We start from the raw sequence: 40,975 nt of genomic DNA on the forward strand, positions 1-40,975 counted from the left end.
GGTGGGGGGGGGGGCCCCGGGGCGGGGGGGGGCGCCCGGGGCCCCGGGGCGGGCGCGGGGCCCCCCCCCCCCGCCGGCCCCCCCCCCCCCCGCCCGCTCGCGGGGGGTCAGACGCGTGCCGTCTCCGGCACGGGCGCGTCGGAGGACTCCTGCGCGACGGGGTCCGCCGCGGGGCCGGCCTGCTCCTGGCCGACCGGCGGCACGTGCCGCAGCTTCGTCGCGATCAGGACGGCGACACCGGCCAGCAGCACGGCACCGATGCCGGTGACGGCGTGCAGCGAACCGGTGAACGCCTCCTGCGCCGGAGACAGGACCGCCGTGCGCAGCCGCTCCGGCGCACCGGCCACGGCGGCGCTCGCGCCGGCGAGGCTGTCGCGGGCCGCGTCGGTGATCGCGGCCGGGACGTCGGCCGGGATCGCGTCGTGGATCTGGTGGCGGTAGACGGCGCTGCCGACGGTGCCCACGACCGCGATGCCCAGGGCGGAGCCGAACTCGTTGCACATCTGCGCCAGCGAGCCCGCCGCACCCGCCTTCTCCATCGGGGCGTTGGCGATCACCAGGTTGGTGCCGAGCGCCACCAGCGGCGCACCGCAGAAGGAGAACACGGCGAACCCGACGACCAGGGTCACGACGCTGGTCGCCTGGGTGAAGACGACCATGCAGATCGCGGTGCCCACCATGCCGCCGGAGATCAGGTAGGCGGGACGGACCTTGGCCGCGATGGCCGGGGTGATGGCGAAGGCCACCGTGGCGGCGGCCATGCCGGGCAGCATCGCCAGACCCGACTGGAGCGTCGACAGACCGCCGACCATCTGGAAGAACTGGGAGGCGAACAGCATGGTCGCGCCGCCCACCAGGCTGTAGGTCAGCAGGCTGCCCAGCGTCACGCTGAAGGACCCGTTGGAGAACAGCTTCAGGTCCACGAGCGGGTCGCTCAGCCGGCGCTGGCGGCGCAGGAAGAGCGTGCCGAAGACGAGGCCGGCCACCAGCGAGGCCAGCGGCAGCGGCTCCCAGCCGGTACGGGCCAGTTCCTTGATGCCGTAGATCAGCGGCAGGATGCCGGCGAGCGACAGCACGACGCTGAGCGCGTCGGCCCGGCCGGCCTTGGTGTCGCGGAACTCGGGGAGGACGGCCGGACCGACCGCGAGGAGGAGGATCATGGCCGGTACGCCCAGCAGGAACACCGAGCCCCACCAGAAGGCCTCCAGCATGACGCCGCCCAGGATCGGGCCGATGATGGCGCCGAGCGTGAACATGCCGCCCCAGATGCCGATGGCCGAGGCCCGCTGCTTGTCGTCGCGGAACATGGTGCTGATGAGCGCCAGGGTCGAGGGGGCCAGGGTGGCGCCGGCGATGCCGAGGACGGCCCGGGCCGCGATCAGCAGCCCGGGGCTGGTGGCGAACGCCGCCGTGACCGAGGCGATGCCGAACACGGTCGCGCCGATGAGCAGCAGCTTCCGGCGGCCGATCCGGTCGCCGAGGGTGCCCATGGTGAGCAGGAAGCCCGCCAGCGTGAAGCCGTAGATGTCCATGATCCACAGCTGCTCGTTGCCGCTCGCGCCCAGGTCCGCGCTCAGCTGCGGAAGGGCGAGCAGGAGCACGAAGATGTCGAAGGAGACCAGGAAGGTGGGCAGGGCGAGCACAGCAAGCCCCAGCCACTCCCGGCGTCCGGCCTTGGTTACCCCGCCGGTTGTCACGATTGCCGTCCTCCAGTCGGTAGTTAACTGACTGTTTGATTAACGAGACAGTTGATTATTGGAGGGCGGCCAGGGTGCGTCAAGCGCAACTTCGGCCCTGGTGCGCGAAGTCGGCGAACCGCCGTGAAAGTGCGCACGCTGGGAGATGCGGGCCTGTTCACCGCGCCGTGACGATGAGGCGACGACCGGCCCGCCGGGCCGGTCGCGCACACCGTGGCAGGCAGAGGGAGACGTGGTGGCTGGCAAGGACGACGCCGGGGCGCGGCTGTGGGCCATGGCCCACCTGGCGACTCCGATGACGATACGCGTGGCCGCCACCCTGCGCATCGCCGACCACCTCGCCAAGGCACCGCACACCGCGCCACGGCTGGCCGAGGCGGTCGGCGCCGACGAGGACGCGCTCGGCCGGGTGCTCAGGCACCTCGCCCGCAAGGGAGTGCTGGAGCGGGACGGCTCGGGCCGCTACACCCTGACCGAACTGGGCGAACCGCTCCGCTCCGACCACCCCGCCGGCCTGTGCGCCATGCTCGACGTCGAGGGCGCCGTCGGCCGCGCGGAACTCTCCTTCGTCCACCTGCTGCACAGCGTCCGCACCGGCGAGGCCGCCTTCCCGCAGCAGTTCGGCCGTACGTTCTGGGAGGACCTGGGCGAGGACGCCGAGCGTGCCGCCTCCTTCGACACGCGGATGAGCGCGGACCTGGCCGCCGCCCGCAGGGCGGACATCGTCTCCGGCTACGACTGGGGGACGCTGGACCACGTGATCGACGTCGGTGGCGGCGACGGATCGCTGCTGATCGCGCTGCTCGAGGCCCATCCGCGGCTGCGCGGCACCGTCGTCGACCTCCCGCACGCGGCCCGGCAGGCGCGCACGGCCCTCGCCGAGGCGGGACTCGCCGACCGCGGCGACGCCGTGCCGGGCAGCTTCTTCGAACCGCTGCCCGCGGGGGCCTCGGGCTATCTGCTCTCCTCGGTGGTCCACGACTGGGCCGACGACGAGGCGCGGGCCATCCTGCGCCGTTGCGCGCAGGCCGCGCGCCCCGGCGGCCGGGTCTTCGTCGTGGAGCGGATCGGCGCCGACGGCGAGTCGCCGGGCACCGCGATGGACCTGCGGATGCTCGCCTACTACGGCGGCAAGGAACGCGGGGTCGCCGAACTGTCCGCGCTCGCCGGGGAATGCGGGCTCGCCGTCGTCGCGGTGCACCCCGCGGGCGCCCTGTCCATCCTCGAACTGGCCGTGCGGCAGGGCGACACCTTCCCACCCCGATGAACCGCGGGCCGCTGCGCCGGCCGTGGGGGCCCGCCCACGCGCTCGCCAGGAGATGCCGATGACCGTGTCCGTGCCGCCGCGACCCCGCGAGGTGTTGACGGCGCTCGTGTCCCCCGAGGGCCGCCGGGACCCCTACCCGCTCTACGACGCCCTCCGGGCGCACGGAGGCCTGGTCCCGGTCAAACCGGGGCTGATGGCCGCCGTCGGCTACGCCGAGTGCTCCCGCGCCCTGCGCGAGCCGCGGCTTCTGGTCCAGGACGCCGCGAGCCACGACGCACTGTATCCGAACTGGCGTTCCCACTCCTCGCTGCGTGGTTTCACGAACTCCGTCCTCTACACCAACCCGCCGGACCACTCCCGTATGCGCCGCCTGATGAGCGGAGCGTTCACGCCCCGCAGAGTGGCCGGCCTCGAACCGGCGGTCGTCCGGATGACCGACCGGCTGCTGGACCGCATGGCCCGCCTCGGCGGTGACGGCGCCCCGGTCGACTTCATGGCGGAGTTCGCCTACCGGCTGCCGGTCGCGGTGATCGGCGCGATGCTGGGCGTGCCCGACGACGACCAGATCTGGTTCCGCGCCGCGGTCGAGCACGTCACCGTCGCGCTGGAGGGCGTCAGCCGGGCCGCGGACCTCGCTCCCGCGGACCGCGCGATGGACGAACTCGCCGCTTACTTCACCGCGCTGATCGGCCGGCGCCGCCGCCGTCCCGCGGACGACCTGATCAGCGCGCTGGTCCAGGCCCACGACAGCGACGGCGAGCGGTTCACCGAGGACGAACTCGTCGGCAACCTGGTGCTGCTGCTCGCGGCGGGCTTCGACACGACCACCCACCTCCTCGGCCACGGCCTCCAGCTGGCGTTCGCGCACCCCGAGTGGGCCGCCCGGCTGCCCCACGACCCGCGCCTGGCCGCCGGATACGTGGAGGAGACGCTGCGGATCGCTCCGCCGGTCCATGCCACCAGCCGTATCGCCGGCACGGAGGTGGACCTGCTGGGCACACGCGTGCCGGCGGGCACCAAGGTGCTCGTCCTGCTCGCCGCCGGGAACCGGGACCCCCGGCGCTTTCCCGAGCCGCACCGGTTCGATCCGGCCCGCCCGGACGTGCAGCCCCTCAGCTTCGGCGCCGGGGCCCACTTCTGCCTGGGGGCGCCGCTGGCCCGGATGGAGGCGCGGCTCGCGCTGCCCAGGCTGCTCGCCCGGTTCCCCGGCCTCGCCCCCGCCGGGACTCCCACGCTCCGCGACCGGCTCGTCGTCCCGGGCCACGACGAGCTCCCGGTCACGGTCGGACGGCCGCCGGGGAAGCCGGCGGAAGGAAACCCCCGCCGGTGATACGGGCCCGGTGGAGCCGGGCCCGGCACCGGCGGGGGCTCCTGCCGGCCGCGGGCGGGCCGGCCGCGCCGCCGCGGCGGGCGGTCAGACGACGGAAGCGGACCGCTCCTGCTGCGGCCGCAGCCCGTCCGGGCCGCCGGTGCGCGCGTTGCGCGCGGCCTCCCGCTTGGCTATCCACCTCTCGCCGGCGCGCATCAGCGGACGCTCGAGGAAGTAGTAACTCGCCGTCGCGATCGCGATGGTGCCGACGACGACCACGCCGAACATCTCCCAGAAGCCGACCTTCCCGATCAGCATGGCGGCCGGCACGGGCGGGGCGCCGAAGATGCTGCCGCTGCGGAACCAGAGGTACATCACGACGAAGTGCCACAGGTACAGGCCGTAGGAGATACGCCCGAGGAAGCGGGTGGGACGGTTGGACAGCACCGCGTCCATCAGCGGCGTGCTGGCCTTCGGGGCGACCAGCGGGACCATCAGAAGGAAGGCGAAGGCGAGGAAGGCCAGGTGCTGGACGAGCGCGAACTGAGGGCTCCCGTAGTCCCACGTGCCGGGGTTGCCCAGCGGGGCCGCGCACACCACGAGGTAGGAGGCGAGCGCGCCGAGCCAGAACAGGCCGGGCCGCTTGGCGGCGGCGCGGTACAGACCCGGCAGCGCCTTTGGCGACTGCTCCGCCCTGACCGACAGGATCGCCAGCCCCATGCCGACCGCGAACAGGCCGAGGCGGCTGAAGGGCCACCAGTACTCGGGCGGCCAGGGGCCGAGGTGCTCCATGTGCATGTAACCGGCGAAGACCCAGCCGATGACCACCATGACGCCCAGCGGAATCATCATCCGGCGCACCTTGCGCGCCGGGTCGTCGACACGCCTGGCCAGACGGTTCATCAGCAGCGCGAGCAGCGGCAGCGCGAGATAGAACTGCGCCTCGGTCGGAATGGTCCAGGTCGGGTCCATGCCCGCGTACCACACGTAGTCGTAGTCCTGCATCAGCAGCAGCGGACGCAGCACGTACCACACCGAGTCGATGCTCGTGTAGTTGAGGAACAGCAGGCAGAAGGCGGTCAGCAGCCAGTAGCCCGGCATGAGCCGCAGACCGCGCCGCAGGAAGAACGGTCCCAGGGAGGGCTTCGGCGTGCCGCGCAGGGTGGCACGCGCGAACGGCTTGTACAGCAGCATGCCGGACAGGATGAAGAAGGGACCCAGTCCCACCTCCAGGCCGACCGCCAGGATGGACCAGATCCCCTTCTGCGGCGGCCCGGACTCGGACCCGAGGACCACTCCGGTGCTGAATGCGACATGGGTGAAGACGACGATCATCGCGCAGATCCCGCGCACCCCGTCGAGGTTCGCGATCCGTCTTTTCTCGCGCGCTTCCACGGGGGACCTGGTCCCGAGTGCCGTCATAGCGGCTACCTCCTGATATTCGATCGGCCGCTCCAGCATCGTTTTTCAGCCAACAGGGCCGCATCTTTTCGCTTGCGCATTCGATAGCGGGTCCCGGGCAGCCGGGCAGGAAGGCGCGGAAAGGGCACGTCAGGGATGCGACGGGACCCGCCCCCGGGCCTGGAAGACCGAGGTCCGGGTCCTGCCGTCGCCGAGATCGGTGAACACCATGCTGGAGGAGATCCCCGACGCGGCGTCGGTGTAGGACAGCAACTCCGGTTCCACCACCGCGAGGAAGGTGCACTTCATCGGGTACTCGGTGGCGTCCGCGTCCGCCACGACGGTGCTTTCGAAGCGTCCGCCGGCCCAGGGCTCGATGGTGACGCTGGACGGCTCGATCGTCGTACCCGCAGGGCCCCAGAACTTCACGAACTGCTCCGGTTCGATGAAGGCTCTGAACACCAACTCGCGGGGCGCGTCGAACACTCGGGACAAAGTGAGCTCGCCGAGCCCCGCATACTGGTCGGTGGTCGTGGGCTTCGCCACGTGAACTCCCTGATTCGTCGGCGAGTGATTTTGGCCCAGATTTGCAGGCGGGACCGCTGTCCGCATCTTCCAGCGTGCTGAGTTCACGGCGCGGGGCCCGCGCCGGACGGCCCTCGCCGCCGCCTTCAGGGCGCCGGTGCCACCGAGCACTTACGAAGATGCGTCGGCGCAGGCGGCGACATGACGATTTCGGGGATCTCACGGCCGCGCGAAGGAGATGTCCCATGACGCAACCATTGAAAATCCTCGCCGTCAACGGATCGGAACGTGACGGCAACACGGCCGACGTCCTCCGGTACGCGGCCGCGATCGCCGAGCAGCGCGGTGTCGCGTTCGAGACCGTCGACCTGCGGGACATCCGGATGGAGCGCTGCGGACCGTGCGGCGACTGCAACGACCGCCCCGTGCCCTGCGCGGTGGCCGACGGAGTGCCCGCCGTGGTGCGCAAGATGATCGAGGCGGACGGCATCGTCTTCGCCGCCCCGGTGCACGGCTTCGGCACCGCGAGCCTGATGCAGACGTTCATCGAGCGGGCCGGCGTCGGCTATCTGCGCTTTGACCGGCCGCTGAGCAACAAGGTCGCCGGCATCATCTCCGTCGCCCGCCGCTACAGCGCCGGCGAGGTGTGGGCGCAGCTCACCGCCAACGCGCTGCTGAACCGGATGATCCTGGTGGGCAGCGGATTCCCCGCGACGGTGCACGCGCTGCACCGCGGGGACGCCCTGCGGGACGACGAGGGACTGAAGAACGTCGAGCGTCTGATCTGCCGCATGGTCGACATGATCCAGCTCCTCGACGAGCACCGCCGGCTGACCGGACGCGACGACCTGCTGGCCGCCGGTGACGTCAACGAACGCGTCGGCCTCGCCCTGAACGAGATGAAGGTGCCGGCATGACCACCGCCCCGCGCGCCTTTGCTCCCGCTCCCGCTCCCGGCCCGGACCTCACCGGCTTCCTCACCGAGTACCGCAAGGTCAGCCGCTCCTTCTACGACGGCGTCCTCACCGAGTCCGAACTGGCCCGCTGGCGCGCGCGGCAGCTGACCACCGTGCTGCACCACGTGACCGACCGCTCCCCGTTCTACCGGTGCCACCTGGCCGGTGTGGACATCGACGGCGTCACCCCCGACGACCTGACGGCGCTGCCCTTCACCACCAAGGACGACCTGCGCCGCGAGATGCACGACGTGCTGTCGGGCCCGGTCGCCGAGGCGAGCGTCTACTACGAGACCAACGGCACCACCGGCACCGCCACGCCCTGTCCGCGCGGCCCCAAGGACATCGCCACGTCCAACGCGGCCGTCGAGGAGTCCTGGCGGCGGCTGTTCCGCGCGCACTTCGGCGACCGCATGCCCGTCGTCGGCCTGATGGGGCCGTCCGAACTCTACGCCTTCGGCGACGTGTTCACCGCCGTCACCGCCTCGCTCGGGGCCTGCCACGTCAAGATCTGGCCCGAGTCCCCGCGGGTGGGCTTCCGCAAGGCGCTGCGCCTGATCGAGGAGCTCGGCGTCGAGGTCGTCGTCTGCGCACCCGCCCTGTGCCTGAGCCTGGCCAAGGCCGCGCTGCACTACGGCTACGACCTCGAGCGGCTGCCGGTGAAGCTGTTCCTGGTGCTCGGCGAGATCTGCACGCCGCAGTTCGCCGCCAACGTCTCCACCGTGTGGCCCCGGGCCGTCGTACGGCTCGCGCTGTACGGCTCCCAGGAGGCGCTGTGCATCGCCACGGGGGCCGACACCGGCCGGCTCCACCTGTCGGTGCCCAACTACCTGGCCGAGGTGGTCGACCCGGACAGCGGCAGGGTGCTCGGCGACACCGGCGAGGGCGAGCTCGTCCTGACCATGCTCGTCGACGGCATCAAGCCCCTCATCCGCTACCGCACCGGGGACCTGGTCCGCATCACCCCCGCATCACCCGGCGCGCCGCTCCCGGGGCCCGAGATCGAGGTCGTGGGCCGCATCGCCGACCGCATCACGCTGGGCCGCGCCCGCCTGTACCCGGGCCAGCTGGAGGCCGCGATCCTCGACGGAGTACGCGGATGCCTGGGCTACCAGGTGGTCGTCGAGCGCGCGAGCGGGGGCGGCGACGAGATCACCGTCCGCATGGACCTGCTGCCCGCGGTCGCCGACCCGGACGCCACCGCCGACGCCGTGGTGCGGCGCCTGCGCGCGCTGACCGGCGCCTCGGCCCGGGCCGTCGTCGACACTGCCCTGGACCCGGTGACCCACACCGGCTCCTTCGTGAGCTGGAAGGCGGCCCGGGTGCTCGACCTGCGCACGGACCCCGACCGCGCGGCCGTCACCGCCCGGCAGGTCGCCCACCGCTACGCGATCACCACCTGAACCGAAGGACCCCCGATGACCGATCCGCGCCCGGCACCGGCCGCGGTCCGTGTGACCACCCGGACGCACCCGCTGCCCCCGGTGCCGATGCTGCCCGCCTACCGAGCCCTGGCCGGGCGTTTCGGCACCGACGGCGTGTACCTGCTCGAATCCGCGGCGGGCCCGGTCCGCGAGTGCCGCTACCAGTTCGTGGGCTTCGGGGAGCTGCTGTCCGTGGCGGTCACCGACGGAGCCGTCCGCGTCGAGGGCGCCCCCGCGCTGCGTGAGCCGCTGCTGGAGCGCATCCGTCCGCTCGTGACCGAGGACACCGACGGCACCCTGCGGCTGCGCACCCCCACCGGCCTGTGGCCGCTGCTGCGCAGTGCCCGCGCGCTGTTCGACGCGCCGGGATCGGACGCCCGGTTCCGGTTCGGCTTCCTCGGCTACTTCGGCTACGACACCGTCCGCTACGTGGAGGACCTGCCCCGCCTCATCGAGCAGCGGCCCGAGCTGCCCGACGTCCAGCTCGTCCTCCACCAGGGCCTGGTGGTCCGGGACGTCGCCGAGGGCCGAACCGAGCTGCTGCTGCACGAGTCCGACGCCTGGCCGGCGCTGGACGCGCGGGAGCTCACCGCGCTGCTGGAGGACACCGAACGCAGCCGGCCCGAACCCGTCGCGGACGTCGTCCCCGAGGCATGGGTGAGCGACGACTCCGACCCGGAGACGTTCCGCCGCGACGTGGAAAGGTGCCTGGAGCACATCGCGGTCGGCGACATCTACCAGGTGCAGATCGGCCACGAACTGACCCTCCGCTCCGGCGCCGACCCCGTCGACGTCTACCAGCGGCTGCGCCACCGCAACGCCTCCCCGTACATGTACCTGGCGAGCGTCGGCGGCCAGTGCGTCATCGGCGCGAGTCCGGAGCTGTTCGTACGGATCGAGCAGGGCACCGTCACCATGCGCCCGATCGCCGGGACGGTGCCGCGCTCCGGCGACGACGAGGCGGGCGCGCGACGGCTGCGCTCGGACCCCAAGGAGATCGCCGAGCACACCATGCTGGTGGACCTGTGCCGCAACGACATCGGCCGGATCGCCCGGGCGGACTCCCTGGCGGTCCCCGACGAGTTCGCCGTCGAGCGCTACTCCCACGTGCTGCACCTGGTGTCGACCGTGACCGGCCGGGCGGAGGCCGGCACGGACGCCTTCGACGCCATCGCCGCCCTGTTCCCGGCCGGCACCATGACCGGTACGCCCAAGATCCGCGCCATGGAGATCATCGAGTCCCTGGAGAAGAGCCGCCGCGGCCTGTACGCGGGCGCGCTCGGCGTGATCGACGTCGGGGGGTACACCAACCTCGCCCTGTGCATCCGCACCCTCTTCCACCACGAGGGCGTCTACCGCACACGCGCCTCGGCGGGCGTCGTCGCCGATTCGGAACCGGCGAGCGAGTGGCGCGAGACGCTGGCCAAGATGAGTGCCGCCCACTGGGCGGTCACTGGGAAGGAGCTGCTGTGACGCCCCCGTCCGCCGCCACCGGAGCGCACCGCGCCCCGCGGCCGCGCGTCCTGGTGGTCGACGCCTTCGACAGCTTCGTCGACATCCTGCGCCAGTACCTGATGTCCGCCGGGGCCGAACCGGTCATGGTGCGCTCCAACGCGCTGCGCCTGGCGGACGTCGAACGGCGCCTGCCCGACGCGATCCTGCTCGGCCCCGGCCCCGGGCACCCGGACGACTCCGGGCACGTCGAGATCGTGCGGGCCTTCGCCGGCAGGCTGCCGCTGTTCGGCGTCTGCCTCGGCCACCAGGCCATCGGCCGGGCCTACGGGGCCCAGGTGGTCCCGGCGCGGCGGCTGATGCACGGCAAGGCCAGCCCCGTCCGGCACGACGGGCGCGGTCTGTTCGCCGGGCTGCCGGACCGTTTCCCGGCGATCCGGTACCACTCGCTGATCGTGCCCGAGACGACCGTGCCGGCGTGTCTGGAGATCACCGCCCGTTCCGCCGACGACGGCTATGTGATGGGACTGCGGCACCGCACCCTGCCCATCGAGTCCGTCCAGTTCCACCCGGAGAGCTTCCGCACCGACCACGGCTTGCGGATCGTCTCCAACTTCCTCGACGCGGTACGGCGGTTCTCCGCCGCGCACGGCCACGCCACGGCGGCGTAGCGGCCGGCCGCGAAGAGGGCACGCAGCGAGATGTGCGGCCGGCCGCGCTCGTGATGGGCTTCCGGCGTTGGCGACACGCATTTCCCGGAGGCGACGTGGAGTACTGGAACGGCACAGCGGAGACCATGCCCCGCCAGGAGCTGGAGCAGTGGCAGTGGCGCCGGCTGCGGCGCGCCCTGGAGCACGCCCGGCGCACCTCGCCCTTCTGGGCCGAGCGGATCCCCGACGGCATCACCTCGATGGCCGCGTACACCGAACGCATGCCGTTGCTGTACAAAGCGGACCTGCTCGCCTCCCAGCAGGCCGTACCGCCGTACGGCACCTGGCCCTCGCTCGACCCGGTGCGCGGCGTGCGCCACCACCAGACCAGCGGCACCAGCGGCAATCCGCCGGTGCGCACGTTCGACACCGAACGCGACTGGAAGTGGATCACGGACACGTTCTGCACGGCCCTGTACGCCAACGGGGTGCGCGCCCACCACAAGGGCCTGGTGGCCTTCGGGTACGGCCTGTTCGCCGGCTTCTGGGGCATGCACTACGCCCTGGAGCGCATCGGCTGCACCGTCTTCCCGGCCGGCGGCCTGGACTCGCAGGCGGTGGTCCGGCTGCTCGTCGACCACCGGATCGAGGTCCTCGGCCTCACCCCCAGCTACGCCATGCGGCTGATCGAGACCGCGCGCGGGATGGGTGTGGACCTCGCCCGTGACGCGGGCGTGCGGGTCATCCTGGCCGGTGCCGAGCCGCGTTCGGACTTCACCACCCGCACCATCGAGCAGGCATTCGGCGCCCGTGTGTTCAACGCCGCGGGGACCACCGAGTTCGGCGCGGTCTTCATGTTCGAGTGCCCCGCGCGGCGCGGCGCCTGCCACATCAACGAGCCGACGGTCATCGAGGAGGTGCTGCACCCGCAGACGAAGGAGCCCGTGGGCTATGGCGAGGAGGGCGTGCGCGTCACCACCGGCCTGTACCGCGAGGGCATGCAGCTCTTCCGCCACTGGACCGAGGACATCGTGGTCAAGCGGCCCTACACCGACTGCGGCTGCGGCCGGACCTGGGACTTCCTCGACGGCGGCATCCTCCGGCGCGTCGACGACATGCGCAAGATCCGGGGAGTCTCCGTCACCCCGGTGATGATCGAGGACGTGCTGCGCACCTTCGCCGAGGTCAGCGAGTTCCGCTCGTCCATCCGCACCGTCCGCGGACTCGACACCATCCATGTCCAGGCCGAGGCGGGCGGCGTCACCGGCGAGGCCGCGGCGGCCCTGTGCGCGCGCATCGCCGAGGAGTTCAAGCGCGAGATCGGCATCCGGCCGCAGGTGGAGCTCGTCCCGACGGGCAGCCTGCCCCGGACCAAGTGGAAGGCGGCACGACTTCATGACGAACGACACCTCGCTCACGCCTGAGCAGCGCGACCGGCTGCTGGAGAGCTACCGCACCCTGGCGGACCTCTCCGGCACCTGCCGGGTGCCGGCGGTCGGCGCCGCGCTGCGCGGCGCCCTGGCCGAACTGCGGGTCGCCCTCGACGGCCAGGCGGTCGAGCTCGACGACTACTACCAAGAGGGCGGCCACCGGGCCGCCGCCATCGCCCGGGCGGCCTGAGAGCCCGGCAGCACGGCACCGAGGGGGCGGACCCGCCGGGTCCGCCCCCTCTCCTTGCCCCGCGCGGCAGGCCCTAGGGTGCTTCTGACGCGCCCTTCACCGCGTTCTCCAGCTGGGCGCCGGTGTAGGACTCCGCGTCGCGGAAGTACTCCACCCGCAGGCTCTCGGGGTTGCGCACCCCGTTGACGACCCGGTCCTTCTCGTAGGCGTCGAGCAGCTCCTGCGCCTCGGCGGTGGCCTCGGCGAACCGCCGGCCGGGCTCGGCGCCGCGCTGCAGTACGTCGTCCATCGCGCGGGTCATGACGTCCTGCGCGCCGGCGAAGTCGCCGAACAGGGCGCCGCGGCACGGCGGCACGCCCGCGCCCCGGCCCTCGGCGTAGGAGCCGAGCTGCTCGCCGGCCAGGCGGTGGTGGGGGTGCGCATCGAACCAGCCCTCCTCCTCCAGCAGGCGGTAGGAGGAGCGGGTGACCGGGACGAAGCTGGAGGCGATGTGCCGGTCGGCGGCGTTGCGCGGGTTGTTCAGGAACTGCATGAACGCCAGCGCGCCGTCCTGGGTGATCTCGTCGAGGCCGTTCGCCAGCCACAGCGAGGTGCCGGCGATGATGTTGCCGCCGTAGGGCTCGCCGTCGCGGTGGGGGAAGCGGCCGACGGACATCTCGAACCCGGCGTTCTGCGCGGCCGTCGCCATGTAGTTGAGGTCGTTGGAGGAGGTGATGCGCAGCGCCACGTCCTGGTCGGCGAACGCCTTGAGGTTGCCCTCCCAGTCCGGGATCTTGCCGGTGTAGAGGTAGTGGCCCCTGCGGTGCAGCTCCCGCCACCACGCGGCCCAGGCGAGCATCTCCCGCGACGCCAGGTCCAGCCGGCTCGCCCGGCCCGCGCGGCCGTTGGCGTTGTCGGCGAGCTCGCCGCCCTGCACCGCGAGCGCCTGCTGGAAGAACAGGCCGTGGTTGGCCCAGGTGATGCCGTGCGAGGGCCCGTCCGGCAGAGCCGCCACCGCCTCGCACGCCGCCTCGACCTCGCCCCACGTCGTGGGCAGGGAGGTGACGCCGGCCCGGTCCAGGACCGTCTTGTTGCCGTAGATCAGCATGGCGGTGACCACGGCGGGCATCGAGGTGAGGTCGCCGTCCGGCGAGTAGTGCTCGCGCACGGCCGGAAGCAGGTCGTCGAGTACCACCGGCTCGCCGAGGATCTCGGTGCGGCCGGCGATCGCCTTCTGCACCGAGGTGAACAGGGGGCGGCCGTCGCGGGTGCGCGAGTCCCGGGCGGCCTGGGTGACCGCGAAGTAGTACTCCGCGACCGCCGGCGGACGCCCGGCGTCCGCGGCCTCGGCGATCTGCCGGGACAGCAGCCGGAAGTCCCGGCCCTCGATGTTGATCCGGTACTCGGGGTGCGCCTTTTCGAACTCGGCTCCGAGCCGGTGGAGCCGGTCCATGTAGCCGGGGAACGTCAGGTCGGCCACCCAGACGTCGATCACGGTCCTGGCGGTCATGCGGTGCCTCGTCTCTCTAGGTCGGTCTTGTCGAACCGTCGGGGGCGCGTCTCACCGTGCCGTCAGGCCGCCACGGCCACGGGGCGCAGGGTGCGGGCGAAGGCGCGGATGTCGCCGGTGAGCGCGGTGGGCTGTTCCAGCGCGGCGAAGTGACCGCCCTGCTCGAACTCGGTCCAGTGCGTGATGGTGGGGATGTCCCGGTCGGCGAGGCTGCGGACGGGGACGAAGATGTCGTCCGGGAAGACGGCGACGCCCACCGGCACGGTCAGCGGCGGCGGCACGGACCCGGCCGCCGCGGCGCGCACGCCGGCCGCGCCCTCGTAGTAGAACTGGGCGGACGAGCCCGCCGTCGCCGTCAGCCAGTAGATCGTCACGTTCGTCAGCAGGCGGTCGCGGTCGACCGCCTCCTCGGGCCGCTCCGTCGCGCCCGTCCAGTCCAGGAACTTCTCCGCGATCCAGGCGAGCTGGCCGGCCGGGGAGTCGGTGAGCGCGTAGGCGAGCGTCTGCGGACGGGTCTGCTGCAGCTTCATGTAGCCGGACAGCTCCGCGTCGAAGCGGGCCAGTCTGCCCAGGCGTTCCCGGTCGCGCTCGTCGAGACCGGCCAGTTCGGCGGGGTCACCGGAGGGGAAGGTCATCAGCATGTTCACGTGGACGCCGACGACGTGCTCGGGGTCGACGCGGCCCAGCTCCAGGGAGATCACCGCTCCGGCGTCGCCGCCCTGCGCGACGTAACGGCCGTAGCCCAGCCGGGCCATCAGCTCGGCCCAGGCGCGGGCGATCCGCGCGGTGTCCCAGCCCGTCTCGGGCAGCGTGGAGAACCCGTAGCCCGGGATGGACGGGATGACCAGGTGGAAGGCGTCCGCCGGATCGCCGCCGTGCGCCCGCGGATCGCTCAACGGCCCGATCACGTCCAGGAACTCGGCGACGGAACCCGGCCAGCCGTGGGTGAGCAGCAGCGGCGTCGCGTCGGGCTCGGGGGAGCGCACGTGCAGGAAGTGCACGCGGGCACCGTCGATCTCCTCGGTGAACTGCGGGTGGGTGTTCAGCTCGGCCTCCGCGGCACGCCAGTCGAAGGAGTGGCGCCAGTACGCGGCGAGCTCCTTGAGGTACCCCAGCGGCACCCCGCGGTCCCAGCCGACACCGGGCAGCTCGTCCGGCCAGCGTGTCGCGTCCAGGCGCCGGTGCAGCTGGTCGAGCTGGTCCTGCGGGATGTCGATGCGGAAGGGTTGCATGAGCGCTCCGTCAGAGGCTGACCGCCGGGCGGTCGGGGTCGGGGGGGGGGGGGGAGGGGAACACGGGCGGACTCCCACGGAGCGGGATCGGTTCCCGGACCACCCGGAGTGCCCGGCTGTATCGTCGGCCGCCCCCGCGACCGCCCGCATCTTGCGGATTGCTCCACCGGCCCGCCCGCGGGGCCGGGAGCGAAGGAGCGCAGCCCGGAAGATGCAGCGCTCCCGCGGGCCCTGGAAGCGTGACGCACCGCGCGCGGTGCCGGCGCCTGCCGCACCGATCCAGGAAAGGACACAGCAGATGACCGTCTCTCCCGTCACCGCTCCCGCCCCGGCCGCCGATCTCGCCGAACGGTTCGTGGACGCCGCTTTGGACGAGGTGCCCGCGAGTTTTCACGCGCTGGTGGAAGCCCTGTGGGACGACGGCCGGGCGAGCGCGGACGCCCTGACCGCGGTGCCGTCGCTCGTGGCGGCCCTGGAGCGGGCCGGTACCGAGCGCAAGGGGTACCTGGCCGTCCTGCTGGGACTGCTGGCCGAGACGGAGTACCCGGACCCGGACGGTCCGCTCACCCGCGCCGTACGCGGCCGGCTGGACGTCTACCTCGGGCTGCTGGCCGGCGAGGACACCGGCACGCCGCTCACCCTCGCCCTGCTCTACCTGCTGTCGCACTTCCCCGGCGAGCGCGAGCGGATCCTCGCCGCGGTCTCGCGGCTGGACCTGGAGGCGGAGGACCTCTCCCGGCTGGACCGGTCGCTCAGCACGCTCGACCCGTCCCGCCCCGACCTCGGCCGGGTGTGGCCCTCGCCGTCGGTGTGGACCCTGAACGAGGAGGAGCGCGCCTTCGACCGGGGGTGGATCGGCGAACTGACGCCGGCACAGATTGTGGCAGCCTGGGAGAACGACACCCGTACCGTCCTCGGCTGCACCGGCGCCCGCGCGTACTGGGCGGTGTGCCACGGCGAACCGCGCAACCTGCCCGCCGCCCCCCTCCCCGAGCGCCGTGACATCAGCGTCCCCGTCGCCGACTCGGCCCTGTTCGCCCCGCACCTGGGCGCGCTGCGCTGCCCCGCCTGCCAGGGCTCCCTCGCCTCCGACGACGGCATCGCGCGCTGCTTTGGCTGCGCGGCCCGTTACCCGGTCGCCGGCGGCATCCTCGACCTGACCGCGCCCGCCGGCGACCAGGAAGACGCCGCCGCCGACTTCCTGGAGAAGCTGTCCCGGGTGCCCAGCATGGGGCTGTTCTACGAAGCCGTCGCCCGTCCCGCCTTCCTGCGGGTGTCCGGCTCCAACTGGGGCGGCGCGGTCACCGAACAGGACGAGGACCGCTACATCGCCGAACACGTCCGGCCCGTCGAGGGCCCCGTCCTCGACCTGGGGGCCGGCGCCGGCCGCTGGACCGCCGTCGTCGCCGAGACGGTGGGTGCCGAGCGGCTCATCGCCCTGGACAGCGCGCTGCCCATGCTCAACGTGCTGCGCGGACGGTTGCCGCGGGTCCCCTCCGTGCTGGCGTCCGCCGCCGAACTGCCCTTCGAGGACGCCTCCCTGGGCGCGGTGGTTTGCTGGAACGCGCTGCAGGCCTTCTACGCCGACGCCGCCGCGGCGATCGCCGAGGTGGGCCGGGTGCTGCGGCCGGGCGGCACCTTCACCCTGATGACCTTCCGCCGCTCCGATGACCCGGTCTACCGCTACTTCCAGTCCGCCCACCGCTTCCCCCAGCACCAGGGCGGCCTGCAGCTGTTCGACCTGCGGGAGCTCAAGTGCTGGCTGGCCGACGCCGGCCTGACGGTGCGCGAGGAGAGCGGCCCGGGCACGTTCGTGTTCATCACGGCCGTGCGGGAGAAGTGACACGCGGAAGGAACCCTGCCATGCATCAGCACGATGTCCTCCCGGCGGCCTGCGCGGCCCCCGGCACGGCGGAGTACGACGAGGCCACGGCCGTCTTCAACCTCGCCGCCCCGGCGCGGCCGGCGGCGGCCGTGACCGCGCGCAGCGTGGCCGAGGTCCGTGCCGCCGTGCGCGAGGCCGCTGCCCGGAACCTGCCCGTCCGCGTGCACACCACCGGACATGCCGCCGGCGCCCGCCCGCCCGTCGACGGCGGCCTGCTCATCCGTACCCGTCTGGACGGCCACGTCGTCGTCGACGCCGAGCGCCGCATCGCCCGGGTGCCGGCCGGTACCACCTGGGGCGAGGTCGTCGCCGCCGCCGCGCCCCACGGCCTGACCGCCCCGCACGGCTCGGCCGCCCACGTCGGCGTCGTCGGTTATCTGCTCGGCGGGGGAGTCAGCTTCTACGGCCGGCACACGGGGCTGGCCGCCAACCGTGTGCGCGCGGTCGAACTCGTCACCGCCGACGGCGAACTGGTCCGCGCGGACGCCGAGGCCGATCCCGAACTGCTGTGGGCCCTGCGCGGCGGCGGAGGCGGTTTCGGGGTCGTCACCGCCGTCGAAGTCGAGCTGTTCCCCGTGGCGAAGGTGGTCACCGGGGCCGCCTACTGGTCCGCGGCCCACGCCCGCCCGCTGCTCAGGGCCTGGCGCGACTGGGCGAGGGAGGCGCCGCGCCGGGCGACCACGTCGCTGCGGGTGATGAACCTGCCGCCGGTGCCCGGTGTCCCGCCCGCCCTGGCGGCCGGCCCGGTGCTGTGCGTCGACGGTGCCGTGCTCGCCGCGTCGCGGGAGGAGGTGGACGAGGCCCGGCGCCAGGCCGAGGAGCTGCTCGCACCACTGCGCGGCCTGGCCGAACCGCTGATGGACACCTGGGCGCTGACCGACGCCGCCGACGTGCTCGACGCCCACATGGACCCGGCCGAACCGGTCCCCTTCATCGGCGACCACCTGCTCCTCGCCGATCTCGGCGACGATGCGGTCGACGCGTTCCTGAGCGTCACCGGCGAGGGCTCAAGCTCCCCGCTGGCCGTGGCGACGCTGCGTCAGCTCGGCGGGGCGTTCGCCGACGCCGACCCGCGCGGCGGCGTGCTGAACCGGGTGGACGCGGCGTACGCCTACATGGGCTCCGGCCCGCCGTTCGGACCGGTCACCGCGGCGGACCTGGAGGCGCACTGCGCCACCGTCCGGTCCGCCCTGGCGCCCTGGGACACGGGCCGCACGGTGCCCTCCCTGGTCGAGGGGGCGAACCGGCCGCAGTGCCACCTCGACGCCAAGGCCAGGAGCGCCGTCGACCGGGTGCGGGCGCGGATCGACCCCCGTGGCCGCTTCGCCGGTGACATCGCGCCCGGCGCGACCGCGGCCGGCTGAGGAGTGCGCGGCCGGGGCGGTCCTTCTCGTCCTCCGGGGCCCCGGCGCCCTCCGGCCGCCCGGTGACGCCTGAGCCCCAGGCAGGGGCGGAGCCGCCTCTGCCTGGGGCGTCTTCGGCCGGGGCGTCTCGGGGCGCCGGGCGCGGACTACTTGAAGGTGATCGGCTGGAAGCCTCCCTCACCGGTGTCGCTGAGCAGGACGACATGGGTCTGGGTCGACTTGGCGTCGATGGTGCCCCACACCGGGCCGTCGGCGGACGTGACCGCCTGGAAGGAGGTGTGGACGACCAGCCCGGAGTCGACCTTGCCGGAGGCGTCCGACACGACGTCCACCGAGGTGGTCTTGTCACAGCCGAACTTGCCCGGCTCCACCTGGGCGCACTGACCGAGGTGGAACACGGTGTTCGGGGTCAGCCCGCTCGCGCTCACGGCCACCTTCTGGCCGTCGGAGAGTCCCGTCGCCGGGGACACGCTGACCACCGGCGAAGCCGCGAGAGCGGCGGGCTGGACGGCGACGGCCAGACCGGCGGCGACGGCGGCGACGGCGGAGACGCGGGCGGCGAGGCCGAGCTTGCTCTTGACGGTCATTTTCCTGACTCCATGTCGTATGGGGGGATGGGAGGGACTCGGGATCAGGCGAGGTGGGGTGCCTGCCTTCCCTGTCCTGTCCATGACGTTAGTCGGCCGTGATCACCCCCGGCATCTTCCAGGTTGCTTCACGAAACTCTCCAGGGAGAGGGGTGGAACGCGCGGCCGGCGGGGCCGCGGCGAGCCCGATCGGCGGGGCGCGTGCGAAGCAGGCGGCCCGGGGCCGTACCGGGCCGGGACCCGGACGCCCGGCCGTGGCCCCGCAGCGGTCCGGTGGTTCTTCACGTCCTCGCCGTCGGGCCCGGCGGCGGCTCCGGCGAGGCCCCGCCCGCGCGGCAGCCCGACGCGGTCCGGCCGCCGCACCGGGGCGCACGCCGCCTCGTACACCGCGCGCTCCGTGCCGCGGCGACCGCCGTGCTCCCTAGGGGGCTTCTGATGGCTGCCAGGGCAGCTCCCGCGGGGCGAACCCGTCCGCGTCCACCCACAGCGCCCGCAGCCCGCGCAGCGCGGCGGAGGGCCCGTAGGAGGGGGTGCCGAGAGCGAAGCGCGCCCCGAGGACCCGCTGGGCGAAGCGCACGAGCACGGTCTGCGCGATCAGCCGGGCCGGCGGCGCTCCGGGGCAGCGGCGGGCGCCCGTTCCGAACGCCAGGTGCGGCGTGAGGCCCTGCGGGGCGAACACGTCGGGGTTCGCGGTGAGGGCCGGGTCGCGATGGGCTGCCGCGAGCAGCAGCACCATCACGGTGCCGCGCGGTACGCGGGCGCCGCACAGGTCCAGGTCGGCCCCCGCGCGGCGCCGGACGACCTGCACCGGCGGGTCGACGCGCAGGATCTCCTCCACCAGGCGCCGTGCGTGGCCGGGGTCGCGGCGCAGCGCGTCCCTTTCGTGCGGGGCCCGCAGCAGCGCCAGGACGCCGCCGGAGACGAGCGCGGCAGTGGTCTCGTACCCGGCGACGAGCAGCATGCGGCCGGCCGAGGCGGCCTCGGCGTCGGTGAGCCGTTCACCGTCCTGGTCCGCCCGGACCAGCCGGGACAGCAGGCCGTCGCCGTCCGCCCGGTGCCGCCGGTCGCGCACCGCCTCGACCAGGTACGTCTCCAGCTCGGTCTCCGTCCGCCGCTGTTCGGCCAGGACCGCCGGGTCCTCGGCGCCGGTGAGGACGGAGCCGGTGAGGACGGAGCCGGCAGCGGTGCCGAGCGCCATGACCCGCCGGCGCAGCCACGGGGCGTCATCGGCGGGCAGGCCCAGCAGGCGGCACAGCACGGCCATCGGCACCGGGTGGGAGAGGTCGCTGACCACCTCCAGACGGCCGCGGGCCGCCACCGAGTCCAGGCGGTCGTCGACGAGGGAACGCACCAGGGGGGCGAGGTCCGCCACGGCGTCCGCACTCAGGGCGCGGTCCAGCACACGGCGCAGCCGGGCCGAGGAGAGGGGGCAGGAACCGGCGGGGTCCGCCGTGTGGTCCGCCGAGCGCAGAGCGGACGCGCACTGCTCGTAGGAGGACAGGACGACGACGCCGTCACCGAGCCACACCGGCCCTGCCTGCCGGATGCGGTTCAGCACGGGATACGGATCGGCGCGGACGTCACCGCGCAGGAACCGCAGCACGAGGGCGCGCGCCTCGTCGCGGCCGGCCTCACTGCCAAGGGACAGGCGTACCGCCGAACGACCGCTCTCCATCACACAGCCTTTCTGCGTCTGCTCGCGTCGGCAGGATCCGCAGCGGGTGCGCGCGGTGTCCACGGCGAGTTGCGCAAGCCGCCACCGGCTCCGCGGGCCGGCGATGACTCGGCCAAGTCCGCTCGGCTTCTTCGAGCCGCGGCCGGCGGTCGAGGCCCGCCTCCCACGCGCCGGTGACACCCCGTGCGCGGCGAGCAGCGCCCGCCCCGGCGGTCTCGCGGGCGAACCCGGCCGGAGGGCGGCACCCTCGGCAGCCGCCTGGACGCGCCGGTACCGGCCGTGGCGGAGGCCCGGTCGTGCTGCGGATCGGCTCGTCGGTGCGGGCGACGTCCGGGCGGGGCGGCGACTTCGCGAAGAAGCGCCGAACGGTCCAAGGGCCGCCAAAGGTGAGGGGACGCGTGGGTATCGTTGCCCCGGACGGCGGGACGGACTCGGTCGGGAGGGCGTCTGCGCCGTGGCGGGTCCCGGCGGCCGACCGGGCCGGCCGGTCAGCCGGCCTCGCGGTGGAAGCGCGTGACGGTGCGTGCGCTGCGCACGGCGAGGACGCGTCCGAGGGCTTCGGGGTCGTACGGATCGTCCGTGTCCAAAGTGACCTGGGCACGGGCGGCACCCCGTGCGCGCAGTTCGGCGAGCCCGGCGGTCAGCAGGGCGTATCCGATGCCCAGCCCGCGGAAGGCGGGATCCACCGCCAGATCCAGGACGCGTCCCTCCCCGCCGGCGGTGACCCGGCCCAGGACGTGGCCGGCCGGGCGGCCGGAGACCTCCAGCAGCAGCGCCGCGCCACCGTCCCCCCGCAGCCGTTCGAAGGAGGCATGGAAGGCCGCCGCCTCCTCGGTCCCGGCTCCTTTGGTGCGGCTGCGCCGGTGCAGCGTGTGCAAGGTGCCGAGGTCGCCGGGGCCGGCCGGACGGATCGCCCCGTCGTCGGGGAGCAGCGGGGGCAGCGGAGGGACGGTCAGATCGATGGCGTACCACCCGGCGGTGGCGCCCGGGGCGAATCCGGCCTCCCGCAGCACGGACGGGACCACCGGGTCGCCGCTCAGCACGTCGCCGACGGCGACGGCATACGGCCTGCCGTCCTGCTCCGAGAGTTCGTCGGCCCGGTCCAGGACCAGGGCCAGCAGCGCGCGGGCCGTGCTGTGGCCGTGCCGGCCGGGCAGCACGGCCAGCGTCGCGTGCAGGGTGTCGCCGCGCGGGGTCAGCGCCGCCCAGGCGAGCACCTCCTCGCCGGGACCGGTCAGGCACCAGGCGTTCTCCTCGTGACCGGTCCGGGCGATCTCCAGCAGGACGTCCTCACGGGTGCGGGCGGCCATCCCCGTGACGTGCTCCTCATGGGCGCGCACCAGGCGGACCAGACTGTCCAGCGGGACGTCGCCCGGCCGTCGCACGGCGAACGGTCTGTGCGGGGACATGAAGCGTTCCCCCCTTCCTGGGGGAGTCGGGACCGGCGGTCGGGCCGGAACGTTCGAAGCGCCGGTGCCGGACCGGCGACGGCCCGGAAGCGTGCCCGGGCCCGGCAGGCGTCCGGGGCAGGCCGGTGCGTGCGGGCCGTCGCCGGCGCGCGGATGGGGGCGCCGGCCTGTCGCCGCGGAAGCGTGCACCGACGTAGTGGGGATGCTAGTGGCCGCTCCGGCGCGCCCGTTCTCCGAGAATGCCGAGTGGGCGCGCCCTCTCCGGACACAGGGCGAGCCGGGGTCAAGCCACGGCGCCGAGGGCGGCGGACCGGCCGTTCGCGGCCCGCGCCCTGCCCATCCACACCACCTGCGCCACCATCTCCGCCAGCCGCGCCGCATCGGACCCCGGCTCGTGGTCGCCGGGCTGCTCCGGCGCCGACGCCAGGGCCACGCCCACCGGCGTGGGCCAGCCGCGCAGCGCGTGCCCGATGGTGCGCAGCGTCGTCAGCGTCGAGATCGCGCCCCGGGCGGCCGAGCCCACGGCGACCGTGCCGATCGCACGTCCTTGCAGATACGGCACCGGGCCGTCGATGTCGTTGACGTAGTCCAGGGCGTTCTTCAGCAGCCCCGAGACGGTCGCGTGGTAGGTCGGCGACACCAGGATCACGCCGTCGGCGGCGCGCAGTTCGCAGAGGAATCCGGCCACGGCCGCGTGCGCGTCGGCCGATCCGGGCCGGTACGCCGGGAAGTCGATCTCCGCGCCGGTGAACACGCGTGCCGATGCGCCCTGTTCGGCGCACTGCCGGGCGCACCACTGCGCCACCCGGTCGCAGGTCGACCCCGGGCGCAGCGATCCGCTGACCAGGACGATGTGTGGTGCCCCCATGACGGTGGCCCCTTTCTTCGTACGGACGGTGGACGCCGGGGCCGTCGTGCCGCCCGGTTCCCGGCGACGCGGCCGGGGCCGCCAGCCGACGATGTCGTCGAGGTCCGCGCCCGTGCGGCCGGCCGGCGTGATGTGCGCGTTGCGTCTTCGCTCCCCCGCCCGGCCGGCACCCCGGCACAGGTCGTCCAGGCGGCGGGAGGCGAGGACGACGGCCGCGGCCCGGTCCATGCGCTCGCGGGCGTAGGCGGCGAGCGATGCGCTCACCCCGGCGGGCGAGGCGAGCGCGTCGGCGAGCACGGCGGCGTCCTCCAGCGCCAGGCTGGCGCCCTGGCCGAGGGCCGGGACCATGGGGTGCGCCGCGTCGCCCAGGAGGGCCACCCGGTCGTCCACCCAGCGCGGGGCGGGGTCGCGGTCGTGGACGTCGGTGACCACGATGTCCGCGGGGGCGGCGGCGCGCACCAGGTCGACGACGGGCCCGTACCAGCCCTCGAGAGCGTCCAGCAGGGCCAGCCGGGCCCCGGCCGGGCCCTTCGCGGGCCACGTCCGCGGCGGTGCGGTGATCTCGGCGGTCCAGTACAGGGTTTCCTCACCGGCCGGGACGACGAGCAGCCGGATGCCGTGGCCGTCGACCACGCATCCGCGCTGCCCGAGCGCGGAGCCGGTGGTCCGGCCGCGGACCGAGGTGTAGCCGCGGTACCGCGGCGGGCCGTCGCCCAGCATCCTCGCGCGTACCGCCGAGTGGACGCCGTCGGCGCCGACCAGCGCATCGCAACCGGTGACGTTCCCGTCGGACAGCTCGACGGCGACATGGCCGGGACGCACCCGGTAGCCGGTGACGGCGGCCGCCAGGACGACGGCCGCCCCCGCGGCCAGCGCCTCGTCGAGCAGGGCCCGGTGCAGGGCGGAGCGCGGCACGAGGATCCGCGGCGCGCCGGGAACACCGGCGGCACCGACGGGCTCCTCGGCGAGCACCCTTCCCCGCGCGTCCATCAGGACGCGCACCTCCTCGGGGCGGGGGGCATGGCCGACGGCCCGGATCCGCGCGCCGATCCGCGGGTCGAGCGCGTCGGCGGCCCGCACTCCGTTGGGCTGGAGTACGAGCCCGGAGCCGCCGGTGCCGATCCGCTCCGCCCGTTCCAGGACGGTCACGTCCAGGCCGCGCGCGGCCATGCCGGCGGCCGCTGCGAGCCCTCCGATACCACCGCCCGCCACCACCACCGACCGTTTCCTGGCCACGTCATCCCTCCCCGTCGGCGCACATCAGGCCGGCCTCGCCGGCAGGGTGCCGGTACCGCCGGAGGAACACCCGGTGACGGCGCCCCCGCTCGGCGGCGGCGTGCGCCCGGCCGGCTCGCCCACCGGACCGGCCGGTTCGTCCGCATGCCCGGCCGATCCCTTCCCCGGCCCAGCAGGCTGGCCGACCGCGTGCGCGGCCGGCGGACCGGTCACGGCAGTCGTCATGGCTCCCCCGTCTCCGCGCGCGCTCAGACCAGGGCGCGTGCCGCCCGCAGATGGGCGGCGGCGGCCTGCTCCAGATGGGTGATGTCACCGCAGACGGTGGCGAAGGTGAAGCCCTCGGCGAGCCGCTTCGCGGCGCTGTCACCGTCCGGGACGTGGATGCCGCAGGCGATGCCGTGCCGGCGGGCGGCCTCCGTGATCTTTCGCAGCGCAGCCTCCAGCTCGCCGGCGACAGCGGGATCGCCTGGCCGGCGCGCGCCGAGCGCGGCCGACAGACCGGCGGGCCCGGCGTACACCGCGTCGAGGCCCTCCGTCGCGCAGATGGCGTCCAGGTCTTCCAGCGCGGCCGCGGTCTCGATCATCACGATGCAGGCGACCCGGTCGTCGACCTCGGCCGGTACGGAGCCCATCCGCAGTTCCGCCCGGACCGGCCCGCCCAGGCCGCGCGTGCCCGCCGGATGGTGCCGGCAGGCCCGTACGGCACTGCGCGCCTGCCCGGCGTTCTCCGGCACCGGGACGATCACGCCGCGCGCTCCGGCGTCCAACGCGGCCCCGATGGCGACCGGGTCCGGCGACGGCACCTGGATCACCCCCGCGGAGCGGCCGCGGGCGTCCACCGCCAGCATCGCCACCTGCCACCCGGGCTGGTGGACCACGCCGTGCCGGCCGTCCACCCCGACGTAGTCGTAACCGAGTCCGGCGATCCGCTCGACGGCGACCGGACTGTCGAGGCAGACCCAGTAACCGATCAGCGGCTCCCGGCGGCGCAGCCGTGCCGAGAACCCCGGGTCCGGATGAGAGACGGGCGCCATGTTCATTCCCTTTCCTCAGTGCGTGGCTCTGCCTGTCGCCGGGGCCGGTGCGGCACCGGGGTGCCGGCTCGGGCGGTCGGTGTCGCGCGGACGACGCGCAGAGCTCCGCGGCACGCCGGGGCTCGGCCGCGCCCCGCGCGGCTCCACGCGGCCGGCGAAGGCGGGCCGGTGGGCGCCGATGACGTCCCGGCTCCGCGGAAAGAGGGCGCTGTACGACGGGAACGCCTCGTCGGTCCGCCGGAGAACGGCATCCGGGATCCCGGTGGACGACGGGCCGCCTCCGCGCCGGTCCTTCCGCCGATCCAGCACATGCCGAAAACGGACACCAGCATTCCTCTCGAACGGACGGGGCGGCCCCGCACCGCGCTCCCGCGACGGACGCACCACACGGCACCGGATGCGTGACATCCCTTGCCGTCGCGGGATCTGACAGCCGGCGGACCGAGCCGGCCGGGCAGGACGGCATGATCACATCACAGGCCGAAAGCCGGCGGCAACAGAAGGGAAAGGGGCGCGACGACTTCACCAACTCGCGCCCCTGCGGCCTCCGTCCGGCCGGCCGGGGGAGAAGGAGCCGACTTGTTCAAGTCGTTCTCCCCGCCCCGCCCGCGCTTGCCATCCCGCCGGCGCGGCGGTGATTCTCGAGCCGCCGCGCCGACGCCCTTGAACCCACTTCGCAGAAAAGGACCGTTGACATGCCGGTGATCACCGTCAATTGGTGGCAGGGCAGTGACCGACAAGCGCGAAGGGAACTGGTGGCGGGCATCACCGAGGTCGTCGCGCGCGTATCCGGCTGCCCGGACGACGCCGTCACCGTCATCGTGCGCGACGCCACCTTGGACCACTGGGGCAGGGACGGCCGCCGCGCCGACGAGTCCCGCCCGGCGCGGGGCTGACGATGCGCCCCGGCATCCGGCCGCGGTCTGCGGCCGGCTCCGTGCAGCGGCTGCCGGCGACGGCGGCGCGGCGCTCCCCGGCTCCCTGCGGGCCGTAGGCGCCGCCCTGCGCACCGCGGCCGGAACACCCGCTCCGCACCCGGAAAGGAACCACCGTGTCCACGACCACCGCCCGGCCCGCGGCGGGCTCCGCCCCGGACCCCGTCGCCGCCGACCGGGCACGCCGTCGCGTCGCGGCCCTCCTGACGGACCTGCGCCGCGGCGCCTGGAGCCCGGCCCCGCTCGAGGTCCGGGTCGCCGGATTGCTGTCCGTCTCCACCGCCGGCGACGGCCTGCTCACCTCCCTCCGCGTCCGCGCCGCCCTGTGGGAGGGCAGCCTCGCGATGACCCGCGTCGGCGAGGGCCGGTTCGCCCGGGCCCTGGCCGACCTCGTGCCCGTCCTGGACGATCCGCACCTCGCCGGTCCCGGCGTCCTCGACGCGGCGGGCGAGCTCGTCGCCGCCGTCGCCGCCGCCCCGGCCTCCTCACCGCCGCGCCCGGCGCCCCCGGGCGACCCGGGGGCGCCGGCGGGCCGTTCGGCCCGATCGAGAAGGCGGAGCCGCCCGCACGCCTGACGGCGTACGGTCACATCGCCCAGGGCGCCATCGGATACCAGATCAGGTCACGCCGGGCCAGGATCCGCACGTCCCAGTACAGGAGCATGAACACGCCGGCCGCGATGAACGCCGCCGCCGTCAGGGCCGAGGCCCGGCTCGGGCGCCGCGTCATCCACCGGTGCAGCCGGTCGCCGAAGAAGCCGGTGATCAGCAGGAACACCACCGCCATGACGGTGAGGTTGCCCACGGACTGCAGACCGAAGACCGCCGCACCGTACAGCGGGTTGTGGCTTTCGGCGGCGTCCCGGAACAGCTGGCGGAACAGCGGGAAGGGACGCCCGACCAGAAAGCCGCCGATCAGGCCCCCCATGAACAGCATCGGCGCGTTTGGGAAGCGCTGCGACACCTTCGCCAGCGGATCGCGCACCATCCCCAGCGCGGCCAGCCCGAGATACGTCATCAGCAGGCCGATGAGTCCGTAGACCACCATCGCCTGCACCAGGCGCCCCGAGAGCCCGCTGCCGCCCTGGCTCTGGTCGAACTGCGGCATGCCGGTCCCGGCGACCGCCGCCACCATCCCGTACGCCGCGGACACGACGAGCGCACCGAGCGCGAGTCGGCTCAACGGACGCAGCGCGGCGGCCATCCGTCCCCGCCGGGAGGCGGAAGGACCCCCGGTCAGCGGCGCCAGCGCGCTGAAGACGGCTATGTTGCACGCGGTGAACGTGCCCGCGACGCCGGTGGCCAGCGCGAACGCCAGCCCCGCCAGGACGCCCGCGATCGGCGTGCCCTTGGCGGTGTGGCCGAGCAGCGTGTCGGCGACGTTGTCGCCGATGGTCCGGTCGACGAACTCGGCCGACCACACCACCGTCAGGGCGAAGCCGAACAGCGCGCTGACCGCGACGACCAGCGCGCGACGGCGCGGCACATGGCCGTTGAAGAAGAACGAGGACGGGCCCGGAGCGGGAAGCGCGGCCCGCTCCGGCCGGGAGGAGACCGGGACGGGCCGCTGTTTTGTCTGTGACATGCCATATCGCCTTTCCGGAAGGAGGGGTGGAGCAGAAGTCCCCGAGGGGGCTTCTGACGGATCTCCGCGGCGTCGCGACGCCCGGCACGCCCTCTCGCCGCACAGGGCGGAGGACCAGGTGGCTCCGCCACACGACCCGCCGCCCCGCACACCGAGAGCACGCACCGAACGCCGCTCCTTCTTCCGCGGAGATCCGTCAAAAGCCCCCTAGGCCGCGCCGGACCGCCGCGGGGGCCCGGAACGCGGATCGAGCACAGCGGAAGAAGCCCCTCGCGCCACCTTCGCCAGACCCCCCGCCCCGCACGCCGGACCCGCCCCGGCCTCCGTCTCCCGGCACCCTGCCGGCACCGCGGCCCCCGCCTCCGGGTCCGCCTGCGCCACCGTGCCCGTCCCGTCCGCCAGCACCGCGTCGAAGTCCCGCCACAGCCACGCCCACGCCGCGACCGGCCGCGACCGGCACGGCGCGGCGAAGCCCGCGCCGCGACCGCCCTCGACGCCGGCCCCCACCACGGCACTCACCCCTGTACGCCCGTCACCGGACACACGCCTGCGGCGGCCCCGCCCGCAGGCGCCGGCCCGAACCCGTAGCGCACCCCGGTCAGTTCCTCGGACAGCTCCCACAGCCGGTCCTGCGCCACCACGTCCTGCGACGCCCGGCTGGAGCGGGCCGGCACCGGCACACCCCGGCTCTCGAACCACTCGGCGGGACCGAGGTAAGCACCGCCCGCAACCGCCGGATCCGTCGCCGCGCGCAGCGACGGCAGCGCCGCCGCGTCCGCCGGCTGGGCCGGCCACCGCAGCCCCGCGGCGGCCACCGGCCGCAGCAGCGCGGGCAGACCGCCGTGCCACAGACCGGTCGGCGACAGCCCGGGATGCGCGGCGAGCGAGACGGTGCCCGCGCCCGCCGCCGCGAGCCGGCGCTGCAACGCCCGGGCGAAGAGCAGGTTCGCCAGCTTCGACCGCCCGTACGCCGCCACCGACCGCCACCCGGTCGCAGACCGGGCCCGCGTCGCGTCGAAGCCGCCGGAACCCGCCCGGTGCGCCAGGCTCGCGACCGTGACGACCCGCGAGCCGGGCACCTCGGCCAGCAGACCGAGCAGCAGCCCCGTGAGCGCGAAGTGACCGAGGTGGTTGACCCCGAAGTGGACCTCGAAGCCGTCGGCGGTGTGACGGTACGGCGGGAACATCACCCCGGCGTTGTTGACCAGCAGGTCCAGCCGCCCGTGCCGGCGGCGCACCTCGGCTGCGGCCCGGCGCACCGACTCCAGCGACGCCAGGTCCAGCCGTACCGCCTCGGCGCTGCCGCCGATCCGCGAGACCGCGTCCTGCGCCCGCTCGGCGGTGCGGGACGCGAGGATCACATGGGCGCCGCGGGACGCGAGTACCCGGGCGGTCTCCAGCCCGATGCCACGGGAGGCACCGGTGACCAGGGCGATCCTGCCGCTCTGGTCGGGAACGTGTGCGCGGGACCAGGCCATGTCGCCTCCTGAGGGCACAGAGCGCGGACGGAACGGGACGTCAGTGAGCGGCGCCGTAACCGTGACGGACGATGAGACCGGCCGCCACGTCGTAGAAGGACGGGTCGGACGGCAGGTCGGTGGCGAGACCGTTGACGTACCGGTTGAACAGGGCGAACGCGGCCGCGATCAGGACCGTGTCGTGGATGTGGGCGTCCGTGGCGCCCTCGGCGCGGGCGGCGGCGATCACCTCGTCGGGAACGGGCGCCGCCTTCTGCTGCACCTCGGCCGCCACCTTCAGCAGCGCGCGCATCAGCGGACCGACCGGCGCGGTGTCGACGTCGGCGAGCACCGCGGCGACCAGATCGGCGCCGCCGTCGAGCTGCGCGGCCGCGAACGCGCTGTGCGAAGCGGCGCAGAAGGCGGTGCGGTTCAGGTGCGAGACATAGGCGGCGATCAGCTCCCGCTCGCCCCGGCCCAGCGGCGAGGAACCGCTGCGCAGCAGCGTCTCGGCGAGCTGCGACAGCACCACGGCCGTGTCGGGGCGCTGCGCGAACAGCCCGCTGATGCCGGGAAGGTCGTTGGTGATCTCGATGTGAGGCACGGATCGGTCCTTGTCTGCCGGGATAACGGACGGGCGTCCCTCATCGTGGGAATCCCCCGGCGGGCCGGCCAACTCTCAGCGTGCGCACCTCGCGGTCCCCTCGCCGTCCCGCCGTGCACACGGCCCCGCCCCACGCCACGGCCTCCGGCCGGTACCACGGACACCGCCCCCGGCCGGCACCGGACGTCCCGATCTGCGCACGACGGAAGTTGGCCGCCCCCTCCCCGCGAGCCCACGATGAGGCATCGACCCCCTCACCCAGCGGAGGACGCACGGTGCCGCACATAGAAATGACCAGCGATCTGCCCGGCATCAGGGGCCTGATGACCGACCACCCCGACACGGCGGCCCCGCTCAACGCCCTCGCCGACGCCCTCCTGCGCGGCCCTTCCCCCCTCACGCGCGGCGAACGCGAACTGATCGCCGCCTACGTGTCCGAACGCAACGCCACCCGCTTTTGCGCCGACACCCACGGCGCAGCCGCCGCCGCCCAGCTCGACGGCGGCACCGGCCTGGTCGAAGCCGTCCTGCGCGACCCCGAAACCGCCCCGCTCACCCCCCTGCTGCGCGCCCTGCTGCACATCGCGGCCGAAGTCCAGACCCACGCCGCCCCCGTCTCCGACGACGCCGTGGCCGCAGCCCGCGCCGCGGGCGCCACCGACACCCACCTGCACGACACCGTGCTCATCGCCGCCGCCTTCTGCATGTACAACCGCTACGTCGGCTGCCTGGCCACCACACTGCCCACCGAACCCGGCTACTACGAAGAAGCGGGCCGCCGCATCACCACGCACGGCTACGCCGCCGCGGTCTGAAGGAGAACCGGTCCCCCATGCCCACGCACTCCCGGAACACGGCCCACCGCCGGGCGGTCACCGCCACCGTCATCGGTAATTTCACCGAATCCTTCGACTGGCTCGGCTACGGCCTGTTCGCTCCTTTCTTCGCCGCTCACTTCTTCCCCAGCGACAACTCCTTCACCTCTCTCCTCGGCGCCTTCGCCGTCCTCGGCATCGGCGTCCTCATGCGTCCCCTCGGCGGCATACTCATCGGCCGCTACGCCGACCGGCGAGGCCGCCGCCCCGCCCTCATGCTCGCCATCTCCCTCATGGCAGCCGGCTCCCTCCTGATCGGCCTCACCCCCTCCTACGCGCACATCGGCCTGTTCGCCCCCCTCCTGCTGCTCCTGGCCCGCGCCGCCCAAGGCATCTCCCATGGCGGCGAATGGCCCGCCGCCGCCGCCTACCTGATGGAAGTCGCCCCCCAGCGCCGCAAGGCCACCTACGGCAGCCTCTTCTCGCTCACCACCTGCGCCGGCGCCTTCACCGCCTCCCTCCTCGGCGGCGGTCTGACTGCCGCCCTCGGCCCCGACGCCATGACCGCCTGGGGCTGGCGCGTGCCGTTCCTCCTCGGTGGCGTCCTCGGCCTGATCCTGCTCTTCCTGCGCACCAGGCTCACCGAGACCGAGGTCTTCCGGCGCGAGGTCCGCACCCGCCGCGACCGCGGCTCACTGCGCCACCTCCTGCGCACCCACCGGCGCAAGGTCCTGCACGCCCTGCTGTACGTGGCCGGCAGCAGCGCCGTCGGCGGCACCTGGCCCGCGGTGGTCCCCGCCCTCGGCGGCCGCCTGGCCACACCCGGCACCATGTTCTGGGTCGTCGTCAGCGTCACCGCCGTGATGATGGCGCTCAACGTGCCGATCGGCATGCTCGCCGACAGGGTCGGCGCCGCCCGGTTCCTCGTCGCCGCCAGCGCCCTCTTCGCCGTCACCGGCTCCGTGTCCTACCTGACCATGACCGGCGCCTTCGCCAGCCTGGTGTTCACCTACGGATCGGGCGTCGTCTACCTGGTCTGCGTGACCACCGTCCTGCCCAAGCTCCTCACCGAGATCTTCCCGCCGACGGTCCGCGCCCTGGGCGTCGGGCTGCCGAACGCCGTCACCAGCGCGGTCCTCGGCGGCATCGCCCCCGCCTGCGCGACCTACGCCGCCGAACACGACGCCTCCGCCTGGTTCATCACCGGCGTGATGGCCACCGTCCTGCTGGCCGTCCCGGCCGCCCTGATGGCCCGTACCCCCGTACCCGCCGCCCCCCTGCCCGCCCCGTCCCCCGCATCCGGGCGGACCTTGACCACCACCGGCGGCTGACACGGGAACGCCGGCTCCTTCTGCGGGAGCCGGCGTTCCGTGTGGACCCGTGAGCGGCAGGCGGTCACTGCGCTCCGGGCCGGGCGGTGGACCCGTGCATGCTGGTGCCGGGCGGTGGACCCGTGCATGTTGGCGTCGGGCGGCGAGGGGCGCGGGACGGAGCGGTCGGAGGGTGGACCGGTGTCGTCGGCGGCGACGCGGCCACTGCCTTGACGCCGGGTGCCGCGTGCCGGTCCGGTGGTCCTTGAGCGGCGTGGGAACAGTGGACGCGGAACGGATCCGGGGAGCGCGCCGGTACCGGTTGTCGGCGGCATCGTGCCGAGCGCGGGCCGAGACTACTCACGCTGGTGATGGTCCCCGGTCAGCGGTGCGGGTGAGACTGATCGGGTTCGGACCTGTGGGGCGCCGGTGCCGGAGGGCAGGAGACCGGCGGCCTGCGCGGCGGGGCCCGCCCGGGCAGACGGTCACAAGGGAAGAAGAGCTGGGGAGGCCATGCGGCAGCTTGAGGTAGCACTGATCGGCGCGGGGCTGATAGCGCGGATGCACCTGGAGGCGTGGATCGGTGCCGGGGCGTCCGTGCGGGTCCATTCCCTGGACGGCCGCGCCGCGGAGCTGGCCGACGAGTTCGGGGCCAAGGCCGTCGGCACCCTGGCCGACGCGCTGGATGGCGCGGATGCCGTGGACATCTGCTCGCCGACGGGCACTCACCGCGACATCGCCCTGGCAGCCGTCGCCCAGGGCGTGGCGGTGGTGTGCGAGAAGCCGCTCGCGGCCGACGTGGCCGAGGCCGAGGAGATCGTCGGTGCGGCGGAGCGGGCCGGCGTGCCGGTCTATCCGGCGCACGACATCCGCTTCGCGCCCGCCTTCGCCCGGCTCCACGAGCTGGTGGCCGAGGGCCGTCTGGGAGCGGGTACGGTCGCCCGGTTCACGGTGGCCGGATACCATCCGAGGCCCTGGACCGGCCACGCCTCCGCGGAGTCGGGCGGCATCCTGACCGATCAGATGCTGCACGGCGTGGACATCGCCTACTGGCTCTTCGGGGACGTCGTCCGCGTGCACGCCCACTACCAGGGAGAGATCACCGCACCGGCTCCGGAGGGAACCGCCGCGGTCGGCACGGCCGTCCTCACGCACGCCAGTGGCGCGCTCAGCCAGATCGTCAGCAGGTGGACGCCCACCCCGCAGCCGCCCATTCGCGTCACCTACCACGTCTCGGGCACGGGCGGGACGATCGTCCACGACTCCGAGTGGCCCCAGGAGATCCAGGTGTCCGGCGGCTTGGCCGGGACTTTCGGCTACTACGGGGAATCCCCGTTCGCCTCCGAGATCCGTGAATTCGCCCGGGCGCTGAGGGGCGGACCCGAGGCGCGTCTGGTGTCACACGATGCGCTGGCCGCCGTCCGCATCACCCAGGCCGCGGCACGGTCCGCCTGGACCGGGCGCGCCGTCGAACTGCCCGTGAAGGGGGCTGCTGCCGCATGAAGGTGGCCGTGTTGTCGTTCGCCCACGAGCGTGCCGCGACATACGCCCGGCTGCTGCACGGCATGCCGGACGTCGACCTGGTCGTCGCGGACCCCGACGGCGCACCGGACGATCCGGCGCGGGGGAGGAGCACGGCCCGGCGGCTCGGCGCGGTGTACGCGGACGGCTGGGACGAAGTGTTCGCGCTGCGCCCCGACGCCGTGGTCGTCACCGGCGAGGCCGGCCGCCGCCGCGAACTGGTCGAGCGGGCGGCCGGGGCCGGGGCGCAGGTGCTGTGCGAACATCCGCCGACGGCCGGCGCGGCGGACGCGGCGGACGCCGAGGCCATGGCGCAAGTCTGCCAGGACATGGGGGTGCGGCTGAGCATGGCCTCGCCGGCCTGTTTCGGCCCGGCGTTCGCCGCCGTACGCCGGGAGATCGCCGAAGGTGAGGTCCTCGGCCGTCTCACGACCGTTCACGGGGCGTACAACAGGCCGCGTCCGGCCGGGCAGCGGGCGGCACGGAGCGGAGCGCTGGACACCAACGCGCCCCATCTGCTCGACATGGTGGACACGGTGCTCGGCGGAATCCCCGCGGAGCAGGTCTACGCGCAGTCGAACAGCATCCTCGGGGCGGAGCCGGACGTGGAGAGCGCGGCACTCGTCACGGTGCGCTACGCGGACGGGACCGTCGCCTCGCTCGACTGCAGTTGGGGCCCGGCGGACCAGGGGCCGGCCGTGGGCGGACCGGCCATGACCTTCATCGGCGACCGGGCGAGCGTGGAGTTCACCACCGCGCCGCGGCTGCTCGGCGGATTCGACTCCGCCACCTCCCGCGAACGGTGGGGGACGCGCGGGGACAACCCGTACGCGGTCATGCTCGGCGAGTTCGTCGACGCCGTCCGCCGGGGGAGCGGGGCGGGCCCGGACGGTGCGGCGGGAGCGCGCACGCTGCGGATCATCCAGGCGGTCCGCGTATCGGCGCGCACCGGCCAGCCCGTCGAGCCGGCCGTGCCGCAGACCGTGCTGCCGTGATCACGCTGCCGCAGACCGTGCTGCCGTGATCACGCTGCCGCAGACCGTGCTGCCGTGGCGGACGGCGGCCTGGCCGGTTCCCGCCGTAGGTGCCGGCGTGCTCGGGCACCCTGTTGACCCTTGTCCTGATCTTCGCCTTGACCTCGTTCTCGGGAGACGCGCATGACCACCATCGGCATCATCATCGGCAGTACCCGTCCCGGCCGTGTCGGACCGCAGGTCGCGGAATGGATCCAGAAGACGGCCGGCGGGCGCGAGGACGCGGCTTTCGAAGTCGTCGACATAGCCGACTACCGTCTCCCCCTGTTCGACGAGCCGCGCTCTCCCCGGATGGGCGTCTACGAGCACGACCACACCCGCGCCTGGTCCGCCAGGATTGCCGGGCTCGACGGATTCGTCTTCGTCACGCCCGAATACAACCGGTCGATTCCGGCCGCGTTGAAGAACGCCATCGACTTCGTCTACAACGAGTGGAACAACAAGGCCGCCGGCTTCGTCGGTTACGGCAGCAACGTCAGCGGCGCCCGAGCCGTCGACCACCTGCGGCACATCGCCGGGGCGGTCCAGCTGGCGGCCGTGCCCACCCAGCTCCACCTGTCGCTCCAGGCCGACTTCGAGCAGTTCGCGACCTTCAGGCCGGCCGAACGCCACGAGGCCGCGCTCCAGCAGATGCTCACCGAGGTGATCACCTGGACCGACGCGCTCGCCCCCCTGCGCCAGGCCTGATCCGTTCGCCGGCGGCAGGCGGTCCACGTCAGTGGTGAACCGCCTGCCGCCGGTCCGTCACGAAGTGGCGGTTACGTTTGTCATGTACATGCCTTCCGTGGGTTCCGTCGCCGCGCCGTGTACGGACGCGCGGGCATGAGGGTGACCCGATCGAAAGCATTCCCAGCGGAACTCGAATCGAATTCAAGCGTCCGCAGGGGAAACTCTCAGGTGAGCAAGGAAGCGCTGGGCCGGCCGCTCGGAACCGGCTCGAGGGCGCTGCTCCCCTACCAGGCATGGGGATGGCGTGCCCTTACCGTTCGTCTAATCTCTCTCCCGGAGACACCGGGAAGACGGCGTCGTCAGGACGGTGGGACCCCCTCGCAGGACGCATATACGTATCTCTTTTTGCACGTGTCTCTTTTTGCACGTATCTCTCTTGCACGTATCTCTCTTGCACGTGTCTCGCTTCCCTCCGGCCAAGCGGCATCTCCCTGATCGGGAAGGATTCCATGAGCGACGCAATCTCCTTCGAGGAGCCGTGGGCGCGTACGCATCAGTTCGACCCTCCTGCGATATTCGACTCGCTGCGCAAGGAACGGCCGCTCGCGAGAATGGTGTACCCCGACGGACACGTCGGCTGGATCGTCTCCGGTTACGAACTGGCGCGCGCAGTCCTCAGTGACCCGAGGTTCAGCCACAGCACGGAGATCGGTCACTTCCCGGTGACGCACCGCGGACAGGTGATGCCCAACCATCCGCGCATCCCCGGCATGTTCATCCACATGGACCCGCCCGACCACACCCGCTACCGGCGGCTGCTCACCGGCGAGTTCACCGCCCGCCGGGCGAACCGGCTCATGGCCCGGGCACAGGCCGTGGCCGCCGAACAGATCGACGTCATGCGGGAGCACGGCTCGCCCGCGGACCTGGTGGCGAACTTCGCCAAGCCGCTCTCCCTGCGGGTCCTGTCCGAGCTCGTCGGCCTGCCCTACAGCGAAGTCGACCGCTACGGCCACGCACCGACGCTTCTGCACGACCCGGACGCGGACCCGCAGGAGGCCATGGCCGCCATGGGGCAGGCGGGCGCCTTCTTCGCCGAGGTCGTCGAGCGCAGGCACAAGCAGCCCGAGGACGACCTCATCAGCCGCCTCGTCGCCGGCGGGCAGCTCACCACCGAAGAGCTGTGCAACATGGTCACGCTGCTCCTCTTCGCGGGCTACGAGACCACCGAGAGCGCCCTCGCCGTGGGCGTGTTCGCGCTCCTCCACCACGCCGACCAGCTTGCGGCGCTCCGCGCGGACCCCTCGAAACTCGACGCCGCGATCGAGGAACTCCTCCGCTACCTCACCGTCAACCAGTACGACACGTACCGCACCGCCCTCGAGGACATCGAACTGGGCGGTGAGACGGTCAAGAAGGGCGACAGCGTCACGGTTTCCCTGCCCGCGGCCAACCGCGACCCGGCGAAGTTCCGGTGCCCCGCCGAGCTGGACATCGACCGCGAGACCTCCGGCCACCTGGCGTTCGGCTTCGGAATCCACCAGTGCCTGGGCCAGAACCTGGCACGCGTCGAACTGCGCGCCGGCTTCTCCGCTCTCCTCGACGCGTTTCCCGACCTCGGCCTCGCCGTCGATTTCGAAGAGGTGCCGCTGCGGCTGAAGGGGTCCGTCTTCGCGGTGAAGAGCCTGCCCGTCTCCTGGTGAACTCCCCTTTCTCCGGGTGAACTCCCTTTTCTCCGAAAGGAACCGCGGCACAGTGCGCACCGACCTCATCAAGCCCCTGCCCGTCGCCCTCCAGGAGAACGCGGCCCGTTTCCCCGACAAGGTCGCCTTCGCGGACGACCGGCGGGCGGTCACCTACGGGGATCTCGAGGCACGGACGCGCAGACTGGCCGGACATCTGGCGCACCTCGGTGTCGGGCGCGGCGACCGCGTGGCCATCTGCCTCGGCAACACGGTGTCCACCGTGGAGAGCTATCTGGCGATCGTGCGCGCCGGAGGCATCGGGGTGCCGTTCAACCCCGCCTCGGCGCCGGCCGAACTGGAGTACCTCCTCGCCGACAGCGGCGCCATGCTGGTCATCACCGACGCCGCGCGGGCGGAGCGCTTCGGGGGCGCGCCGGAGGAGGCGCCCGGGACCGTGCGCCTCGTGACCGGCGACATCCCGGAAGCTCTCCTGGACGGGGTGGGAGTCCACTCGTACGACGCACTCGCCGGCAGCGAGCCGCCCGTGCCCGCCCGGGACGATCTCACCCTGGACGACGTGGCCTGGATGTTCTACACCTCGGGGACGACGGGCCGGCCCAAGGGCGTCCTGTCGACGCAGCGCAACTGCCTGTGGTCCGTAGCCTCCTGCTACATACCGATTCCCGGGCTCACGGACCAGGACCGGGTGCTGTGGCCGCTGCCGCTCTTCCACAGCCTCTCGCACATCGCGTGCGTGCTGTCCGTCACCGTCGCCGGAGCCACCGCCCGGCTCATGGACGGCAGTTCCGCCGAGGACGTCATGCGCGTGCTGCGCGAGGACGGCTCGACCTTCCTGGCCGGCGTCCCCACCACCTACCACCATCTGGTGGCGGCCGCCCGGCACAGCGGCTTCTCCGCGCCCAGCCTGCGCATCGGCCTGGTCGGCGGCGCCGTCACCAGCTCCCGGCTGCGCCGCGACGTCGAGGAGACCCTCGGCATCCCGCTGGTCGACGCCTACGGCAGCACCGAGACATGCGGCGCCATCACCATGAACCCGCCGGACGGCGCCCGGGTCGACGGCTCCTGCGGTCTGCCCGTGCCGGGCGTCGACGTCCGCATCGTCCACCCCACCACGGGAGCCGACGTCCCGGCCGGGCAGGAGGGGGAGGTCTGGGTCAGCGGGCCGAACGTCATGGTCGGCTACCACAACAGCCCCGAGGCGACCGCCGAGGCGCTACGGGACGGCTGGTTCCGGACCGGGGACCTGGCGCGGCGTGACGACGCCGGCTACTTCACCATCTGCGGCCGGATCAAGGAACTCGTCATCCGCGGCGGCGAGAACATCCACCCCGAGGAGGTCGAGGCGGTCCTGCGCACCGTCGAGGGCGTCGCGGACGCGGCGGTCGCCGGCGCACCGCACGACACACTCGGCGAAGTACCGGTCGCGTACGTGATTCCCGGCCCCACCGGGTTCGATCCCGCGGCGCTGGTCGCCCGCTGCCGCGAGCAGCTCTCCGCCTACAAGGTGCCGGAACGCATCCACGAGATCACGAGCATCCCTCGTACCCCGTCGGGCAAGACCAAGCGACTCCTTCTGGCCGGGCAGCCCGGCCGGCTGCGGTACGCGGCGAACGGACACCACGACACGCTGACGGGCGTCGAGTGGATCCCCGCACCGGAACCGGCCGGCGCCCCGTACGCCGTGCGGAGCTGGGCGGTGGCCGGTCCCGCGGCCGGGCTCGTCGGCGCCCTGGAGGCGGCGGGCGCCGAGGTGCGCCACTACGCGGACCTGGCAGCGGTGTGCACCGCGGTGGCCGACGGCGAGCCGGTTCCGGACGTGACGGTCCTGGTGCCGCCGGCCGGACCCGCGGCCGGGCAGGCCGCGGGCGAGGACGCGATCACCGTGGGACGCGACAGGGCCCGGCTGCTGGCCGAGGACGTGGACGTCTGGCTGGCACGGCCGGAACTGGCCGCGACCAGGCTGGTGATCCTCACCCGTGGCGCGGTCGCGGCCACCGACACGGACGGCGTCCAGGATCTCGCCGAGGCCCCGCTGTGGGGTGTCGTGCGCTCCTTCCAGGAGGCCCGGCCGGAGGCGTTGACGGTGGTGGACGTCCTGTATGCCCCCTCGGAGGCCCCGGAGGTCCCGGGCGGGCTGGGGGGTTCGGGGGTTTCGGATGCCGACGCCGGGGCGGAGCCGTCCCCGGACACCCTGTCGGCGGCTCTCGCGTGCAACGAGCCGCAGATCGCCGTGCGTTCGGCGGCCCTGCTGGTTCCCCGGCTGACGCGCCTGCCCGTGGCCGACCCGCCGCAGACGGACTCCTGGCCGGGAGCCACCGGCAGCACCGGCACCGTGGTGGTCACCGGAGCGGACACCGAGCACGGCGCGGCGTTGGCCCACCGTCTGGCCACGGTCCACAAGGTGAGGAACCTCCTGCTCGTCAGCGCTCCCGGCACCACGGACACCACACCCGGCGACGCGCCGGCCTTCGCCGAAACGAGCGTCATCCGGGTCACCGCGGACGCGGCGCGTCCCGAGCCGCTGCGGGCCGCCCTGGCCGACCTGCGGCATCCGGTGACCGCGGTGGTGCATGCCGCCGGTGATCCCGAACTGGCCCTGAGACTGGACGACATGACCGCGGGGGACGAGCTCCTTGCTTTCCTCGTGGTGTCGTCCGGCGCCGCCGGGCTGCTGGGCTGCCCGGGCGACCCGGCCGCGGCCGTCGACGAGGTCCTCTGCGATGCGGTGGTACGCAACCGCCGGCTGCGGGATCTGCCCGGCTCGTTCCTCGCCTGGGGCGGGCGGCCCGGCGAAGGTGCCGGGGACGCAAACGGCGGCGGTGCCGGTGACGGCCTCGGCGGCGGCTCGGCGAAGCCGAGCGAGGCCGTCGGCCGACCGTGCCAGGAGCTGCTCTCCGCGTTCGACGTCGCGCTGACGGCGACCCCCCCGTCGCCGCTGGTGGCGCTGCCGGACGTTCCGGCACGGGATGCCCAACGGGATGCCCGAGTGCCCGCGATCCTGCGCGCCCTGGCCGGAAGGCCCGCTCGGCAGGGTGAGCCGGACGAGGCCGTCGCGGCGGCCCTGCGCGACCGGCTGTCCGGGCTGGAGGAGCGCGCGCAGTCGGCACTCCTCGAAGACCTGGTCCGCACGCAGGCCGCCGAGGTGCTGCACCGGCCAGGGCCCGAAGCGGTCCCTGCCGACCGCGCCTTCCGCGACCTGGGCTTCACCTCGATGGCCGTCGTCGCCCTGCGCGACAGGCTGACGGAGAGGACCGGGCTGCGGCTGCCCACCACGATCGCCTTCGACCACCCCACCCCGGCGGCCCTCGCGGCCTTCCTGCGATCCGGGATTCTCGGAGACCCGGAACCGGTTCCGGCCACCGGCCCGGTACCGGCCGCCGACCCCGGCGAGCCGGTCGCCATCGTCGGGATGGCGTGCCGGCTGCCGGGCGGGGTGTCCTCGCCGGAGGAGCTGTGGAAGCTGGTCGTCGACGGCGTCGACGCCGTCTCGGACTTCCCCGACGACCGCGGCTGGGACCTGGAGGGCCTGTTCGACCCGGACCCGGACCGTGCGGGCACCTCGTACGTCAGCCAGGGCGGCTTCCTGCGCGGGGCGGGCCTGTTCGACGCCGGGTTCTTCGGGATCTCGCCGCGTGAGGCCCTCGCCATGGACCCGCAGCAGCGGCTGCTCCTGGAGACCTCCTGGGAGGCGCTGGAGCGGGCCGGCCTCGACCCCCTCTCCCTCAAGGGCACCGACGTGGGCGTGTTCTCCGGCCTGTTCGGCCAGGGGTACGGGAGCGGCGCGATCCCGCCGGAACTGGAGGGCTTCGCGAGCACCGGGTCGGCGCAGAGCGTGGCGTCGGGCCGTGTCTCGTACGTCTTCGGCTTCGAGGGCCCGGCGGTGTCGGTGGACACGGCCTGTTCGTCGTCGCTGGTGGCGATGCACCTGGCGGCGCAGGCGCTGCGCCAGGGCGAGTGCTCGATGGCGCTCGCCGGCGGCGTGGCGGTGATGGCGACCCCCGACAACTTCGTGGAGTTCTCCCGGCAACGGGCACTGTCCGCCGACGGGCGCTGCAAGGCGTTCTCCTCGGCGGCCGACGGCACGGGCTGGGCCGAGGGTGTGGGCGTCGTGGTCCTGGAGCGCCTGTCGGTGGCCCGGGAACGCGGCCACCGGGTGCTCGCGGTCCTGCGCGGCAGTGCGGTCAACCAGGACGGCGCGTCCAACGGCCTGACCGCGCCCAACGGTCCCTCGCAGCAGCGGGTGATCCGCAAGGCGCTCGC

Annotated in this window: 32 protein-coding genes; 19 read left to right on the top strand and 13 right to left on the bottom strand. The window is 73.6% G+C overall.

Annotated elements, in window-relative coordinates; genetic code table 11:
- Positions 1–107: 107 nt before the first annotated feature.
- Entirely contained in the window at positions 108–1,697 is a 1,590-nt protein-coding gene (locus ABZ340_RS31375; RefSeq protein WP_358785256.1) for an MFS transporter, read from the bottom strand.
- 235 nt (positions 1,698–1,932) lie between these two features.
- On the opposite strand from ABZ340_RS31375, the gene ABZ340_RS31380 reads away from it, so the two are divergent.
- A complete protein-coding gene (locus ABZ340_RS31380) occupies positions 1,933–2,964 on the top strand; it encodes a methyltransferase (RefSeq protein ID WP_358785257.1) in 1,032 nt (343 codons plus the stop codon).
- A gap of 58 nt (positions 2,965–3,022) precedes the next feature.
- Complete coding sequence (locus ABZ340_RS31385; protein WP_358785258.1) at positions 3,023–4,294, top strand: cytochrome P450; 1,272 nt, start codon at positions 3,023–3,025, stop codon at positions 4,292–4,294.
- A gap of 84 nt (positions 4,295–4,378) precedes the next feature.
- Here ABZ340_RS31385 and ABZ340_RS31390 read toward each other — a convergent pair whose 3' ends face one another.
- Both ABZ340_RS31390 and ABZ340_RS31395 read right to left on the bottom strand, forming a co-directional pair.
- Positions 4,379–5,695, bottom strand: coding sequence for an acyltransferase (locus ABZ340_RS31390; RefSeq protein WP_358785259.1), 1,317 nt, complete (start codon positions 5,693–5,695; stop codon positions 4,379–4,381).
- A gap of 129 nt (positions 5,696–5,824) precedes the next feature.
- On the bottom strand, positions 5,825–6,220 hold the full coding sequence (locus tag ABZ340_RS31395; protein ID WP_358785260.1) for an SRPBCC domain-containing protein: 396 nt from the start codon (positions 6,218–6,220) through the stop codon (positions 5,825–5,827).
- A gap of 224 nt (positions 6,221–6,444) precedes the next feature.
- Between ABZ340_RS31395 and ABZ340_RS31400 the strand changes: the two genes are divergently transcribed.
- The 6 genes from ABZ340_RS31400 to ABZ340_RS31425 all read left to right on the top strand — a co-directional run bounded on the left by ABZ340_RS31400 (position 6,445) and on the right by ABZ340_RS31425 (position 12,301).
- Complete coding sequence (locus ABZ340_RS31400; RefSeq protein ID WP_358785261.1) at positions 6,445–7,116, top strand: flavodoxin family protein; 672 nt, start codon at positions 6,445–6,447, stop codon at positions 7,114–7,116.
- On the top strand, positions 7,113–8,558 hold the full coding sequence (locus tag ABZ340_RS31405) for an AMP-binding protein (protein ID WP_358785262.1): 1,446 nt from the start codon (positions 7,113–7,115) through the stop codon (positions 8,556–8,558). Before ABZ340_RS31400 ends, ABZ340_RS31405 begins: the two co-directional genes overlap by 4 nt.
- Before the next feature lie 15 nt (positions 8,559–8,573).
- Positions 8,574–10,052 carry an anthranilate synthase component I family protein gene (locus tag ABZ340_RS31410; RefSeq protein ID WP_358785263.1) on the top strand — a complete coding sequence of 493 codons (1,479 nt, stop codon included), beginning with the start codon at positions 8,574–8,576 and terminating at the stop codon, positions 10,050–10,052.
- The gene (locus ABZ340_RS31415) at positions 10,049–10,702 is read left to right on the top strand and encodes an aminodeoxychorismate/anthranilate synthase component II (protein WP_358785264.1); all 654 of its coding nucleotides are present in this window, start codon (positions 10,049–10,051) and stop codon (positions 10,700–10,702) included. Before ABZ340_RS31410 ends, ABZ340_RS31415 begins: the two co-directional genes overlap by 4 nt.
- A 95-nt stretch (positions 10,703–10,797) precedes the next feature.
- Positions 10,798–12,105, top strand: a complete 1,308-nt coding sequence (locus ABZ340_RS31420; protein ID WP_358785265.1) for an AMP-binding protein — start codon at positions 10,798–10,800, stop codon at positions 12,103–12,105.
- Positions 12,077–12,301 carry a DUF6052 family protein gene (locus ABZ340_RS31425; RefSeq protein WP_358785266.1) on the top strand — a complete coding sequence of 75 codons (225 nt, stop codon included), beginning with the start codon at positions 12,077–12,079 and terminating at the stop codon, positions 12,299–12,301. Before ABZ340_RS31420 ends, ABZ340_RS31425 begins: the two co-directional genes overlap by 29 nt.
- A gap of 73 nt (positions 12,302–12,374) precedes the next feature.
- Here ABZ340_RS31425 and ABZ340_RS31430 read toward each other — a convergent pair whose 3' ends face one another.
- Positions 12,375–13,790: an extracellular solute-binding protein gene (locus ABZ340_RS31430; protein WP_358785267.1), complete on the bottom strand. Its 1,416-nt coding sequence runs from the start codon at positions 13,788–13,790 to the stop codon at positions 12,375–12,377.
- 62 nt (positions 13,791–13,852) lie between these two features.
- Positions 13,853–15,022 (bottom strand): epoxide hydrolase family protein, encoded by a 1,170-nt coding sequence (locus ABZ340_RS31435; RefSeq protein ID WP_358785268.1) that lies wholly within the window; start codon positions 15,020–15,022, stop codon positions 13,853–13,855.
- Positions 15,023–15,320: 298 nt separating this feature from the next.
- Here ABZ340_RS31435 and ABZ340_RS31440 point away from each other — a divergent pair, with 298 nt between their 5' ends.
- Both ABZ340_RS31440 and ABZ340_RS31445 read left to right on the top strand, forming a co-directional pair.
- The gene (locus ABZ340_RS31440) at positions 15,321–16,865 is read left to right on the top strand and encodes a class I SAM-dependent methyltransferase (protein WP_358785269.1); all 1,545 of its coding nucleotides are present in this window, start codon (positions 15,321–15,323) and stop codon (positions 16,863–16,865) included.
- 20 nt (positions 16,866–16,885) lie between these two features.
- Entirely contained in the window at positions 16,886–18,271 is a 1,386-nt protein-coding gene (locus ABZ340_RS31445; RefSeq protein ID WP_358785270.1) for an FAD-binding protein, read from the top strand.
- A 146-nt stretch (positions 18,272–18,417) separates the two neighbouring features.
- Here ABZ340_RS31445 and ABZ340_RS31450 read toward each other — a convergent pair whose 3' ends face one another.
- The 5 genes from ABZ340_RS31450 to ABZ340_RS31470 form a co-directional block, all read right to left on the bottom strand.
- Positions 18,418–18,858: an enediyne antibiotic chromoprotein gene (locus ABZ340_RS31450; RefSeq protein ID WP_358785271.1), complete on the bottom strand. Its 441-nt coding sequence runs from the start codon at positions 18,856–18,858 to the stop codon at positions 18,418–18,420.
- A 421-nt stretch (positions 18,859–19,279) separates the two neighbouring features.
- On the bottom strand, positions 19,280–20,533 hold the full coding sequence (locus ABZ340_RS31455) for a cytochrome P450 (protein ID WP_358785272.1): 1,254 nt from the start codon (positions 20,531–20,533) through the stop codon (positions 19,280–19,282).
- Between the two features lie 488 nt (positions 20,534–21,021).
- Entirely contained in the window at positions 21,022–21,942 is a 921-nt protein-coding gene (locus tag ABZ340_RS31460) for a GNAT family N-acetyltransferase (RefSeq protein ID WP_358785273.1), read from the bottom strand.
- A gap of 283 nt (positions 21,943–22,225) precedes the next feature.
- Positions 22,226–24,046 (bottom strand): NAD(P)H-dependent oxidoreductase, encoded by a 1,821-nt coding sequence (locus ABZ340_RS31465; RefSeq protein WP_358785274.1) that lies wholly within the window; start codon positions 24,044–24,046, stop codon positions 22,226–22,228.
- 248 nt (positions 24,047–24,294) lie between these two features.
- Positions 24,295–25,086, bottom strand: coding sequence for an aldolase/citrate lyase family protein (locus tag ABZ340_RS31470; RefSeq protein ID WP_358785275.1), 792 nt, complete (start codon positions 25,084–25,086; stop codon positions 24,295–24,297).
- A gap of 689 nt (positions 25,087–25,775) precedes the next feature.
- On the opposite strand from ABZ340_RS31470, the gene ABZ340_RS31475 reads away from it, so the two are divergent.
- Both ABZ340_RS31475 and ABZ340_RS31480 read left to right on the top strand, forming a co-directional pair.
- Positions 25,776–25,976, top strand: coding sequence for a 4-oxalocrotonate tautomerase family protein (locus tag ABZ340_RS31475; RefSeq protein ID WP_358785276.1), 201 nt, complete (start codon positions 25,776–25,778; stop codon positions 25,974–25,976).
- Positions 25,977–26,131: 155 nt separating this feature from the next.
- The gene (locus tag ABZ340_RS31480) at positions 26,132–26,590 is read left to right on the top strand and encodes a hypothetical protein (RefSeq protein ID WP_358785277.1); all 459 of its coding nucleotides are present in this window, start codon (positions 26,132–26,134) and stop codon (positions 26,588–26,590) included.
- A gap of 10 nt (positions 26,591–26,600) precedes the next feature.
- Here the strand turns inward: ABZ340_RS31480 and ABZ340_RS31485 are convergent, their stop codons facing one another.
- The 3 genes from ABZ340_RS31485 to ABZ340_RS31495 form a co-directional block, all read right to left on the bottom strand.
- Entirely contained in the window at positions 26,601–27,599 is a 999-nt protein-coding gene (locus ABZ340_RS31485) for a hypothetical protein (RefSeq protein ID WP_358785278.1), read from the bottom strand.
- 515 nt (positions 27,600–28,114) lie between these two features.
- On the bottom strand, positions 28,115–29,077 hold the full coding sequence (locus ABZ340_RS31490; RefSeq protein WP_358785279.1) for an oxidoreductase: 963 nt from the start codon (positions 29,075–29,077) through the stop codon (positions 28,115–28,117).
- Positions 29,078–29,117: 40 nt separating this feature from the next.
- A complete protein-coding gene (locus tag ABZ340_RS31495) occupies positions 29,118–29,660 on the bottom strand; it encodes a carboxymuconolactone decarboxylase family protein (RefSeq protein WP_358785280.1) in 543 nt (180 codons plus the stop codon).
- Positions 29,661–29,935: 275 nt separating this feature from the next.
- Between ABZ340_RS31495 and ABZ340_RS31500 the strand changes: the two genes are divergently transcribed.
- The 7 genes from ABZ340_RS31500 to ABZ340_RS31530 all read left to right on the top strand — a co-directional run.
- Positions 29,936–30,475: an alkylhydroperoxidase gene (locus ABZ340_RS31500; protein ID WP_358785281.1), complete on the top strand. Its 540-nt coding sequence runs from the start codon at positions 29,936–29,938 to the stop codon at positions 30,473–30,475.
- Positions 30,476–30,492: 17 nt separating this feature from the next.
- Positions 30,493–31,806: an MFS transporter gene (locus tag ABZ340_RS31505; protein ID WP_358785282.1), complete on the top strand. Its 1,314-nt coding sequence runs from the start codon at positions 30,493–30,495 to the stop codon at positions 31,804–31,806.
- Positions 31,807–32,298: 492 nt separating this feature from the next.
- A complete protein-coding gene (locus tag ABZ340_RS31510; RefSeq protein WP_358785283.1) occupies positions 32,299–33,288 on the top strand; it encodes a Gfo/Idh/MocA family oxidoreductase in 990 nt (329 codons plus the stop codon).
- On the top strand, positions 33,285–34,301 hold the full coding sequence (locus ABZ340_RS31515) for a Gfo/Idh/MocA family oxidoreductase (protein ID WP_358785284.1): 1,017 nt from the start codon (positions 33,285–33,287) through the stop codon (positions 34,299–34,301). The genes ABZ340_RS31510 and ABZ340_RS31515 overlap by 4 nt, the downstream gene beginning before the upstream one ends.
- Before the next feature lie 162 nt (positions 34,302–34,463).
- The gene (locus ABZ340_RS31520; protein ID WP_358785285.1) at positions 34,464–35,027 is read left to right on the top strand and encodes an NAD(P)H-dependent oxidoreductase; all 564 of its coding nucleotides are present in this window, start codon (positions 34,464–34,466) and stop codon (positions 35,025–35,027) included.
- 491 nt (positions 35,028–35,518) lie between these two features.
- Positions 35,519–36,712 (top strand): cytochrome P450, encoded by a 1,194-nt coding sequence (locus tag ABZ340_RS31525; protein WP_358785286.1) that lies wholly within the window; start codon positions 35,519–35,521, stop codon positions 36,710–36,712.
- 52 nt (positions 36,713–36,764) lie between these two features.
- A partial coding sequence (locus tag ABZ340_RS31530; RefSeq protein ID WP_358785287.1) for a beta-ketoacyl synthase N-terminal-like domain-containing protein occupies positions 36,765–40,975 on the top strand: 4,211 nt, incomplete at its 3' end.

The sequence above is a fragment of the Streptomyces sp. NPDC006134 genome (assembly GCF_040628835.1).
Taxonomy (GTDB): domain Bacteria; phylum Actinomycetota; class Actinomycetes; order Streptomycetales; family Streptomycetaceae; genus Streptomyces.

Bases quoted from the DNA above. Each gene is read 5' to 3' on its own strand.
- ABZ340_RS31425 (WP_358785266.1), top strand. From the start codon at position 12,077: ATGACGAACGACACCTCGCTCACGCCTGAGCAGCGCGACCGGCTGCTG.
- ABZ340_RS31470 (WP_358785275.1), bottom strand. From the start codon at position 25,086: ATGAACATGGCGCCCGTCTCTCATCCGGACCCGGGGTTCTCGGCACGG.
- ABZ340_RS31450 (WP_358785271.1), bottom strand. From the start codon at position 18,858: ATGACCGTCAAGAGCAAGCTCGGCCTCGCCGCCCGCGTCTCCGCCGTC.
- ABZ340_RS31385 (WP_358785258.1), top strand. From the start codon at position 3,023: ATGACCGTGTCCGTGCCGCCGCGACCCCGCGAGGTGTTGACGGCGCTC.
- ABZ340_RS31510 (WP_358785283.1), top strand. From the start codon at position 32,299: ATGCGGCAGCTTGAGGTAGCACTGATCGGCGCGGGGCTGATAGCGCGG.
- ABZ340_RS31455 (WP_358785272.1), bottom strand. From the start codon at position 20,533: ATGGAGAGCGGTCGTTCGGCGGTACGCCTGTCCCTTGGCAGTGAGGCC.
- ABZ340_RS31445 (WP_358785270.1), top strand. From the start codon at position 16,886: ATGCATCAGCACGATGTCCTCCCGGCGGCCTGCGCGGCCCCCGGCACG.
- ABZ340_RS31505 (WP_358785282.1), top strand. From the start codon at position 30,493: ATGCCCACGCACTCCCGGAACACGGCCCACCGCCGGGCGGTCACCGCC.
- ABZ340_RS31525 (WP_358785286.1), top strand. From the start codon at position 35,519: ATGAGCGACGCAATCTCCTTCGAGGAGCCGTGGGCGCGTACGCATCAG.
- ABZ340_RS31515 (WP_358785284.1), top strand. From the start codon at position 33,285: ATGAAGGTGGCCGTGTTGTCGTTCGCCCACGAGCGTGCCGCGACATAC.
- ABZ340_RS31460 (WP_358785273.1), bottom strand. From the start codon at position 21,942: ATGTCCCCGCACAGACCGTTCGCCGTGCGACGGCCGGGCGACGTCCCG.
- ABZ340_RS31520 (WP_358785285.1), top strand. From the start codon at position 34,464: ATGACCACCATCGGCATCATCATCGGCAGTACCCGTCCCGGCCGTGTC.
- ABZ340_RS31405 (WP_358785262.1), top strand. From the start codon at position 7,113: ATGACCACCGCCCCGCGCGCCTTTGCTCCCGCTCCCGCTCCCGGCCCG.
- ABZ340_RS31435 (WP_358785268.1), bottom strand. From the start codon at position 15,022: ATGCAACCCTTCCGCATCGACATCCCGCAGGACCAGCTCGACCAGCTG.
- ABZ340_RS31430 (WP_358785267.1), bottom strand. From the start codon at position 13,790: ATGACCGCCAGGACCGTGATCGACGTCTGGGTGGCCGACCTGACGTTC.
- ABZ340_RS31490 (WP_358785279.1), bottom strand. From the start codon at position 29,077: ATGGCCTGGTCCCGCGCACACGTTCCCGACCAGAGCGGCAGGATCGCC.
- ABZ340_RS31400 (WP_358785261.1), top strand. From the start codon at position 6,445: ATGACGCAACCATTGAAAATCCTCGCCGTCAACGGATCGGAACGTGAC.
- ABZ340_RS31390 (WP_358785259.1), bottom strand. From the start codon at position 5,695: ATGACGGCACTCGGGACCAGGTCCCCCGTGGAAGCGCGCGAGAAAAGA.
- ABZ340_RS31475 (WP_358785276.1), top strand. From the start codon at position 25,776: ATGCCGGTGATCACCGTCAATTGGTGGCAGGGCAGTGACCGACAAGCG.
- ABZ340_RS31410 (WP_358785263.1), top strand. From the start codon at position 8,574: ATGACCGATCCGCGCCCGGCACCGGCCGCGGTCCGTGTGACCACCCGG.
- ABZ340_RS31485 (WP_358785278.1), bottom strand. From the start codon at position 27,599: ATGTCACAGACAAAACAGCGGCCCGTCCCGGTCTCCTCCCGGCCGGAG.
- ABZ340_RS31440 (WP_358785269.1), top strand. From the start codon at position 15,321: ATGACCGTCTCTCCCGTCACCGCTCCCGCCCCGGCCGCCGATCTCGCC.